This is a genomic window from Burkholderia sp. AW49-1, from assembly GCF_053427845.1.
Genome location: NZ_JBSAXF010000017.1, coordinates 1 through 56,238, shown reverse-complemented (window position 1 = coordinate 56,238; position 56,238 = coordinate 1). Strand labels below are relative to the sequence as shown.

The 56,238-nt window shown below is 66.8% G+C and carries 56 protein-coding genes and 1 pseudogene (1 of these 57 only partly in view); 26 read left to right on the top strand and 31 right to left on the bottom strand.

All coding sequences use genetic code 11. The features are described 5' to 3' along the window. From ACV22W_RS23205 to ACV22W_RS23165, 9 genes are all read left to right on the top strand, one after another. Window positions 1-332 carry the 3' portion of an Mth938-like domain-containing protein gene (locus tag ACV22W_RS23205; RefSeq protein ID WP_448022015.1) on the top strand. It extends 43 nt beyond the left edge of the window, so only the last 332 of its 375 coding nucleotides appear in the window; its start codon lies off the left edge, out of view; the stop codon is at window positions 330-332. 134 nt (window positions 333-466) lie between these two features. After that, entirely contained in the window at window positions 467-2,143 is a 1,677-nt protein-coding gene (locus ACV22W_RS23200) for a phospholipid carrier-dependent glycosyltransferase (protein WP_448022013.1), read from the top strand. 13 nt (window positions 2,144-2,156) lie between these two features. Continuing rightward, window positions 2,157-2,528 (top strand): EamA family transporter, encoded by a 372-nt coding sequence (locus tag ACV22W_RS23195; RefSeq protein WP_014896865.1) that lies wholly within the window; start codon window positions 2,157-2,159, stop codon window positions 2,526-2,528. A gap of 137 nt (window positions 2,529-2,665) precedes the next feature. Further along, the gene (locus ACV22W_RS23190; protein ID WP_059604275.1) at window positions 2,666-3,817 is read left to right on the top strand and encodes a DegT/DnrJ/EryC1/StrS family aminotransferase; all 1,152 of its coding nucleotides are present in this window, start codon (window positions 2,666-2,668) and stop codon (window positions 3,815-3,817) included. A 6-nt stretch (window positions 3,818-3,823) separates the two neighbouring features. Further along, window positions 3,824-4,846 (top strand): glycosyltransferase, encoded by a 1,023-nt coding sequence (locus tag ACV22W_RS23185; RefSeq protein WP_448022011.1) that lies wholly within the window; start codon window positions 3,824-3,826, stop codon window positions 4,844-4,846. Further along, window positions 4,843-5,790, top strand: a complete 948-nt coding sequence (locus ACV22W_RS23180) for a formyltransferase (RefSeq protein WP_448022009.1) — start codon at window positions 4,843-4,845, stop codon at window positions 5,788-5,790. The genes ACV22W_RS23185 and ACV22W_RS23180 overlap by 4 nt, the downstream gene beginning before the upstream one ends. After that, the gene (locus ACV22W_RS23175) at window positions 5,787-6,842 is read left to right on the top strand and encodes a bifunctional UDP-4-keto-pentose/UDP-xylose synthase (protein ID WP_059529811.1); all 1,056 of its coding nucleotides are present in this window, start codon (window positions 5,787-5,789) and stop codon (window positions 6,840-6,842) included. The genes ACV22W_RS23180 and ACV22W_RS23175 overlap by 4 nt, the downstream gene beginning before the upstream one ends. 12 nt (window positions 6,843-6,854) lie before the next feature. After that, window positions 6,855-7,751, top strand: a complete 897-nt coding sequence (locus tag ACV22W_RS23170; protein ID WP_448022007.1) for a 4-deoxy-4-formamido-L-arabinose-phosphoundecaprenol deformylase — start codon at window positions 6,855-6,857, stop codon at window positions 7,749-7,751. Window positions 7,752-7,859: 108 nt separating this feature from the next. After that, window positions 7,860-8,321, top strand: a complete 462-nt coding sequence (locus ACV22W_RS23165; RefSeq protein ID WP_006756046.1) for a peroxiredoxin — start codon at window positions 7,860-7,862, stop codon at window positions 8,319-8,321. A 192-nt stretch (window positions 8,322-8,513) separates the two neighbouring features. On the opposite strand, the pseudogene ACV22W_RS23160 reads toward ACV22W_RS23165, so the two are convergent. Then, window positions 8,514-8,758 (bottom strand): annotated as a pseudogene (locus ACV22W_RS23160) (hypothetical protein); the annotation flags it as partial. On the opposite strand from ACV22W_RS23160, the gene ACV22W_RS23155 reads away from it, so the two are divergent. Together ACV22W_RS23155 and ACV22W_RS23150 are read left to right on the top strand one after the other, a co-directional pair. Continuing rightward, window positions 8,654-10,462: a PhoH family protein gene (locus tag ACV22W_RS23155; protein ID WP_448022006.1), complete on the top strand. Its 1,809-nt coding sequence runs from the start codon at window positions 8,654-8,656 to the stop codon at window positions 10,460-10,462. The pseudogene ACV22W_RS23160 and the gene ACV22W_RS23155 overlap by 105 nt on opposite strands. A gap of 236 nt (window positions 10,463-10,698) precedes the next feature. Beyond that, window positions 10,699-11,745, top strand: a complete 1,047-nt coding sequence (locus ACV22W_RS23150; RefSeq protein WP_448022004.1) for a C40 family peptidase — start codon at window positions 10,699-10,701, stop codon at window positions 11,743-11,745. 124 nt (window positions 11,746-11,869) lie between these two features. Here the strand turns inward: ACV22W_RS23150 and ACV22W_RS23145 are convergent, their stop codons facing one another. The 10 genes from ACV22W_RS23145 to ACV22W_RS23100 form a co-directional block, all read right to left on the bottom strand. Then, window positions 11,870-12,880 (bottom strand): inorganic phosphate transporter, encoded by a 1,011-nt coding sequence (locus ACV22W_RS23145; protein ID WP_059604254.1) that lies wholly within the window; start codon window positions 12,878-12,880, stop codon window positions 11,870-11,872. A 10-nt stretch (window positions 12,881-12,890) separates the two neighbouring features. Continuing rightward, a complete protein-coding gene (locus ACV22W_RS23140; protein ID WP_044847234.1) occupies window positions 12,891-13,517 on the bottom strand; it encodes a DUF47 domain-containing protein in 627 nt (208 codons plus the stop codon). Between the two features lie 146 nt (window positions 13,518-13,663). Beyond that, a complete protein-coding gene (locus ACV22W_RS23135) occupies window positions 13,664-15,046 on the bottom strand; it encodes a replicative DNA helicase (protein ID WP_044847233.1) in 1,383 nt (460 codons plus the stop codon). A 135-nt stretch (window positions 15,047-15,181) separates the two neighbouring features. Further along, window positions 15,182-15,634, bottom strand: a complete 453-nt coding sequence (gene rplI, locus ACV22W_RS23130; RefSeq protein ID WP_047900882.1) for a 50S ribosomal protein L9 — start codon at window positions 15,632-15,634, stop codon at window positions 15,182-15,184. Window positions 15,635-15,661: 27 nt separating this feature from the next. Further along, the gene (gene rpsR / locus ACV22W_RS23125) at window positions 15,662-15,937 is read right to left on the bottom strand and encodes a 30S ribosomal protein S18 (protein WP_004193360.1); all 276 of its coding nucleotides are present in this window, start codon (window positions 15,935-15,937) and stop codon (window positions 15,662-15,664) included. 4 nt (window positions 15,938-15,941) lie between these two features. Beyond that, window positions 15,942-16,241, bottom strand: coding sequence for a primosomal replication protein N (gene priB, locus ACV22W_RS23120; RefSeq protein ID WP_011657069.1), 300 nt, complete (start codon window positions 16,239-16,241; stop codon window positions 15,942-15,944). Between the two features lie 40 nt (window positions 16,242-16,281). Continuing rightward, window positions 16,282-16,656: a 30S ribosomal protein S6 gene (rpsF, locus tag ACV22W_RS23115; protein ID WP_006755436.1), complete on the bottom strand. Its 375-nt coding sequence runs from the start codon at window positions 16,654-16,656 to the stop codon at window positions 16,282-16,284. Between the two features lie 243 nt (window positions 16,657-16,899). Then, window positions 16,900-17,799 (bottom strand): zf-HC2 domain-containing protein, encoded by a 900-nt coding sequence (locus ACV22W_RS23110; RefSeq protein ID WP_448022001.1) that lies wholly within the window; start codon window positions 17,797-17,799, stop codon window positions 16,900-16,902. Next, complete coding sequence (locus ACV22W_RS23105; RefSeq protein WP_448021999.1) at window positions 17,789-18,436, bottom strand: RNA polymerase sigma factor; 648 nt, start codon at window positions 18,434-18,436, stop codon at window positions 17,789-17,791. Before ACV22W_RS23105 ends, ACV22W_RS23110 begins: the two co-directional genes overlap by 11 nt. Window positions 18,437-18,596: 160 nt before the next feature. Further along, window positions 18,597-19,508: a LysR family transcriptional regulator gene (locus ACV22W_RS23100; protein ID WP_448021997.1), complete on the bottom strand. Its 912-nt coding sequence runs from the start codon at window positions 19,506-19,508 to the stop codon at window positions 18,597-18,599. 172 nt (window positions 19,509-19,680) lie between these two features. Between ACV22W_RS23100 and gcl the strand changes: the two genes are divergently transcribed. From gcl to lysM, 4 genes are all read left to right on the top strand, one after another. Continuing rightward, window positions 19,681-21,456: a glyoxylate carboligase gene (gene gcl, locus ACV22W_RS23095; RefSeq protein WP_448021995.1), complete on the top strand. Its 1,776-nt coding sequence runs from the start codon at window positions 19,681-19,683 to the stop codon at window positions 21,454-21,456. 44 nt (window positions 21,457-21,500) lie between these two features. Then, the gene (gene hyi, locus ACV22W_RS23090; RefSeq protein ID WP_448021993.1) at window positions 21,501-22,310 is read left to right on the top strand and encodes a hydroxypyruvate isomerase; all 810 of its coding nucleotides are present in this window, start codon (window positions 21,501-21,503) and stop codon (window positions 22,308-22,310) included. A gap of 54 nt (window positions 22,311-22,364) precedes the next feature. Then, entirely contained in the window at window positions 22,365-23,258 is an 894-nt protein-coding gene (locus ACV22W_RS23085; RefSeq protein WP_448021992.1) for a 2-hydroxy-3-oxopropionate reductase, read from the top strand. Between the two features lie 456 nt (window positions 23,259-23,714). Continuing rightward, on the top strand, window positions 23,715-24,185 hold the full coding sequence (gene lysM, locus ACV22W_RS23080) for a peptidoglycan-binding protein LysM (protein WP_021162125.1): 471 nt from the start codon (window positions 23,715-23,717) through the stop codon (window positions 24,183-24,185). Between the two features lie 83 nt (window positions 24,186-24,268). Here lysM and ACV22W_RS23075 read toward each other — a convergent pair whose 3' ends face one another. Beyond that, window positions 24,269-25,291, bottom strand: a complete 1,023-nt coding sequence (locus tag ACV22W_RS23075; protein ID WP_448021991.1) for an asparaginase — start codon at window positions 25,289-25,291, stop codon at window positions 24,269-24,271. 271 nt (window positions 25,292-25,562) lie between these two features. On the opposite strand from ACV22W_RS23075, the gene ACV22W_RS23070 reads away from it, so the two are divergent. From ACV22W_RS23070 to ACV22W_RS23060, 3 genes are all read left to right on the top strand, one after another. Then, window positions 25,563-25,853 carry a PsiF family protein gene (locus ACV22W_RS23070; RefSeq protein ID WP_044843641.1) on the top strand — a complete coding sequence of 97 codons (291 nt, stop codon included), beginning with the start codon at window positions 25,563-25,565 and terminating at the stop codon, window positions 25,851-25,853. A gap of 316 nt (window positions 25,854-26,169) precedes the next feature. Next, the gene (locus ACV22W_RS23065; RefSeq protein WP_448021989.1) at window positions 26,170-26,631 is read left to right on the top strand and encodes a hypothetical protein; all 462 of its coding nucleotides are present in this window, start codon (window positions 26,170-26,172) and stop codon (window positions 26,629-26,631) included. 226 nt (window positions 26,632-26,857) lie between these two features. Continuing rightward, the gene (locus ACV22W_RS23060; protein ID WP_059449922.1) at window positions 26,858-27,445 is read left to right on the top strand and encodes a BPSL1445 family SYLF domain-containing lipoprotein; all 588 of its coding nucleotides are present in this window, start codon (window positions 26,858-26,860) and stop codon (window positions 27,443-27,445) included. A gap of 99 nt (window positions 27,446-27,544) precedes the next feature. Here ACV22W_RS23060 and ACV22W_RS23055 read toward each other — a convergent pair whose 3' ends face one another. From ACV22W_RS23055 to mltG, 9 genes are all read right to left on the bottom strand, one after another. Continuing rightward, window positions 27,545-28,609, bottom strand: a complete 1,065-nt coding sequence (locus ACV22W_RS23055) for a glycosyltransferase family 4 protein (RefSeq protein WP_448021987.1) — start codon at window positions 28,607-28,609, stop codon at window positions 27,545-27,547. 209 nt (window positions 28,610-28,818) lie between these two features. Continuing rightward, entirely contained in the window at window positions 28,819-29,994 is a 1,176-nt protein-coding gene (locus ACV22W_RS23050; RefSeq protein ID WP_448021985.1) for an AAA family ATPase, read from the bottom strand. 33 nt (window positions 29,995-30,027) lie between these two features. Beyond that, window positions 30,028-31,200 (bottom strand): mechanosensitive ion channel family protein, encoded by a 1,173-nt coding sequence (locus ACV22W_RS23045; RefSeq protein ID WP_448021983.1) that lies wholly within the window; start codon window positions 31,198-31,200, stop codon window positions 30,028-30,030. Between the two features lie 94 nt (window positions 31,201-31,294). Continuing rightward, entirely contained in the window at window positions 31,295-31,651 is a 357-nt protein-coding gene (locus tag ACV22W_RS23040; RefSeq protein WP_006485939.1) for a Rap1a/Tai family immunity protein, read from the bottom strand. 120 nt (window positions 31,652-31,771) lie between these two features. After that, window positions 31,772-32,482, bottom strand: a complete 711-nt coding sequence (locus tag ACV22W_RS23035) for an ankyrin repeat domain-containing protein (protein ID WP_448021981.1) — start codon at window positions 32,480-32,482, stop codon at window positions 31,772-31,774. A 43-nt stretch (window positions 32,483-32,525) separates the two neighbouring features. Next, on the bottom strand, window positions 32,526-33,305 hold the full coding sequence (locus tag ACV22W_RS23030; RefSeq protein ID WP_059538079.1) for a TatD family hydrolase: 780 nt from the start codon (window positions 33,303-33,305) through the stop codon (window positions 32,526-32,528). Window positions 33,306-33,384: 79 nt separating this feature from the next. Beyond that, a complete protein-coding gene (locus tag ACV22W_RS23025; RefSeq protein ID WP_448021979.1) occupies window positions 33,385-34,413 on the bottom strand; it encodes a DNA polymerase III subunit delta' in 1,029 nt (342 codons plus the stop codon). A gap of 18 nt (window positions 34,414-34,431) precedes the next feature. After that, window positions 34,432-35,052, bottom strand: a complete 621-nt coding sequence (gene tmk, locus ACV22W_RS23020; protein WP_448021977.1) for a dTMP kinase — start codon at window positions 35,050-35,052, stop codon at window positions 34,432-34,434. Next, window positions 35,052-36,071, bottom strand: a complete 1,020-nt coding sequence (gene mltG / locus ACV22W_RS23015; RefSeq protein ID WP_448021976.1) for an endolytic transglycosylase MltG — start codon at window positions 36,069-36,071, stop codon at window positions 35,052-35,054. Before mltG ends, tmk begins: the two co-directional genes overlap by 1 nt. 77 nt (window positions 36,072-36,148) lie before the next feature. Between mltG and ygfZ the strand changes: the two genes are divergently transcribed. Both ygfZ and ACV22W_RS23005 read left to right on the top strand, forming a co-directional pair. Then, entirely contained in the window at window positions 36,149-37,183 is a 1,035-nt protein-coding gene (ygfZ, locus tag ACV22W_RS23010; RefSeq protein WP_448021974.1) for a CAF17-like 4Fe-4S cluster assembly/insertion protein YgfZ, read from the top strand. A 76-nt stretch (window positions 37,184-37,259) separates the two neighbouring features. Continuing rightward, a complete protein-coding gene (locus tag ACV22W_RS23005; protein ID WP_448021972.1) occupies window positions 37,260-38,105 on the top strand; it encodes an NRDE family protein in 846 nt (281 codons plus the stop codon). A 17-nt stretch (window positions 38,106-38,122) separates the two neighbouring features. On the opposite strand, the gene ACV22W_RS23000 is transcribed toward ACV22W_RS23005, so the two are convergent. The 5 genes from ACV22W_RS23000 to ACV22W_RS22980 form a co-directional block, all read right to left on the bottom strand. Beyond that, complete coding sequence (locus ACV22W_RS23000; RefSeq protein WP_448021970.1) at window positions 38,123-38,563, bottom strand: GNAT family N-acetyltransferase; 441 nt, start codon at window positions 38,561-38,563, stop codon at window positions 38,123-38,125. 34 nt (window positions 38,564-38,597) lie between these two features. Then, a complete protein-coding gene (locus tag ACV22W_RS22995; RefSeq protein WP_448021968.1) occupies window positions 38,598-39,557 on the bottom strand; it encodes an alpha/beta hydrolase in 960 nt (319 codons plus the stop codon). Between the two features lie 61 nt (window positions 39,558-39,618). Beyond that, window positions 39,619-40,617 (bottom strand): NADP-dependent oxidoreductase, encoded by a 999-nt coding sequence (locus ACV22W_RS22990; protein ID WP_448021966.1) that lies wholly within the window; start codon window positions 40,615-40,617, stop codon window positions 39,619-39,621. A gap of 108 nt (window positions 40,618-40,725) precedes the next feature. After that, window positions 40,726-41,205, bottom strand: coding sequence for a PaaI family thioesterase (locus tag ACV22W_RS22985; protein WP_006753420.1), 480 nt, complete (start codon window positions 41,203-41,205; stop codon window positions 40,726-40,728). Next, complete coding sequence (locus ACV22W_RS22980) at window positions 41,202-41,516, bottom strand: Dabb family protein (RefSeq protein ID WP_059529737.1); 315 nt, start codon at window positions 41,514-41,516, stop codon at window positions 41,202-41,204. Before ACV22W_RS22980 ends, ACV22W_RS22985 begins: the two co-directional genes overlap by 4 nt. An 851-nt stretch (window positions 41,517-42,367) precedes the next feature. Here ACV22W_RS22980 and ACV22W_RS22975 point away from each other — a divergent pair. Beyond that, the gene (locus tag ACV22W_RS22975; protein WP_448022093.1) at window positions 42,368-44,509 is read left to right on the top strand and encodes a hypothetical protein; all 2,142 of its coding nucleotides are present in this window, start codon (window positions 42,368-42,370) and stop codon (window positions 44,507-44,509) included. Between the two features lie 145 nt (window positions 44,510-44,654). On the opposite strand, the gene ACV22W_RS22970 is transcribed toward ACV22W_RS22975, so the two are convergent. The 5 genes from ACV22W_RS22970 to ACV22W_RS22950 form a co-directional block, all read right to left on the bottom strand. Beyond that, window positions 44,655-46,055, bottom strand: coding sequence for a sensor domain-containing diguanylate cyclase (locus ACV22W_RS22970; RefSeq protein ID WP_448021964.1), 1,401 nt, complete (start codon window positions 46,053-46,055; stop codon window positions 44,655-44,657). A 298-nt stretch (window positions 46,056-46,353) separates the two neighbouring features. Continuing rightward, the gene (locus tag ACV22W_RS22965) at window positions 46,354-47,532 is read right to left on the bottom strand and encodes an acetyl-CoA C-acyltransferase (RefSeq protein ID WP_448021962.1); all 1,179 of its coding nucleotides are present in this window, start codon (window positions 47,530-47,532) and stop codon (window positions 46,354-46,356) included. Window positions 47,533-47,577: 45 nt separating this feature from the next. Then, the gene (gene pncA / locus ACV22W_RS22960) at window positions 47,578-48,210 is read right to left on the bottom strand and encodes a bifunctional nicotinamidase/pyrazinamidase (RefSeq protein ID WP_059698553.1); all 633 of its coding nucleotides are present in this window, start codon (window positions 48,208-48,210) and stop codon (window positions 47,578-47,580) included. A gap of 43 nt (window positions 48,211-48,253) precedes the next feature. Then, a complete protein-coding gene (locus ACV22W_RS22955; protein WP_448021960.1) occupies window positions 48,254-50,338 on the bottom strand; it encodes a 3-hydroxyacyl-CoA dehydrogenase NAD-binding domain-containing protein in 2,085 nt (694 codons plus the stop codon). Window positions 50,339-50,520: 182 nt separating this feature from the next. Beyond that, window positions 50,521-52,164, bottom strand: a complete 1,644-nt coding sequence (locus ACV22W_RS22950) for a 3-(methylthio)propionyl-CoA ligase (protein ID WP_448021958.1) — start codon at window positions 52,162-52,164, stop codon at window positions 50,521-50,523. Between the two features lie 163 nt (window positions 52,165-52,327). Between ACV22W_RS22950 and ACV22W_RS22945 the strand changes: the two genes are divergently transcribed. The 5 genes from ACV22W_RS22945 (at window position 52,328) to ACV22W_RS22925 (ending at window position 56,132) form a co-directional block, all read left to right on the top strand. Next, the gene (locus ACV22W_RS22945) at window positions 52,328-53,896 is read left to right on the top strand and encodes a protein adenylyltransferase SelO (RefSeq protein WP_448021956.1); all 1,569 of its coding nucleotides are present in this window, start codon (window positions 52,328-52,330) and stop codon (window positions 53,894-53,896) included. A 38-nt stretch (window positions 53,897-53,934) separates the two neighbouring features. Beyond that, window positions 53,935-54,366 (top strand): peptide-methionine (R)-S-oxide reductase MsrB, encoded by a 432-nt coding sequence (gene msrB, locus ACV22W_RS22940; protein ID WP_448021954.1) that lies wholly within the window; start codon window positions 53,935-53,937, stop codon window positions 54,364-54,366. A gap of 124 nt (window positions 54,367-54,490) precedes the next feature. Further along, window positions 54,491-55,021, top strand: coding sequence for a septation protein A (locus ACV22W_RS22935; RefSeq protein WP_448021953.1), 531 nt, complete (start codon window positions 54,491-54,493; stop codon window positions 55,019-55,021). A gap of 1 nt (window position 55,022) precedes the next feature. Then, a complete protein-coding gene (locus ACV22W_RS22930; RefSeq protein ID WP_448021952.1) occupies window positions 55,023-55,331 on the top strand; it encodes a BolA family protein in 309 nt (102 codons plus the stop codon). An 18-nt stretch (window positions 55,332-55,349) separates the two neighbouring features. Beyond that, window positions 55,350-56,132: a peptidylprolyl isomerase gene (locus ACV22W_RS22925; protein ID WP_059529712.1), complete on the top strand. Its 783-nt coding sequence runs from the start codon at window positions 55,350-55,352 to the stop codon at window positions 56,130-56,132. Window positions 56,133-56,238 lie beyond the last annotated feature (106 nt).

Sequence of the window (56,238 nt, the reverse complement as noted above, 5' to 3'; positions counted from 1 at the left end):
CCGGCTACGGCCCCGATTATGTCGACGTCAACCTCCAACGCCACGAAGGAAGCGTCATCGTGCTGCCCGGCGCACCGGTGCGGGACTGGCCCGTGTCGTCGTTCGACGCGCTCGCGCCCGAGCATTTCGCGATGCTGCTCGACCCGGCCCCCGAGCTCGTGATCTTCGGCAGCGGCGCGCGGCTGCGCTTCCCGCACCCGCGCCTCGTGGCGGCGCTCACGGCCAAGCGGATCGGCGTCGAGACGATGGATTTCCAGGCCGCCTGCCGCACCTACAACATCCTGATGGCCGAGGGCCGCAAGGTCGCCGCCGCGCTCTTAATTGAACGTTAATCATCGTTGCGGTAAAACTCGGGCCGGCACACCGGGTCGATCCCCGGATCGTCGTCCGGGTCGATGACCGGCAAGCCGGCCGCCCCGGCGCAACCCGCCGGCGGCTCTTACAACAACCAACAGGCTGAAAATCCATGAACGATACGCCGTCGAGGCTACCGCTCAATCGCATCACGCTCGTCCTCCTGCTCGTCGCGCTCGCGATCGTCTGGTTCGCACCGCTCGGGCTGCGCCACCTGATCCCGAGCGACGAAGGCCGCTACGCGGAAATGGCACGCGAAATGTTCGTCACCGGCGACTGGATCACGCCGCGCTACAACGGCTACAAGTACTTCGAGAAGCCGCCGCTGCAGACCTGGCTGAACGCGCTGACGTTCGCGTGGTTCGGCATCGGCGAATGGCAGGCGCGCCTCTACACGGGCCTCGCCAGCTTCGCTGGCGTGCTGCTTGTCGGCTTCACGGGCGCGCGCCTGTTCAATCCGCTGTCGGGCTTCCTCGCGGCCGTCGTGCTCGCATGCTCGCCGTACTGGAACCTGATGGGCCACTTCAACGCGCTCGACATGGGGCTCGCGTTCTGGATGACGCTGTCGCTCTGCTCGCTGCTGCTCGCGCAGCGGCCCGGGCTGCAGGCGGGCGCGGCGCGCGGCTGGATGTGGGCGTGCTGGGCCGCGATGGGGTTCGCCGTGCTGTCCAAGGGACTCGTCGGCCTGATCCTGCCCGGCGCCGTGCTGGTGCTCTATACGCTGATCGCCCGCGACTGGGCGCTGTGGAAGCGGCTGTATCTGGTCAGCGGCCTCGTGATCTTCTTCGCGATCGTCACGCCGTGGTTCGTGCTCGTCCAGCAGCGCAACCCCGAGTTCTTCAACTTCTTCTTCATCGTCCAGCAGTTTCGCCGATACCTGACCCCCGAACAGAACCGCCCGGGCCCGCTCTACTATTTCGTGCCGGTGCTGCTGGTCGGCTTCCTGCCGTGGCTGTCGGTCGCGTGGCAAAGCATCCGCCATGCACTGCGCATGCCGCGTCAGCCGAACGGCTTCTCCCCGATGCTCGTGCTGCTGATCTGGAGCGCGTTCATCTTCCTGTTCTTCAGCGCATCGCATTCGAAGCTGATCTCGTACGTGCTGCCGGTCGCGCCGGCGCTCGCACTGATGATCGGCGCGTACCTGCCGCTGATGAGCGCCGACCGGTTCCGCCGTCACCTGCTCGGCTACCTCGTGTTCTTCGTCGTCGCGGCGTTCGGGATCGTCTTCCTCGCGTATCAGGGCGACACCCGCACGCCGAACGCGCTGTATCGCGCGTTCCAGCTGTGGCTGTACGCGGGCCTCGCGGTCGCGGGTGCGCTGACGCTCGCGGCCGCATGGCTGAACCGCCGCGTGGGCGTCGCGGCCGCGATCACCGCGTTCGGCGCCGCGTGGCTCGCGTTCGGCACGATCGGCGGCACCGGTCACGACGAATTCGGGCGCTACAGCTCGGGCGCGCTGCTCGCGCCCGCCGTGCGCGCCGAACTGGCGAAGCTGCCGCCCGACACGCCGTTCTACTCGATCGAGATGCTCGATCACACGTTCCCGTTCTACATGGGCCACACGACGATCATGGTCCAGCGCCAGGACGAACTCGCATTCGGGATCTCGGTCGAGCCGAACAAGTGGATCCCGACCGTCGACCAATGGATCGAACGCTGGAAGCAGGAAACCCATGCGCTCGCGATCATGCCCCCCGGCCAGTACGACACGCTGGTCAAGCAAGGCGTGCCGATGCGCGTGATCGCGCGCGACAACCGCCGCGTGATCGTCGAGAAACCGCAATCGTAAGGACCCCCGCCGCATGAATCCCGTTTCGTTCGTCTGCATCATCACCGGCGTGATGCTCAACGCCTGTGCGCAACTCCTGCTGAAAGCCGGCGTCAACGCCGTTGGACACTTCGAATTCAGCCGTGCGAACATCATCCCCGTCGGCCTGAAGATCGCGACCCAGCTGCCGATCATCGGCGGCCTCGGCTGCTACGTGCTGAGCGTGGTCGTCTGGATTCTCGGCCTGTCGCGGGTCGACGTGTCGATCGCGTACCCGATGTTGTCGCTCGGCTACGTGGTCAACGCGTTTGCCGCCTGGTACCTGTTCGGCGAGGTGCTGTCGGTCCAGCGGCTCGTCGGCATCGGCATCATCCTGATCGGCGTGCTCGTGCTCGCGCGCAGTTGAGCGCGCCGGGCCTGGCGGGCATTAAGCGTCCGCCTACAAAAAATCACGGTACGAATCCGGCAACCGGTGTTTAATGCCGGTTTCGGGCCGGATCGCCCGACCCCTTTATTACCAGCCATTACAGGCCACAAGCGTTCATGAGCCAGACTACCGCTCCGTTCCTGCCGTTCACCCGCCCCGAGATCGACGAGGAAACCATCCAGGGCGTCGTCGAAGTGCTGCGCTCGGGCTGGATCACCACCGGCCCGCAAAGCCAGAAATTCGAGGCAGCGCTGTCCGAGTACTGCGGCGGCCGTCCGGTCCGCGCGTTCAATTCGGGCACCTGCACGCTCGAGATCGGCCTGCGCATCGCGGGCGTCGGCCCCGGCGACGAGGTGATCACGACGCCGGCGTCGTGGGTGTCGACCAGCAACGTGATCCTCGAGACGGGCGCGACGCCCGTATTCGCCGACATCGACCCCGTCACGCGCAACATCGACCTCGACAAGCTCGAGCAGGCGATCACGCCGCGCACGAAGGCGATCATCCCGGTCTACCTGGCCGGCCTGCCGGTCGACATGGACCGCCTGTACGCAATCGCGCGCGCACACAACCTCCGCGTGATCGAGGACGCCGCGCAGGCGCTCGGCTCGACCTGGAAAGGCAAGCGCATCGGCGCGATCGGCGACATCGTGTCGTTCAGCTTCCACGCGAACAAGAACCTGACGACGATCGAAGGCGGCGCGCTCGTGCTGAACAACGAGGACGAGGCGACGCTCGCGCAGAAGTACCGGCTGCAGGGCATCACGCGCACCGGCTTCGACGGGATGGACTGCGACGTGCTCGGCGGCAAGTACAACCTGACCGACGTCGCCGCGCGCGTCGGCCTCGGCCAGCTGCCGCATCTCGAGCGCTTCACCGCGCAGCGCCGCGCCCTCGTGCGCGCGTACTTCGCCGCGCTCGACGGCGGCCCGGCCGTGAAGCTCGGGCTCGGCCTGCCCGTCGCCGATTTCGAGAACAGCAACTGGCACATGTTCCAGGTCACGCTGCCGCTCGACCGTCTGTCGATCTCGCGCGCCGATTTCATGGCGCAGATGAAGGAACGCGGGATCGGCACGGGCGTCCACTACCCGGCCATCCATCTTTTCACGCTGTATCGTGCACGCGGCTTCAAGGAGGGCATGTTCCCCCACGCCGAACGATACGGTGCATCGACCGTCACGCTGCCGCTCTTCACGCAGATGACGGAAGACGACGTGCGTCGCGTGGCCGACGCCGTCAACCAGATTTGCGAACAATACGGAAAATAAGCGTACATGAATCACCTTGAAGCACGCGCCGGGCATCCGGGCGCCGCGAACCCGGAGGTATCGGTCATCATCCCCGTGTACAACGAGGAAGACGGCCTGGCCGCGCTGTTCGCGCGCCTGTACCCGGCACTCGACGCACTCGGCACGTCGTACGAAGTGATCCTGATCAACGACGGCAGCCGCGACCGCTCGGCCGCGATGCTGGCGGACCAGTTCCACGTGCGCCCCGACACGACGCGCGTCGTGCTGCTCAACGGCAACTACGGCCAGCACATGGCGATCCTCGCCGGCTTCGCGCAGTCGCGCGGCGACATCGTCATCACGCTCGACGCCGACCTGCAGAACCCGCCCGAGGAAATCGGCAAGCTGATCGCGAAGATGCGCGAGGGCTACGACTACGTTGGCTCGATCCGCAAGCAGCGTCAGGACAGCCTGTGGCGACGCAAGGCATCGCAGATGATGAACCGGCTGCGCGAGCGCATCACGCGGATCAAGATGACCGACCAGGGCTGCATGCTGCGCGCGTACAGCCGCCGCATCATCGACACGATCAACGTGTGCGGCGAAGTCAACACGTTCATCCCCGCGCTGGCCTATACGTTCGCGCAGAACCCGACCGAAATCGAGGTCGCGCACGAAGAACGCTTCGCGGGCGAGTCCAAATACTCGCTGTACAGCCTGATCCGGCTGAACTTCGACCTCGTGACGGGCTTCTCGGTCGTGCCGCTGCAGTGGCTGTCGTTCATCGGCGTGATCCTGTCGCTCGGCTCCGCCGCGCTGTTCGTGCTGCTGCTCGTGCGCCGTTTCATCGTCGGCGCGGAAGTGCAAGGCGTGTTCACGCTGTTCGCGATCACGTTCTTCCTGCTCGGCGTGATCATCTTCGCGCTCGGCCTGCTCGGCGAATACGTCGGCCGCATCTACCAGCAAGTCCGTGCGCGGCCGCGCTACCTGATCCAGGCCGTGCTCGAACAGCATGACGGCATGCCGGCGGTGCCGGCCGGCACGACTCGCACGGGGGTGTCGCAATGAAGCCGCGCGCCGTCGTCTTCGCGTATCACAACGTCGGCGTGCGGTGCCTGCAGGTGTTGCTGGCACGCGGCGTCGACGTCGCGCTCGTCGTCACGCACGAGGACAATCCGAACGAGAACATCTGGTTCGGCAGCGTCGCATCCGTCGCCGCCGAGCACGGGATCCCGGTCGTCACGCCGGCCGCCCCCACCGATCCGGCACTGCGCCGCGCGGTAGCCGACGCGCAGCCGGACTTCATCTTCTCGTTCTACTACCGCCACATGCTGCCGGTGGACCTGCTCGCGATCGCGCCGCGCGGCGCGTACAACATGCACGGTTCGCTGCTGCCGAAATACCGGGGTCGGGTACCGACCAACTGGGCCGTGCTGAACGGCGAAACGGAAACCGGCGCGACGCTGCACGAGATGGCCGCGAAGCCCGACGCCGGCGCGATCATCGGCCAGACCGCGGTGCCGATCCTGCCGGACGACACCGCCATGCAGGTGTTCGACAAGGTGACCGTGGCCGCCGAGCAGACGCTCTGGCGCGTGCTGCCCGCGCTGCTCGCGGGCGATGCGCCGCATCTGCCGAACGATGTCGCGAACGGCAGCTACTACGGCGGACGCAAGCCGGAGGACGGCCGCGTCGACTGGTCGAAGCCGGCCGCGCAGGTCTACAACCTGGTTCGCGCGGTCGCGCCCCCGTATCCGGGCGCGTTCACCGACGTCGGCGGCACGCGGTTCGTGATCGCCCGCGCGCGCCTCGCGGCGCCCGGCAGCGCGGTCGCCGCGGCCGCGGCGGATTTGCCGCCCGGCCTGCACGTAAGCGATAATGCGCTATTCGGCGTCTGCGGCGACAGCCGCGCCCTATCCATTCTCGAGCTGTGGCAGCAGCGCGACGGCAGCGAAACCGTCGTGACGCCCGCGGAATTCGCGCAGTTCATTCATTCTTCCCGTCATTCATGAAAGCAAAAAAAGTCCTGATCCTGGGTGTGAACGGCTTCATCGGCCATCACCTGTCGAAGCGCATTCTTGAAACCACCGATTGGGAAGTGTTCGGCATGGACATGCAGACCGATCGACTGGGCGACCTCGTCAACCACGAGCGGATGCACTTCTTCGAAGGCGACATCACGATCAACAAGGAGTGGGTCGAGTATCACGTGAAGAAGTGCGACGTGATCCTGCCGCTCGTGGCGATCGCGACGCCCGCCACCTACGTCCAGCAGCCGCTGCGCGTGTTCGAGCTCGACTTCGAGGCGAACCTGCCGATCGTGCGTTCGGCCGTCAAGTATGGCAAGCACCTCGTGTTCCCGTCGACCTCCGAGGTCTACGGCATGTGCTCGGACGAGCAGTTCGACCCGGATGCATCGGCACTCACCTACGGCCCGATCAACAAGCCGCGCTGGATCTACGCGTGCTCGAAGCAGCTGATGGACCGCGTGATCTGGGGCTACGGGATGGAAGGCCTGAACTTCACGCTGTTCCGTCCGTTCAACTGGATCGGCCCGGGCCTCGACTCGATCTACACGCCGAAGGAAGGCAGCTCGCGCGTCGTCACGCAGTTCCTCGGCCACATCGTGCGCGGCGAGAACATCAGCCTCGTGGACGGCGGCTCGCAGAAGCGCGCATTCACCGATATCGATGACGGCATCAGCGCGCTGATGAAGATCATCGAGAACAAGAACGGCGTCGCGTCGGGCAAGATCTACAACATCGGGAATCCGAAGAACAACTTCTCGGTTCGCGAGCTCGCGCACAAGATGCTCGAACTGGCCGCCGAATACCCGGAATACGCCGGCTCCGCGAAGCAGGTGCAGCTCGTCGAAACGACGTCGGGCGCCTACTACGGCAACGGCTACCAGGACGTGCAGAACCGCGTGCCGAAGATCGACAACACGATGCAGGAGCTCGCATGGGCGCCGCAATCGACGTTCGACGACGCGCTGCGCAAGATCTTCGAAGCGTATCGCGGCCATGTCGCCGACGCGCGCGCGCTGGTCGAGCAGCAGAACTGACGGGACGCTCGCTTGGCTCGTATCGTCCTCAAGATCGACGTCGACACGCTGCGCGGCACCCGCGAAGGCGTGCCGAACCTCGCGCGCATCTTCGACCGCTTCAGTGCGCGCGCGACCTTCCTCTTCAGCCTCGGGCCCGATCACACGGGCTGGGCGCTGCGGCGCGTGTTCCGCCCCGGCTTCCTGAAGAAGGTGTCGCGCACGTCGGTGGTCGAGCATTACGGCGTGAAGCAGCTGATGTACGGCGTGCTGCTGCCGGGCCCCGACATCGGCCGCCGCGCGATCGCGGACATGCGCGCGATCCACGAGGCCGGCTTCGAATGCGGGATCCACACCTGGGATCACGTGTACTGGCAGGACAACGTGCGCGTGCGCGATCGCGACTGGACCGTGCGTGAAATGCAGAAGAGCCACGCGCGCTTCGTCGACGTCTTCGGCGCGCCGCCCGTCACGCACGGCGCGGCCGGCTGGCAGATGAACGACGCGGCGTTCGAGCAGATCGACGCATGGGGGATGCGCTACGCATCCGACGGTCGCGGCCATTCGCCGTACCTGCCCGTGGTCGGCGGCCGCACGCTGTCGCACGTGCAGATGCCGACCACGCTGCCTACGCTCGACGAAGTGCTCGGCATCGACGGCATCGACACGCACAACGTCGCCGCGCATATCCTGAAGTTCACGGAGACCAATCCGCACGACCAGGTGTTCACGCTGCATGCGGAACTGGAAGGCCAGAAGCTCGCGCCGGTGTTCGAGCAGTTGCTCGCCGGGTGGCGCGCACAGGGACATACGTTTGCGACGATGGGCGATTACCACGCGACGCTGGACCGCGACTCGCTGCCATCGTACCCTGTCACGTGGGGCGAGATTCCCGGCCGCTCCGGCGAACTGATCGTCCAGCCCGACTGAGTTCGCGCGCGCCGGCGCCGCCGGCCCCGCCCTTGCGGCGTGCCGCCGCGACGTCCCGCCGTACCGCGCCGCCCGAGCGGCGCCTTTCCATAACAACAGGAGAAACACGTGTCCGTCGAAGTTGACCGTCAAGTTCCCGATTTCACCGCACCGGCTACGGGCGGCGACATTTCGCTGTCCGACCTGAAGGGCAAGAAGCTCGTCCTGTATTTCTATCCGAAGGACAACACGCCGGGCTGCACCACCGAAGGCCTGCAGTTCCGCGATCTCTATCCGAAGTTCAAGAAGGCCGGCGCCGAAGTCATCGGCGTGTCGCGTGACAGCCTGCGCTCGCATGACAACTTCAAGGCAAAGCTCGAACTGCCGTTCCCGCTGATCTCCGATGCCGACGAGGCGCTGTGCGCGCTTTTCGATGTCATCAAGATGAAGAAAATGTATGGCAAGGAAGTGCGCGGAATCGAGCGTTCGACGTTCCTGATCGACGCCGACGGCGTGCTTCGCCAGGCATGGCGAGGCATCAAGGTGCCCGGCCACGTGGACGACGTGCTAAGTGCTGTACAAGCGCTTTGAGCCGCGTTATATTGGGCCGCAATGAATGCCAGTTCGCTCCATATTTCTCGTAGCTGCACCGGTGCCCGTTGCGATGCTTCCCGGCACCTGACGCGCATTACGACGGTATCAGCCGAGCCGCATGTCCCTGTCGACGGGGCAGCGGCTTTTTTTATGGACTGCGCGCCGGCCCTCGGTCCGGCCCTTACCCCGTCAAGGAGCTGATCGACACTTAGGCGAACCGGCTAGACGAAATTCCTGTGCGCCACCGCGCGCAAACTGCATGCGTGTACGTCACGCAGGATGCGATCAGCGGCGCACTTCATGCGACACGATTCCTCCCGAGGGACACCATGCCTTTGCCTACCCCCCCCAGCAAGCTCGGCAGCCTGCTGCCGCCCGACGAATACAAGGCGAAAGCGCGGCCCGCGAAAGCCGCGAAGAAATCCGCCGAAGGGGACGCATCCACAGCCGGTGACTATGGCCCGGCCAGCGTGGCCCAACCGATGACCGAAGCCGCGAACACGGCTGCGCCGCTGCGTGCCGTCGCGTCGTCGGCGCAAGAAGCGGCAAGCACACCCGCCCGCGGCCGCAAGACCAAACAGACCGCGGCGCTGCTGCAGCCGATGCAGGCGCCGGCCGAAGCGGCGCCCGCCGCGCCGGTCGAGGCACGCCACGACAAGCCCGTCGGCGGGAAACCGGCCGCGACACCTGCACGCGATGCCGGCGCCGCGACGAAGTCGCGCGGCCGCAAGCCGGCCGAAGCCGAACTCCAGAAGCTGTTCGTGCTCGACACCAACGTGCTGATGCACGACCCGAGCAGCCTCTTCCGCTTCGAGGAACACGACGTCTATCTGCCGATGATGACGCTCGAGGAACTCGACAACCACAAGAAGGGGATGTCCGAAGTCGCGCGTAACGCGCGCCAGGTGAGCCGCACGCTCGATGCACTGGTCGCTGACGGCGGCCCGATCTCGGCCGGCATTCCGCTGTCGCGCCTCGGCAGCCGCGAGGCGCTCGGCCGCCTGTACTTCCAGACGACGCTCACCAACATTCCGCCCGTCGAAGGCCTGCCGGAAGGCAAGGCCGACAACCAGATCCTGGGCGTCGTGCGCGCGCTGCAGCGCGACCGGCCGGACCATCAGGTCGTGCTGGTGTCGAAAGACATCAACATGCGGATCAAGGCGCATGCACTCGGCCTGCCGGCGGAAGACTACTTCAACGACCAGGTACTCGAGGACAAGGACCTCCTCTATACCGGGGTGCGCGAACTGCCGCAGGACTTCTGGACCAGGCACGCGAAGGGCATGGAGAGCTGGCAGGACACCAAGACGGGCACCACGTACTACCGCGTGACGGGCCCGCTCGTCGCGTCGATGCTCGTCAACGAGTTCGTCTATCTCGAGCCGCAGAACGGCGAACCGACGTTCCATGCGATCGTCCGCGAGCTGAACGGGAAGACGGCACTGCTGCAGACGCTGCGCGACTACAGCCACCACAAGAACAACGTGTGGGGCATCACCGCGCGCAACCGCGAGCAGAACTTCGCGCTGAACTTGCTGATGAACCCCGAGATCGACTTCGTCACGCTGCTCGGCCAGGCCGGCACCGGCAAGACGCTCGTCGCGCTCGCGGCCGGCCTCGCGCAAGTGCTCGACGACAAGCGCTACAACGAGATCATCGTGACGCGCGCGACCGTGCCAGTCGGCGAGGACATCGGTTTCCTGCCCGGCACCGAGGAAGAAAAGATGCAGCCGTGGATGGGCGCATTCGACGACAACCTCGAAGTGCTGCAGAAGACCGACGACGCAGCCGGCGAATGGGGCCGCGCGGCGACGCAGGAGCTGATCCGTTCGCGCCTGAAGGTGAAGAGCATGAACTTCATGCGCGGCCGCACGTTCGTCGACAAGTACCTGATCATCGACGAAGCGCAGAACCTCACGCCGAAACAGATGAAGACGCTCGTCACGCGCGCGGGCCCCGGCACGAAGATCGTGTGCCTCGGCAACATCGCGCAGATCGACACGCCTTACCTGACCGAAGGCAGCTCGGGCCTGACCTACGTCGTCGACCGCTTCAAGGGTTGGGGCCACAGCGGCCACGTGACACTCGCGCGCGGCGAACGCTCGCGGCTCGCCGACTACGCGTCGGACATCCTGTAACGCGCGACCGGCTGACCGCCAGCCGTCGACGCCATGCGGCGCTCCGTTTCCGGGGCGCCGCTTTTATTTTTGGGGTCGGAAACGTTGGTCATGCTTCGTTACGCAACAACCTCACTTACGCGCGAAACTTCAAGTAAATTCTCAGGAATGGTTGCCTAAGCCCCGCCGGAACGTCTACCATCGGGTCTGTCTGTTGTCATACGATTCGCGAGCGCTTCGCGCTCGTCAGCCTTGTCATGCTTCGAATCTGGGTTCCCGTCGCCGTCGTTTCACTGCTCGCGGCCTGCTCCAGCGTGCCGCCGCAGTCGGCTTCGCGCACCTCCGGCATGAAGATCACGACGCCGCGCGCGTTCCCTGCGCCTGCCAATTTCCCGAAATTCGTCGATCACAGCGTCGGCCAGGAAGAGATCTCGATCCAGGCGATGAGCCTCGTCGGCGTGCCGTACCGCTGGGGCGGCAACACGCCGACGAGCGGCTTCGACTGCAGCGGGCTCGTGCGCTACGTGATCGGCCGTGCGGCCGACGTGAGCCTGCCGCGCACGACTGCCGACATGAGCAGCCGCGGCGTGTCGATCGACCCCGACCAGGTTGCGCCGGGCGACCTGATCTTCTTCAATACGACCGGCCGCCCGCATTCGCACGTCGGCATCTACGTCGGCAAGCTGCGCTTCGTCAACGCACCGTCGACCGGCGGCACCGTGCGGCTCGACTACCTGACGAACCCGTACTGGGCCAAGCGCTTCGACGGAATTCGCCGTGTGGCGCCGCCGCGCGGCACGCCGGCGCCGTTCGATACGCCGACTTACGAGGCACGGCGCGATGCGCCGACGGCCGCACCGGCCCCGGTCGTCGCAGCCGCCGCGCCGCGCCAGCCGGCCTACGCTTCGTCACAAGCCGGCGTAGCCCCGTCGCCCGCTCCGGTCATCCAGGCGGCACCGGTCGTATCGACCGCGGCGGTCGCCCCGGCGGCCGATCCGCACGAACCTCCCCCGCCGCGCGTGCCGGCCGCCCAACAGCAGGCTGCGTCCGCGAATGGCGACATGACCGCGATGACGGCGAGCACGGCCCCGACGGAGACCGGCACGCAGATTCCGACGACGGCACTGACGGCCGCCCAGGCTGCCGCGTTCGATGCGGAGCCCCCGCCCGCAGCCGCCGCGCCGTCGCCGCGCGGCATCGAGCCCGTGCAGGTGCTGCGCGCGTCGACGCAACCCGCACCGCTCGGCCCGCGCACCGGCACCGCGGACGATCCGATCGCCCGTTTCGCGAACGGCAGTTACTGACCGGGCACATCCCGACGGCAAACCCGCCATTCCCGGCCCATCTGCGCATTCCCCGACCACCAAAGAAAATGCGCCGCAACCTTTCGGTTTGCGGCGCATGTCGTGTCGTCAGGCAGTTTCGGAATCAGAAGATCTGATGCCCGATCCACCATCCGCCCGCGGCGATCAGCGCGGATGCCGGAATCGTCAGCACCCAGGCCCATACGATGTTGCCGGCAACGCCCCAGCGCACGGCCGACAGCTTCTGCGTCGCGCCGACGCCGACGATCGCGCCGGTGATCGTGTGCGTGGTCGACACCGGAATGCCGAGGAACGACGCAATGAACAGCGTGATCGCCCCGCCGCTTTCGGCACAGAAACCGCCGACCGGCTTGAGCTTCGTGATCTTCTGGCCCATCGTGCGGACGATGCGCCAGCCGCCGAACAGCGTGCCGAGACCCATCGACAGGTAGCACGCGCCGATCACCCACGCGGGCGGCGCATCGGAGGTCGCCGATGCATAGCCCGACGCGATCAGCAGCATCCAGATGATACCGATCGTCTTCTGCGCGTCGTTGCCGCCGTGGCCCAGGCTGTACAGGCCGGCCGACAGCAGCTGGAGACGGCGGAAGCGGCGATCGACCTTGCTGGGTGCGGTACGGAAATACAGCCACGACACGCCGAGCATGAACAGCGAGCCGAGGATGAAGCCGAGCAGCGGCGAGATGAAGATGAACGCGACGGTCTTCATCAGGCCGTCGATGTTCAGCGAGCTCCAGCCCGACTTCGCAAGCGCGGAGCCGACGAGGCCGCCGATCAGCGCGTGCGACGAGCTCGACGGAATCCCGTAATACCACGTGATCACGTTCCAGCCGATCGCACCGACCAGCGCACCGAACACGACATAGTGGTCGACTATCTCGGGATCGATCGTGCCTTTACCGACCGTCTGCGCGACCTTCAGGTGGAAGATGAAATACGCGATGACGTTGAACGCGGCCGCGAACACCACGGCCTGCTGGGGTTTCAGCACGCCGGTCGACACGACGGTGGCGATCGAGTTCGCCGCGTCGTGGAAGCCGTTCATGAAATCAAATACGAGCGCGACGAGCACGAGCGTCGCGACCATCCATAGGGCGAGTTGTATCGAATGCATCGTGGTCCGCTCAGGCGTTTTCCAGCACGATGCCTTCGATGATGTTCGCGACGTCCTCGCACTTGTCGGTGATCTCCTCGAGCAGTTCGTAGATCGCCTTCAGCTTGATGAGCGTCTTCACGTCGTCTTCCTCGCGGAACAGCTTCGACATCGCCGCGCGCAACACGCGATCGGCCTCCGACTCCCAGCGGTCGATCTCCTCGCACTGCTTGAGGATTTGCGCCGACTGCTTCATGTCGGACAGCAATCCGACGGCCTGCTGCACGTGCTGCGCCGACTGCGTGACGATGTGCGCGAGCTGGCTCGCCTCGGACGTGACGGATTGCACGTCGTACAGCGACACAGCCGTCGCGACGTCCTCCATCAGGTCGAGGATGTCGTCCATCGTCGTGATCAGCTTGTGGATCTCGTCGCGATCGAGCGGCGTGATGAAGGTCTTGTGCAGCAGATCGATCGCTTCATGCGTCAGCTTGTCAGCGGCCTTCTCGGCGGTCTGCACGTTTTGCTTGTGAATCTCGGCGTCGGCGAGATTGTCGATCAGCAGTTCGAGCTCGCGGCCACCGGAAACGATGTGCTTCGCGTGCGCGTTGAAGAGTTCAAAGAACTTGCCCTCGGTGGGCATGAATCGACCGAACATGGGATTCCTGAGAGATTGTCAAACGACTGTCACGAAAACGGGCGATATTGTACCGTTTTCGGTTGCGACGCGACGCGCGCATATGCGCGCGCCGGGATTGGATACAACGCTTGGTGAAATAACGGTTTACATCTGGCGAAGAAGTGTTACTCGCCGTAGAAGTTCTGCGCCCCCGCAAAATTGTCGAACTTCGTGTATTGGCCCAGGAACGTGAGCCGAACGGGCCCGATCGGGCCGTTACGCTGCTTGCCGATGATGATTTCGGCCGTACCCTTGTCCGGGCTGTCCGGATTGTAGACCTCGTCACGATAGATGAACAGGATCACGTCGGCGTCCTGTTCGATTGCGCCCGATTCACGCAAATCAGACATCACCGGACGCTTGTTCGGACGCTGCTCCAGCCCGCGGTTCAGCTGCGACAGCGCGATCACCGGCACGTCCAGCTCCTTGGCCAGACTCTTCAGCGATCGCGAGATTTCCGAGATTTCGGTCGCGCGGTTCTCGCCCTGCGACGAGCCCGACATCAGCTGCAGGTAGTCGACGATGATCAGGCCGAGCTTGCCGCATTGGCGAGCCAGACGCCGCGCGCGCGAACGCAATTCCATCGGGTTCAGGCCGCCCGTCTCGTCGATGAAGAGCTGCGCCTCGCTCATCTTCTGCACCGCGTGCGTCAGCTTCGGCCAGTCTTCGTCCGTCAGCCGACCGGTACGCATCCGGTGCTGGTCGAGCCGGCCGATCGAGCCGAGCATACGCATCACGAGCTGGGTGCCCGGCATTTCCATCGAGAACACCGCAACCGGCAGCCCGTACTCGACCGCGACGTATTCGCCGATGTTCATCGAAAATGCGGTCTTACCCATCGACGGCCGCCCTGCGACGATGATCAGTTCGCCGCCGTGCATCCCGGACGTCATCCGGTCGAGGTCGACGAAGCCCGTCGGCGTGCCCGTGACGTCGCTCGGGTTCGCGGTGTGATACAGCGTGTCGATGCGCTCGACGACCTGCGTGAGCAGTGGACCGATCTCGAGGAAGCCCTGGTTGCCGCGCGCGCCCTCTTCGGCGATCGAGAACACCTTCGATTCGGCCTCGTCGAGGAGCTGGCGAACTTCCTTGCCCTGCGGATTGAATGCGTCGGCCGAGATTTCGTCGGCGACCGAAACGAGCCGGCGCAGCACCGCGCGGTCGCGCACGATTTCCGCGTAGCGGCGGATGTTCGCGGCGCTCGGCGTATTCTGCGCGAGTGCGTTCAGGTACGCGAGGCCGCCGACGTCGTCGGCCTTGCCGGACGTGGTCAGCGCTTCGTACACGGTCACGACGTCGGCCGGGCGCGTCGACGCGATCAGCCGGCCGATGTGCTCGTAGATGATCCGATGGTCGTAGCGATAGAAGTCGCCCTGCGACAGGAAGTCGGCAATCCGGTCCCATGCCGCGTTGTCGAGCAACAGGCCGCCGAGTACCGACTGCTCGGCTTCGACCGAATGCGGCGGGACTTTCAGCGATTCGATTTGAGGATCTTGCGGCGCGTTCATGGGTTGGGATTATCGCGAATTGATCGCAGCAGCGCTACCGCTCCGGCAATCGGGCAATAAAAAAGGCAGGCCCCGGTTGCCCAGGCGCCTGCCCTTGTCCGGACGGCGGAAGCCGCCCGGAAAGCTTGCATACGCTTACGCGTGGTCGCCGATCACGTTGACCGTGACGTCGACGACGACGTCCGTGTGCAGCGCGACCTGAACGTTGTGCTCGCCGATCATCTTCAGCGGGCCTTCCGGCATGCGAACTTGCAGCTTCTCGACTTCGAAACCTGCCTTCTTCAGCAGTTCCGCGACATCGCCGTTCGTGACCGAGCCGAACAGACGGCCGTCAACGCCCGACTTCTGCGTGATTTCGAACGACTGGCCGTTCAGCTTCTCGCCAACTGCCTGCGATGCCGCCAGCTTTTCAGCAGCGATCTTTTCGAGTTCAGCGCGGCGAACTTCGAATTCGGCAATCGCTTCCTTCGTTGCACGGCGAGCCTTGCGATTCGGGATCAGGAAGTTGCGAGCGTAACCGTCCTTGACCTTGACGATATCGCCCAGGTTGCCCAGATTGGCGACTTTTTCCAACAGAATGATTTGCATTCGAATTCTCCTTATTGCGTCGCCTGATTACGCCTTGTGCTGATCGGTGTACGGCAGCAGCGCGAGGAAACGCGCACGCTTGATTGCCGTGTCCAGCTGACGCTGATAGTGCGCCTTCGTACCCGTCAGACGAGCCGGCGTGATCTTGCCGTTTTCGCCGATGAAGTCCTTCAGCGTTTCCGTGTCCTTGTAGTCGATCTGCTCGACGCCGGCAGCCGTGAAACGGCAGAACTTCTTGCGCTTGAAGAGCGGGTTTTGTTGCTGACGACGCTTGTCGAATTTCTTACCAGTCGGGCGGGCCATGATTTCAGTCCTTTCCTATGTCCTGCAATGCAGTGATGTGAAACACCAAGGTTCTCGCGTTGCGGCTCTTCTTTGCCAGAAATCCCGTGAACAGCGTTTCGACGCCCATTTCACGACTTTCCAGCCTGCCGCTCGCCTCACCGGCCGCCACCGCCTCGATCGTCATTTCGACCTGACGGGGAATGCCTGCTTCGACGACTTCCGTGCGGTGATGCAACGTGGCGCTTGCGATCGGAACACCTGCCGGCGTATATCGCACCGGTGCGCGTTCGACGACGCTCGCCGTCAATTGCAACCTGTTCACGTGAGTGGCGCGCTCCTTGATGGCTTAATGAGTGACGAACTTAAGCCTGCGCTTCGGTCGGCTGAGCTGCAGCCGCCTTCTTGGCTTCTTCGCGCTGAACTTCCTTCATCATCGGCGACGGGCCGGTCTCGGCCTTCTTCATCTTGACGATGAGGTGACGCAGCACGGCGTCGTTGAACTTGAACGCGTGTTCGAGTTCGTCGAGCGTCGTCTGGTCGCACTCGATGTTCATGCAGACGTAGTGAGCCTTCGCGAGTTTCTCGATCATGTAGGCCAGCTGGCGACGGCCCCAGTCTTCGACACGGTGGATCTGGCCGCCGTGCGTCGTGATCGTGGTCTTGTAACGCTCGATCATCGCGGGCACTTGCTCGCTCTGATCGGGGTGCACGATGAATACGATTTCGTAATGACGCATTACACACTCCTTGTGGATTAAAGCCACCCGGGCGTCTGAACCGGTGTGGCAAGTGAGAAGCCGAAGATTTTAACCCGGATACGGGGCGCATGCAACACCGATCGACGATTTCCGACCGGATTCGGCCATGTTTTCAAAGACTTGAACGGCGTCGACAGCCGAAAAGACCGTCGGCGCGCCTGTTCATGAATCGGGGACGGAGCATCGCGCACGGGGTGACGTGCCCGGCGACGCGGCCTGCCGTCACTCGCTGCGCGCCGCGCCAAGCCGCGCGTCGAGCGCCGTCCTGAACGCGTCCAGCGCCGACGGTTCGGCGTCGGTCACGGCCCACCACGTCATCCCGGCCGCATCCCAGCGATCGAGCGCGTAACCCTGCGACACGGCCGCATACGGCGCGGCCTGCCGCCCGACGCCGGCCGGCCATACGTACACGTCGATCACGTGCTGCCGATACCGGTAGACGAGCACTGCGACGCGGCGCCGCCCGACGTAGTCGAGCCGGCCGCCGGCCAGCGGGAAGCCGCTCGCCGACAGGTCCTCGACCGGCGGCGCATAGTCGAGTCGGCCGTTGAACCACGGCTTGACCGTATGCCGGTCGGTCGAGATCACGTCGATGTCGCGCGCCGACAGGCCGGCCCGAACGTGGCTCGCGACCAGTTCGTCGACGGTCTGGCCGGTTTCGGCGTGGCGCGCGGACATCACCATCCCTGCGGCCGCGGCCAGCGCGACCACCAGCGCCACGCCCCAGCCGAGTCCCGGCAGCGCCGGGACACGCGACCCCGGCCCGGCAGGCGCCGGGCGAGCCGGCTCGCCGCGCCCGGTCGGCCATGAAAACCAGCGGCGACCGTTCGGTCGAGGCCGTGGCCGCGGCGCCACGTCGGGCCCCGGTTCCGCGTGGGCCTGGCTGCGCTCCCCCGCGCCGCCCGCCGCCGGCAGCCCCGCGAGGATGCTCGCCCGCAGCGCATTCGGCGCGCGGTGATAGTCGGCCTGCCGCACGATCCGCCCCAGCGCGACGATTCGTTCGCGTTCGCGGCGGCACGCGTCGCACCCTTCGACATGCCGCTGGATGCGCAATGCATCGGGCGCCGACAGTTCGCGGTCGACGTCCGCGTCCAGCAACGCTCGCGCTTCGTTACAGTCCATCGATCGCCTCCGATGCGGTTCCGCTTGCCGACGCTCGTCCCGGCGCGGGTCTGGGCGTCGATGCCGGCGCCGCCGTGTCGCCCAGCAGCGCGGCTAGCCTGCGCCGGCCGCGCGCAAGCCGCGACATCACGGTGCCGACGGGCACGTCGGCAATCGCCGCGATCTCGCGGTAACTCAAATCCTCCATTTCGCGCAGCACCAGCACCTCGCGATATTCGGGCGCCAGCTTCGCGAGCGCCGCATTCACGAGCCTCACGTTCTCGCCGCGCAGCAATTGCGCGAGCGGATCCTCGGTCGCCGGCTGCCAGTCGTCGGGCACCTCCGCGTCGTCGAGCGTGTCGGGCAATGCAACCTCGTGCGCATGGGTGCGGCGGCGCCACTCGGTGTACCAGGTATGGCGCACGATCGTCAGCAGCCACGGCCGCGCGTTGTCGCCGCGGCACGAGTCGACGAAGCGCAGCGCGCGCATGCACGCGTCTTGGACGACGTCGTCCGCGTCGCCCGCATTGCCGCTCAGCCAGCGCGCGAGGTTGTACGCGGCGTCGAGATGCGGCAGCACGAGCGCGCGAAACCGCTCGCCGCGCGCGACCGCGTCGTCCTCCGTCCGTTCGTCGACCGCCTGTCCGGCTTGCCCCACATGGCCTCCCTCGTCCCGGCGGCGGATGCCGCGCCCGTTCCGCGCCCGGCGCCCGGACAGACCGGCAGCGTGCGCGCTCGATGACCTTACCGCCGCTGCGTCGAGTTTATTCCCGCATGAAGCCGACGATGCGTAAAAAAACCGGAACCTGCCGCACCCGTTACGGCGTGGTGCTCCAGTAGCCGGGGCGCGCATACGCTTCGCGCAGGTAGTCGATGAAGTAGCGCACGCGCGCGGGCACGTAGCGCTGCTGCGGATAGACCGCGAGGATGTCGTAGTCCGGCAGCGCATATTCGTCGAGCACCGTCTCGAGTTCGCCCGTCTCGAGCTGCGCGGCGATTTCCCAGGTCGAGCGCCAGCCGAGCCCGAGGCTTTCCGCCACCCAGCGGTGCAGCAGCTCGCCGTCGTTGCAGTCGAGATTGCCGGCCACCCGCATCGTCACGATCTTGCCGTGGCGCTGGAAATACCAGCCGCGGTTCTGCCCCCCCTGCAGGTTGAAGGCGAGACAGTTGTGCCTGAGCAGGTCGTCGAGCGACTTCGGCCGGCCGTGGCGACGAAAATAGTCGGGCGTACCGCACACGACGCGCCGGTTCGACGCGAGCTTTACCGCGACGAAGTTCGGGTCGACCGAGCCGCCGATCCGGATCGACAGGTCGTAGCCTTCGCGCACGAGATCGACGACGCGATCGGTCAGGTTGAACGACAGCTGCATTTCCGGCTTGTCGACCAGGAAAGCGGGCGCGTGCGGCGCCACGTGCTTGCGGCCGAACGCGGCCGGCGCGGACACGATCAGGTGCCCGCTGACCGCACGGTGACCGGCGGCCAGCTCGTTCTCGGCCTGGTCCCATTCGGACAACAGCCCGCGGCAGCGCTCGAGGAACGCCGCGCCCTCCTCGCTGACCACCAGCCGCCGCGTCGAGCGGTACATCAGCTTCACGCCGAGGCGCTTCTCCAGCGCGTCGATGCGCCGCCCGAGCACTACCGGCGACACGCCCTCCTCGAGCGCGGCCGCCGCGAGGCTGCCCGCGTCCGCGACCCGCACGAACGTCTCGATCTGCTTGAAACGATCCATCTCCCGTCTCCGTCCCGGCTCCGACACCGGCGGGGAAACCCCGTCCGGCCGTCATTCCATACTTTTAGTTTCGAAATAAGCGACTTCGGCTGATCTTATCAAACCTTTCCTGCGTCCCTAAAGTGTTCCCAACAGACCGATTCGCAAGATCCGCACATTCAAGGAGACATTCATGGCCAAGATGAGAGCCGTCGACGCAGCCGTACTCGTGCTCGAGAAGGAAGGCATCCAGACCGCATTCGGCGTGCCGGGCGCGGCAATCAACCCGTTCTATTCCGCGATGCGCAAGTCGGGCGGCATCAGCCACGTGCTGGCCCGCCACGTCGAGGGCGCGTCGCACATGGCCGAAGGCTTCACGCGCGCCGCGCCGGGCAACATCGGCGTGTGCATCGGCACGTCGGGCCCCGCCGGCACCGACATGATCACCGGTCTCTACTCCGCGTCGGCCGACTCGATTCCGATCCTCGCGATCACGGGCCAGGCACCGCGTGCGCGCCTGTACAAGGAAGACTTTCAGGCCGTCGACATCGAGTCGATCGCGAAGCCCGTCACCAAGTGGGCCGTCACCGTGCGCGAGCCGGCGCTGGTGCCGCGCGTGTTCCAGCAGGCGTTCCATCTGATGCGCTCGGGCCGCCCGGGCCCGGTGCTGGTCGACCTGCCGATCGACGTGCAGCTCGCCGAGATCGAATTCGACATCGACACGTACGAACCGCTGCCGGTCTACAAGCCCGCGGCGACCCGCGCGCAGATCGAGAAGGCGCTCGCGATGCTCAACGACGCGGACAAGCCGCTGATCGTGTCGGGCGGCGGCGTGCTCAACGCGGCAGCCGAAGACCTGCTCGTCCAGTTCGCCGAAACGATCGGCGTGCCCGTGATCCCGACGCTGATGTCGTGGGGCGCGATTCCGGACGACCACCCGCTGATGGCCGGCATGGTCGGCCTGCAGACGTCGCACCGCTACGGCAACGCGACGATGCTCGCGTCCGACTTCGTGCTCGGCATCGGCAACCGCTGGGCGAACCGCCACACGGGCAGCGTCGAGGTCTACACGAAGGGCCGCAAGTTCGTGCACGTCGACATCGAGCCGACCCAGATCGGCCGTGTGTTCGGCCCGGATCTCGGCATCGTGTCGGACGCGAAGGCCGCGCTGGATCTGTTCGTCGCCGTCGCACAGGAATGGAAGGCCGCCGGCAAGCTGAAGGATCGCAGTGCATGGGTGTCCGAGTGCCAGCAACGCAAGCGCACGCTGCAGCGCAAGACCCACTTCGACAACGTGCCGGTCAAGCCGCAGCGCGTGTACGAAGAGATGAACAAGGTATTCGGCCGCGACACGTGCTACGTCAGCACGATCGGCCTGTCGCAGATCGCCGCCGCGCAGTTCCTGCACGTGTTCAAGGCGCGCAACTGGATCAACTGCGGCCAGGCCGGCCCGCTCGGCTGGACGATCCCCGCCGCGCTCGGCGTGCGTGCGGCCGACCCGCGCCGTCCGATCGTCGCGCTGTCCGGCGACTACGACTTCCAGTTCATGATCGAGGAACTGGCCGCCGGCGCGCAATTCAAGCTGCCGTACGTGCACGTCGTCGTGAACAACTCGTACCTCGGCCTGATTCGCCAGGCGCAGCGCGCGTTCGACATGGACTACTGCGTGCAGCTCGCCTTCGACAACGTCAACGCACCGGAGCTGAACGGCTATGGCGTCGACCACGTGGCGGTCGCCGAAGGCCTCGGCTGCAAGGCACTGCGCGTGTTCAAGCCGGAAGAAATCGAGCCGGCGCTGAAGCAGGCGCAGGCGCTCGCGGAAGAGTTCAGCGTGCCGGTCGTCGTCGAAGTGATCCTCGAGCGCGTGACGAACATCTCGATGGGCACCGAAATCGATGCGATCAACGAGTTCGAGGAACTCGCCGAGAAGGCCGAACACGCACCGACCGCGATCTCGATGCTCGACTGATCCGCACGACATTTTTTGACTGACCGACCGAAGAGGCTTAGCTCATGCCGAAGTTTGCTGCAAACCTGACCATGCTGTTCAACGAAGTGCCGTTCCTCGACCGCTTCAAGGCGGCCGCGGACGCGGGGTTCGACGCCGTCGAGTTCCTGTTCCCGTACCCGTACGCGAAAGAGGAGCTCGCCGAACGGCTCGAGACGCACCGCCTGCGGCTCGTGCTGCACAACCTGCCCGCCGGCAACTGGGACCAGGGCGAACGCGGCATCGCTTGCCTGCCCGATCGCGTCGGCGAGTTCCAGGAAGGGGTCGGCCGTGCGATCGACTACGCGAAGGCGCTGAAGGTGCCGCAGCTGAACTGCCTCGTCGGCATTCCGTCGGCGAGCACGGCGCGCGACAAGACGTTCGTCACGATCGTCGACAACCTGCGCTTCGCCGCCGACGCGCTGAAGCGCGAAGGCATCCGTCTGCTGGTCGAGCCGTGCAACAGCTTCGACATCCCCGGTTTCGCGCTGAACCGCTCGTCCGAAGGGCTCGACGTGATCCGCGCGGTCGGCTCGGACAACCTGTTCCTGCAGTACGACATCTATCACATGCAGCGCATGGAAGGCGAACTGGCCGCGACGATCGAACGCAACCTCGCGTCGATCGGCCACGTCCAGCTCGCGGACAACCCGGGCCGCAACGAACCGGGTACGGGCGAGATCAATTATGCGTTCCTGTTCGCGCTGCTCGACCGGCTTGGCTACGCCGGCTACGTCGGCTGCGAATACAAGCCCCGCACCACCACGGCGGAAGGGCTCGGCTGGCTGCAAAGCGTCGCCGGCTGCGCACCGGGCTCGGCGCGTCGCGCCGCCTGAGATCCGCCCTTCCCGCGGCTTTCCCACCTACGACCCCATAGGAGACTTTCACACATGGCAACCATCGGTTTCATCGGCCTCGGCATCATGGGCGCGCACATGGCGCGCAACCTGCTCAAGGGCGATCATCAGCTCGTCGTGAACGGTGCGTTCCCGATCCCCGACGACCTGCGCGCCAGCGCGAAGGTCGTCGCGAACTCGACCGAAGTCGCGCAGAACGCCGACATCATCATCTCGATGGTGCCGGACACGCCCGACGTGCGTAACGTGCTGTTCGCCGAGGACGGCGTCGCGAAGGGTCTGACGGCCGGCAAGCTCGTGATCGACATGAGCTCGATCTCGCCGCTCGACACGCAGGAATTCGCGAAGCAGATCAACGCGCTCGGCTGCGACTACCTCGACGCGCCGGTGTCCGGCGGCGAAGTCGGCGCCCGCGAAGCGACGCTGACGATCATGGTCGGCGGCCCAGAGAAAGCCTTCGAGCGCGCGAAGCCGCTGTTCGAGAAGATGGGCAAGAACATCACGCTCGTCGGCGACAACGGCGCGGGCCAGACCTGCAAGGTCGCGAACCAGATCATCGTCGCGCTGAACATCGAAGCGGTCGGCGAGGCGCTGCTGTTCGCCGCCCGCTCGGGCGCCGATCCGGAGCGCGTGCGCCAGGCGCTGATGGGCGGCTTCGCCGCCTCGCGCATCCTCGAAGTGCACGGCGCGCGCATGACGAAGCGCACGTTCGATCCGGGCTTCCGCATCGAGCTGCATCAGAAGGACCTGAATCTCGCCCTCGACGGCGCACGCAAGCTCGGCCTCGCACTGCCGCACACGGCGAGCGCGCAGCAGCTGTTCAGCGTGTGCGCATCGCACGGCGGCAGGGCGTGGGATCACTCGGCACTCGTGCGTGCGCTCGAGATCATGTCGAACTTCGAGATCGGCCAGGCGCCGGCCGCGTAACGCCGACGCAACGACGCGCGTATCGCTGCAACGGCGACCGCGTGACGCACACACGCGATCCGGCTGCGGCCGGTCGCATCGATGCGCGCCTGCGCGTGCATCACGATGGGGCGCCCCGCCGCGCATTGCTGAAATGCGTGTGCGGCGGGGCGAAAAACGCCGCTCTGGGCTGAGAGCGGCGTGGTGGGGTCCGCAGCGGCACCCGGCGGCGCCGGGGAAGCCTTGGTCGGTCAGACGTCGTCGTCGGGTGTCCGCCTGTCGGATTTCGCGTATTACATTTCTTTACGTTCGGGCGTGCGATTTTTCATGCAATCGTCGCGATGAACGCCTACACTTTCGCCACGCCTTTCGAGAAATCCGCCGCGCTTGCGCTCACTCCGGTGATCGCGCCCAGCGCGGTGTTTTTTTCGCCACTTCACGGCGCGTTTTCTTTTCAACCACCTAGGGAGTGCAACGATGGGTCTTCTTTCGTTTATCAAAGAGGCGGGTGAAAAACTGCTGGGTCACGCCGATGCGCAAGCAGCGGAAGATCCGAATGCCGCGAACCAGACCGCGGCCGATGCAATCAAGAACTACATCAACACGCAAGGTCTCGACACGTCGAACCTGACCGTCGCGTTCGATGGTGCATCGCGCACCGTCACGCTGTCGGGCAGCGTCGCCGACCTCGACACGAAGGCGAAGGTCAAGGTCGCGGCCGGCAACGTGCAGGGCGTCGCGGGCGTCAACGACGACGATCTGCAGCCGGACGATCCGGAAGTTCAGTACCACGACGTGAAGCCGGGCGACACGCTGTCGGCGATCGCCAAGGAAGTGTACGGCGACGCGAACAAGTACCCGGCGATCTTCGAGGCGAACAAGCCGATGCTGTCGAGCCCGGACCGGATCTATCCGGGCCAGAAGCTCGTGATTCCGCCGCAGTCCTGAGCATTTGCGCAGCACTGACGCAAAAAAGGCAGGCCGATGGCCTGCCTTTTTTTCATGCGCGCCACCCGATCGGCGGCCAGCGGTCACAGCGTGTCGAATGCGCGTTGCAGCGCGTCGCGCCCGTGCATGCCGTTCGCGAGCGCGAGCATCAGCAGCACGCGTGCCTTGAACGGGCTCAGCGACCCGGCGCTCACGAAACCGAGCGCGTCGTCGTTCGCGGCGCCGTTGCGCATCACGTGCCCCGAGCCGACGCGCGACGCACGCACCACGGCGACACCCGCTTTCGCCGCATCGGCGAGCGCCGCCTGCAGCGTCGCGTGGATCGACCCGTTGCCGGTGCCCGCGACGACGAGGCCGCGCACGCCGGCCGAGACGAGCGCGTCGACGGCCGTACGCGTCACGCCCGCATAGCTCGCGACGACTTCGACCGGCGGCCATGTGGCCGCGATCGCCAGATGCGCATCGCGCGAACGCGTCACGCGGCGCGCGAATTCGACGCGGCCGTCCTGCACCCAGCCGAGCGCGCCCAGTTCCGGCGACTGGAATGCGTCGACCGCATAAGTGCTCGTCTTCACGACGTCGCGCGCACCGTGGATCCGGTTGTTGAACGCGACGAGCACGCCCTGCCCGCGCGCGGCCGGATGAGCGGCGACCGTCACCGCGTTCAGCAGGTTCAGCGGCCCGTCGGACGACAGCGCGGTGGCCGGCCGCATCGCGGCCGTCACCACGACCGGCTTGTCGCCGGTCACGACCAGATGCAGCGCGTATGCGGTTTCCTCGAGCGTGTCGGTACCGTGGGTGATCACGATGCCGTCGATCGCCGGATCGGCCATCAGCGCGGCGATGCGCGCGGCGAGTGTATTCCACAGCGGCAGCGCGAGATCCTTGCTGTCGATGCTGGCGACCTGCTCGGCATCGATGCGCGCGACCGACGCGAGCGCCGGCACCGCGTCGAGCAGGAAATTGACGCCGAGCGCGCCGGCCTGATAGCCGGCCGTGCTGGCGGCGTCCGGCGCGGCGCCGGCGATCGTGCCGCCGGTGGCGAGTACGGCGATGCGCGGCAGCGCCGGCGCGGACGAAGAAGTTGCGGAGTTCGGAGTATTCATGGCCGCGATTGTAATGGCTCGCGGCGGGCATCCGGTAGGTCACGTTCGCGAGACCGGAGCCGAACGCGTCGCGTCATGGTTTGTCCCGATCGCCGGCGAGCGCACGCCGTCAACGGCCACGCCGCCCGCCGCGTTAAAGGAATGCCGTTTTGGTGTTTTCACATTGATTTGCCATAATCGGAGCGCGCGGCGCGATGTGACCCTGTTCCATTGCGCCGGGCTTCGTGACGGCGTCGATATAAAACGCAATTCACCCCATGGGAGTGTCGAAATGAAAATCCAATCGCTCGTAGCCGCAGTGCTTCTCGGCGGCATGCTGGCTTCCCCCGCTTTCGCGGCGAACAGCCAGCAGGACAAGATGAAGGCCTGTAACACCCAGGCCGCCGGCAAGACGGGCGACGAACGCAAGGCGTTCATGAAGGACTGCCTGTCGGCCAAGCCCGCGAAGAAGATGTCGCAGCAGGAAAAGATGAAGGCCTGCAACACCCAGGCCGCCGACAAGAAGGGCGACGACCGCAAGGCGTTCATGAAGAGTTGCCTGAGCAGCCAGCCGGCCGCCTGAGTTCCGGCGCTCCCGCGCGAATGCCGCGCACCGCTTCGGCGGGCGCGGCATTTTTGTTTTCGTTGCACGCGCATCGACGCGCGCGATGACGCCGGATGCGTCACCGTGCCGTCCGGCCGACGGCATCGTTGCCGTTGCGTCATGCTCCGCCCTCCCGCTCCGCTTCTCCCCGCGCGCCGTACGAATGCCGCCACATGGTGCGGCAATTCGCCGCGATTTCTTCTATGATGGCTGCAACGCGGCCCATCCAAGTACAAGAAGCGCCATCGGGCCGCCCTCGAGCCGGACGCGCACGCCGCGTCAAACGGAGGCATGGATGGCATGGAGACAACACCGCTGGTTCCGCCGCTGGCTGATCGTGATCGTGTTCTGGGCCGTGCCCGTCGCGATCGTGGCCGTGCGCGAGATCCGCGAGGAAATGGCGTACAACAAGGCCGACCTGCAACTCGCGCTGACCACCTGGCAGTTTACCGATGCGCAGCAGGCGGCAGGCGCCGCCGCAAAGTGCCACGGCGATCCTGACGCGGCGCGCGCCGCCGGCTGCCCGGCCGACGTGCTGGCCGCCAACGCGGCACGCCAGCAGGCGGCCCGGGACGAATACGTGGTGCGCCGCAATACGCTCGCCGGTTATCTGTGGCATGCATTCGTCGGCTATTGGGTCGTGCCGGCCGCGTTCCTGTTCGCGTGCGGGGTCGTGATCGCGCTGATCCGCCGCGCGCTGCGGCGCCCGCCGATCAAGCCGCCCGCCCCGCCGGCGCCGCCCGTCACGCCGCACTGACGCGCAGCAACGCCCCCTTCCTTTTTCCTGCCGTCCCCGGCCGGCCGCGCGACGTATCGCCGTACGCGCGCCGGTCCGTCCGTTGGCGTGCCGCGACACCCCAAAACGATTTGACGCCTTTTCATGCGCGAATGAAAAGGGGTTGTAATCCACTGTGATATAACTGCCGACGTGATCCGCTCCTTGAGCGAGACTCACTCCGAACGTCATCCGATGGAGAAGAACGATGCAAAAACGGAACCTTGTGCTGAAAGCCGCCGCTGCGCTCATCGTCGGTAGCCTTGCGCTCACCGGTTGCACCACCACCCCCGACAAGCCCGACAATGCCGCGACCAACGCGTCGAAGCGTCAGGCGATCGATTCGAGCGTCGACGCAACGCTGTCGCGCATGTATTCCACGGTCAAGGGCTCGCGCGAACTCGTCGCGAAGTCGCGCGGCGTGCTCGTGTTCCCGGACGTGATCCAGGCAGGCTTCATCGTCGGCGGCCAGACGGGCAACGGCGCGCTGCGCGTCGGCGGCAGCACGGTCGGCTACTACAACACGTCGTCGCTGTCGGTCGGCCTGCAGGCCGGCGCGCAGTCGAAGGCGATCGTGTTCCTGTTCATGACGCAGGAAGCGCTCGACGAATTCCGCGGCTCGGACGGCTGGGCAGCCGGCGCCGGTGCATCTGTCGCGCTCGTGAAGATGGGCGCGAACGGCGCGGTCGACACGACCACGGCCACCGCGCCGGTCCAGGTCATCGTGCTGACCAATGCCGGCCTGATGGGCGACGTGTCGATCAACGGCACGAAGGTCACGAAGCTGAAGATCTGACGCCGAGGCGTCCTCGCCCGTGCGCACCGCGCGCGGGCGACGTGCAAACGGCGATGTCCTTGCGGGCATCGCCGTTTTGTTATCCGCGCGCGTCGTGTGTCAGGTCGTCGAATCGATCACCGTGAAGCGCGAGCGCTTCTGCGCGCGAATCAGCGACTGGTACACGTCGACATACTGCTGCGCCATCCGCCGCGACGTGAAGCGCTCCTCGAAGCGCTGCCGCACGCGGGCGCGCGGCAGCAGGTGCAGCCGGTTCACGGCGGCCACCGCGCTGATCTCGTCCTCGACGATGAAGCCCGACACGCCTTCGTCCAGCACCTCCGGCACCGCGCCGCGATTGAACGCGATCACCGGCGTGCCGCACGACATCGCCTCGATCATCACCAGCCCGAACGGCTCCGGCCAGTCGATCGGAAACAGCAGCGCATGCGCGCCCGACAGGAATTCGGCCTTCTGGTGGTCGGCGATCTCGCCGATGTATTCGACGTGCGGGAGGGCGAACAGCGGCTTGATCTCGCGTTCGAAGTATTCCTGGTCCGCCGCGTCGATCTTCGCTGCGATCCGGATCGGCAGCCCGCACTGGCGTGCGATGCGGATCGCCGTGTCGACCCGCTTCTCCGGCGAGATACGACCGAGGAACGCGAGATAGCGCGGCTCGACGGGCTGCGGCAGATACAGTGCGTCGGGCAGCCCGTGGTAGACGGTCGTCAGCCATTTCGCCTGCGGCAGCGGCTGGCGCTGCGAGTTCGAGATCGAGATCACCGGCGCGGTGTTGAACGTGTCGAACACCGGTTGCTGCTCGGGCAAGTCGAGCCGGCCGTGCAGCGTCGTCACGTACGGCGTGTCCTGCCGGTTGAAAACCGAAAAGGAGTAGTAGTCCATGTGGAAATGGAGCACGTCGAAATCCTTCGCGCGGCGCGCGACCGTCTCCATCAGCAGCATGTGCGGAGCGACGCGATCGCGGATCGACGAGTCGAGCCGCAACGCGCGCGGCCACACCGGTTCGAGCCTGGCCCGGGTCGTCGAATCGCCGCTGGCGAACAGCGTCACGTCATGGCCGAGGTCGACGAGCGCCTCGGTGATGTAGGACACGACGCGCTCCGTCCCGCCGTACAGCTTCGGCGGCACGGATTCGGTCAGCGGGGCGATCTGGGCAATTCTCATGGTCCACGTCTCCTGTGTCCTCGGCCTGCCCGCACGGGGGCTGGCGCACACCGCGCTACGTGCGTCATGCGGCCGGCATCGCGGCGGCCAAATATCTCATCATTATTCGCGATCCCGATGCACGGAAGCACCGGGCTTTCATTTTATGGGCGTTGTTACAGACAGGATACATTCGCCCGCGGCCGGCCCGCACCGCCCAGCCCGGCCCTTCAGCGCGACGGCCACTTCCACGGCGGCAGGTCGCGCGTATCCGCATCGACGAGCACGGTCGCGCCGAGCTGCTTGTCGAGCACCAGCGACGTGCAGCCGGCCTCCCGTTCGAGCGTCGCGATGAGCCGCGCCGCGTGCGACACGACCAGCACCTGCGAACGTTGCGCGGCCTGCGCGATCAGGCGGCCGAGCGCCGGCAGCAGATCGGGGTGCAGGCTCGTCTCCGGTTCGTTCAGCACCATCAGCGCGGGCGGCCGCGGCGTCAGCAGCGCGGCCGCGAGCAGCAGATAGCGCAGTGTGCCGTCCGACAGCTCGGCGACCGACAACGGCCGTAGCAGCCCCGGCTGGCGCATCAGCACGTCGAAGCGGCCACGGCCGCCCGGATTGTCGATGTCGATCGATGCGCCGGGGAACGCGTCGTCGATCGCCGCATCGAGCGCGGCGGCATCCCCGATTTCGCGAATCGTCTGCAGCGCGGCGGCCAGGTCGGCGCCGTCGTCCGCGAGCACCGGCGTGTGGGTGCCGATGTGCGACTGCCGGGCCGGCGCCTGCGCATCCGTGCGGAAATGGTCGTAGAAGCGCCACGACCGGATCCGCTCGCGCACCGCGATCATCTCCGGCGCGCCGACCGGATCGGCGAACTCGGTCATCATGCTGTCGAAGCTCGCGACCGGCTGCGGCACCGTGTGCCAGTCGCCCGCCCCGGTGCGCGCGCGAATCTGCGCGCCCTGCCGGTCGACCAGCAGCGTCGACGGGCGCAACAGCGCGCCGCCCCAGACGCATTCGCGCTTCACGACCGGATCGAGCGCGAACTGCGAACCGCTCGGGACCGGCAGGCCGAGATCGATCGCATAACCGAAATCGTCGCCCGCGAAACCGAGTTTGAGGCTCACCGGTCCGTTGCGCACCGTACCGGTCACCGGCATCTCGCCGCTCAGCATCGCACGCGAAAAGCGCTCGGGGCCGGCCCACAGCGTCGATGGCAGCCCGCCTTCGCGCGCGAGCGACGGAATCACGCGCCCCTGCGCCGTATCGGCGAGCAACCGCAGCGCGCGGTACACGCTCGACTTGCCGCTGCCGTTCGGCCCCGTGACGACGGTGAGCGCCGCGAGCGGCACGATCAGCTCGCGCAGCGAGCGGTAGTTGGCGATGGCGAGCGTGTTCAGCGCGGTCATGGAAAGGAAATGGCGGCGGGTATCGGTACGCGTTCAGCGGCCTTCGGTGGCCTTCGGATCGGCTGCGGTGTTGGCCGCCGTGCTGGCGGCGGGCGCCCGCGCATGCGGCCGTTCGGGGCTCGGCTCGTCCAGCGCCGAATCGTGCGGATACAGCTCCATCCGGCTGCGCGGCAGGCATTGCGGAAAACGCGCCTGCAGGTAGGCGATCAGGCCCTCACGCACGCGGCAGCGCAAGTCCCAGCACGCCGACGAGTCGGCCGCGCTGACGAGGGCGCGCAACTGCATCGTGCGCTCGGTCGCGTCGGTCACCTGCAGCACCTGCACGCGGCCGTCCCACTCGGGCGCCGCATGGACGAGCCGCGCGAGCTCCTCGCGCAGCGGCGCGAGCGGCGTGCGGTAGTCGACCGACAGGTACACCGTGCCGATGATCTCCGAGCTGCTGCGCGTCCAGTTCGTGAACGGGTTTTCGATGATCCACTGCAGCGGAACGACGAGCCGGCGCTGGTCCCACAGCCGCACCGACACGAACGAGCCCGTGATTTCCTCGATGCGGCCCCATTCGCCCTGGATCACGACGACGTCGTCGAGCCGGATCGGCTGCGTGAGCGCGATCTGCAGCCCGGCGATGAGGTTGCCGAGCACCGGCCGCGCGGCGATGCCGGCAACCAGCCCCGCGACGCCGGCCGACGCCAGCAGGCTCGCGCCGACCTGGCGCACGTTCGGGAACGTCATCAGCGCTGCGCCGGTGCCGATGATCACGATCAGCACCATGACGGTCCGCACGAGCACCTTGGCCTGCGTGTGGACGCGCCGTGCGTGGAGATTGTCGGCCGCATCCATCGGATGGGCCTGGATGATCGCGTCGCCGACGCCGGCCGCGAGCCGCACCAGCAGCCAGGTCAGCGACACGATGGAGCCGACCGCGGCCGCGGTGCGCATTCCGCCCACGAACGACATGCCTTCGTCCGCCTGAATCCACAGGAACTCGAGCGCGAGCAGCGCGAGCGTGACGAGCGACGGTTTGTCGATGTAGCGCAGGATCACGCTCATCAACGGATACGGTTGTGCGATGCGCTTGACGATGCGTGCGCCGACACGGTGCACGATCACGACGACGAGCACGACGATGGCCGACACGCCCAGCGTGCCGAGCCACGCATGCAATGGCGCATCGGCGATGCGCTGCAATTCCTCGATTGAAATCATCGGCGCCCGGGATGCTTCGGTTATGAGGCGCGGCGGCCTCGTCCTGGATGCGTCGGCGACGTCCGGGCAATGCGCACCCGGCCCCGGCGTCAGATCAGTTGCCGCTCCTGCAGGGGAACGCCTTGCCGAGACCGAGCGACACCGCGGTGCTCGCGTTGTAGTCGGCCAGCTTCGGGTTCTCCGCGATGTACTTGCGCACCGCGTCGGTCATCTGCTGCGCCCGGATGTCGGGCGGCAGGCAGAAATACTGCCCGACGCGCGGCCCCGTGGTGCCGCCGATCGCGTCGATCGTGTTGTAGACGCCATCGGCGGCGCCTTCGATGTAGGCCGCGCACGACGCCCGCGACTTGACGTCGGTCTTCGCGCACAGCCGGTCGAGATCCGCGCCCGTGAAAGCCGCCGCCGACAACGGCACGGCGAACGCCGCGGCACAAAACATAGCCCGCAACATGGTGTTCCTTATGTCAATGCGGCCCAGGGGCCGCTTGCTGCGCTGACCGGCGCGGCGGCCGGACGCCCGCGGCCGGCCGGATTCCGGCCGGCCGGGCGCTGCGCCACCGCGCCGAAACCGTCATTTTGCACTCTTTTGGGCATCTGCCGGCGCCGACGCACCGACGCGCACCGTCCGCTTGCTCAGGATGTCGATCGCGTCCGGCGCCTTGTAGTGCTTCGCGAACTCGAGCGCGGTGATGCCGAGCTGGTTCTTCACCTGCGGATCGGCGCCCTGGTCGAGCAGCAGGTTGACCGTCGTCGCGTGGTTCCCGCGTGCGGCCATCATCAGCGGCGTCGTGCCGTTCGGCGATGCGGTGTCGATATACGCGTCGTGGTCGAGCAGGATCTTGACGACCTCGTCCTGGCCGTTGGTCGCCGCGTAATGCAGCGGCGCCCAGCCCTTCTTGCTGACTTCCGCGCCCTTGTCGATCAGCAGCCTGACGAGCCCGACGTCGCCGTTCAGCGACGCGAGCATCAGCGCGTTCTCGCCGGCCTTGTCTTCCTTCTCGAGGTCGACGTTCGGCGTCGTGGCGATCGCGGCGGCAACCTTGTCGGACTTCTCGCGCGCGGCGATCACGAGGATGGGGTCGCCGTTCGGCGCGAGCGTGTTCGGATCGAGCTTGCCGCTCTTGAGCTGCTTGCCGATATCGGCGATGTCGTCGAACTTGACCGCCTTGACGATGGCGTCGAGCGACTCGGCATGCGCGCCGGCGGCGGCAAAGAGGCCGCTCGCGACGAGCGCGGCGGCGGCGAGTGCGCGCTTGGGCAGATATGTGGTCGGCTTCGTCATTGTTGTGGGCTCCTTCCCTGGGTTGTCGGCTGGCCGCGCGTCGTTAGCGGGCAATCTTGAACAGCCGGAAAAAGTTCTGTGTCGTCGCATCGGCGAGCGCCTCGACGGCAATCCCGCGCTCGGATGCGATAAAGCGTCCGACATGGCTGACGTACGCAGGTTCATTCGGCTTGCCGCGATACGGCACCGGCGCGAGGTACGGCGAGTCGGTTTCGATCAGCAGCCGGTCGAGCGGCACGCGCCGCGCGACGTCCTGCACGTCGGTCGCGTTCTTGAACGTGACGATCCCCGACAGCGAGATATGGAAGTTCTGCGCGAGCGCCTGCTCGGCGACGGGCCACGGCTCGGTGAAGCAGTGCATCACGCCGCCGGGCACGTCCGCGCGCTCCTCGGCCATGATCCGCAGTGTGTCTTCCGACGACGAGCGCGTATGGATGATCAGCGGCTTCATCGTCGCGGTCGCCGCGCGGATGTGCGTGCGAAAGCGTTCGCGCTGCCACTCCATGTCGGCGATCGAGCGGCCCTCGAGGCGATAGTAGTCGAGGCCCGTCTCGCCGATCGCGACGACCTTCGGGTGCGCGGCCAGCTCGATCAGTTCCGCGAGCGTCGGCTCCCGCGCGTCCTCGTGATCCGGGTGCACGCCGACCGAAGCGTACACGTTGTCGTGCGCCTGCGCGATGGCGAGCACGTCGGGCAGCGTCTCGAAGTCGACCGACACGCACAGCGCGTGCGTGACGTCGTGCTCGCGCATGTTCTCCAGCACGGCAGGCAGGCGGTCGGCGAGACCCTTGAAATTGATGTGGCAGTGAGAGTCGACGAACATCGTGTTTCCTGAATACGGTTGGCGGGCGCTCATGCGCTCGCCGGCAATCGTTTCCTCACCCGAAGGAAACAATACGCGCTCACGCGAACATTTCCCGATAACCGAGAAACAGTTCCTCGAATACGAGCCGGGCATTGAGCGGATGGTTCTCGACCGTCCGCTGGCGCGTCACGGCCTTCATGAAGCGCGCGAACGCATTCGCGTCGACGCCTTCCGCGCACCGCGCGAGCGCGGCCGACTGCATCGGGAAGTAGCGCGGCGCGCCCGCCATCCGCTGCGCGAGCAGATCGTAGAGCCAGCGCTGCAGCCAGCCGAGCACCAGCGGCACCGGCAGCTTCTGCAGCGTCTCGCCGCACGCGAACGGATCGCATGCGGCGCCGGCCGCGAGTTGGCCGAGCGTGAAATCGCGAAGCGGGCGGTTCTCGTCGCTCGCGAGCGCCAGCGCGGCGAGCGGCGCGCCGCCGGCCTCGGCGAGCAGCGCGCGCGCATCGTCGATGCCCTGCGCCGCGAGCCACGCCGCGGCCGCGTCGGGCGCCGGCACGGTCATCGGCCACTGCCGGCAGCGGCTGATGATGGTCGGCAGCAGCCGGTCGATGCGCGCCGACACCAGCAGGAACACGACGCCCGACGGCGGCTCCTCCAGCGTCTTCAGCAACGCGTTCGACGCGGCGACGTTCAGCGCCTCGGCCGGATACAGCACGACGACGCGCGCGCCGCCGCGGTGCGAACCGACCCCGCAGAAGTCGAGCAACGCACGCACCTGCTCGATCTTGATTTCCTTGCTCGGCGTGCGCGTCTTCTTGGCGCCTTCGTCCGCGTCGGCCGGCTTCGCGTCGTCGGTGGCGCCCGGTGCCTCGCCCGCGAGCGCCTCGGGCAGCACGATCCGGTAGTCCGGATGATTGCCCTGCGCGAACCACGTGCAGGCCGCGCAGGTGCCGCACGGCTCGCCGTTCGGCTGCGGCGCCTCGCACAGGAAGCCCTGCGCGAGATGCTGCGCGAACTGCAGCTTGCCGATCCCGGCCTGGCCGTGCAGCAGCAGCGCATGCGGCCACTGCGCACGCAGTTGCTGGAGGCGATTCCAGTCGTCGGTCTGCCACGGATAGATCATGTGGTGCGTTCCTTCCTGTTACAGCGCGGCGAGCACGCGTTCGAGCTGCTGACGGATTTCGGGAATCGTCTGCGTCGCGTCGACGATCGCGAAGCGGTGCGGCGCCTCTTCCGCGCGCCGCAGGTATTCGCCGCGGGTGCGCGAGAAGAATGCCTCCGACTCGCTTTCGAACTTGTCGGGCATGCGCGCGGCGCCGCGGCGCTCGCTCGCCACCTGCGGCGCGACGTCGAACAGCACCGTCAGGTCGGGCTGGAAACCGCCCTGCACCCAGCGCTCGAGCGTCTCGAGCTTGTCGCGCGGCAGCCCGCGGCCGCCGCCCTGGTACGCGAACGTGGCATCGGTGAAGCGATCGGACACGACCCAGTCGCCGCGCGCGAGTGCGGGCTCGATCACGAGCGCGAGGTGCTCGCGCCGCGCGGCGAACATCAGCAGCGCTTCGGTCTCGAGATCCATCGGCTGGTTCAGCAGGATCTCGCGCAGCTTCTCGCCCAGTTGCGTGCCGCCCGGCTCGCGGGTAACGACGACCTGCCGGCCGCTCGCGGCCAGCCTGGCCTGGAGGCGTTCGCAGAACCATTGCAGGTGGGTGGTCTTCCCCGCCCCGTCGATGCCTTCGAACGTGATGAATTTACCGCTCGCCATTATTGACCTCGTATGTACTTGTCCACGGCCTTGTTGTGGTCGCCGAGCGTGTCCGAGAACACGCTCGTGCCGTCGCCCTTCGCGACGAAATAGAGCGCGCTCGTCTGGGCCGGGTTGATCGCCGCCTGCAGCGCGGCGACGCCCGGCAGGGCGATCGGCGTCGGGGGCAGCCCGCGGCGCGTGTAGGTATTGTAGGGAGTGTCGGCCTGCAGGTCGCGCTTGCGCAGGCGGCCGTCGTACGCGTCTCCCAGGCCATAGATCACCGACGGATCGGTCTGCAGCGGCATCCCGATGCGCAGCCGATTCGCGAATACCGCCGCGACGAACGCGCGATCGGCCGCGTGGCCCGTTTCCTTTTCGACGATCGACGCGATCGTCAGCGCTTCGTAAGGCGTCTTGTACGGCAGTCCGGGCACGCGCGCGGCCCACGCTTCGTCGAGACGCGCCTGCATCAGGTGGTACGCACGCCGGTAGATGTTCAGATCGCTCGTGCCCTTGTCGAACAGGTAGGTGTCGGGGAAGAACAACCCCTCGCCGCTGCCGCGCTGAATCGCGTTGTCCGGCGCGCCGATTGCGCGCAACAGCTCGGCGTCGCTCATGCCGGCCGACGCGTGCGCGAGATCGGGATTGCCGTCGAGTTCCGCGCGCATCCGCTTGAAGGTCCAGCCTTCGATCACCGTCGCGACGTATTCGTTCACGTCGCCCCGCGCGATCTTCTGCAGCACGTCATATGGCGTGATGCCCGTCTTGAATTCGTAGTTGCCGGACTTGAGCCGGCTCGACAGCCCGAGCAGGCGCGTCATCGCGACGAAGCCGAGCGGCTCGACCGGCACGCCGCCGCGCTCGAGCTGCAGCGCGACGCTCTTCACGCTGCTGCGCGGCTTGATCGTGACGTCGAGCGACGCGGCGCCCAGCAGCAGCGGCCGGGTCGCCCAGTAATATCCGCCGCCCGCGCCGGCAGCGGCCACAACGACGGCCAGCGCCGCGACAGTCGCGGCGCATTTCTTCAGTAGGGACATGGAAACGTGACTCAGGTAAGACCCATATAATACTTGCTCGCCTTCGTCAAAGTCAGGGTTGACTGTTCCCTCATTCCATGAGCACACCGTTCGCTTCACCGGCTGCCCAGCCCGCATCCGTCTCGCTCCCCGTTTTCCCCCGCCCGTCCGCCGCCGATTTCGACGCGCCGGGCGCCTGCATGCCGCTTGCGCAGTTCGGCGTGATCGACGTGGCCGGCGACGACGCCGCGACGTTCCTGCACAGCCAGCTCACCAACGACATCGAGCATCTCGATGCCGCGAGCGCTCGCCTGTCCGGCTATTGCTCGCCAAAGGGCCGCCTGCTCGCGTCGTTCCTCGCGTGGCGCGCCGGTCACGGCGTGCGTCTGCTTGTCTCGAAGGATGTCCAGGCCGCCGTGCAGAAACGGCTGTCGATGTTCGTGCTGCGTGCGAAAGCGAAACTGACGGACGCGAGCGACGCGCTCGCGGTGGTGGGCTTCGTGGGCGACGTGCGCGATGCGCTGTCGGGCATCTTCGACGCGCTGCCGGACGGCGTGCACGTGAAGGTCGACGGCCCGGCCGGGGCGCTGATCCGCGTGCCGGACGCGGCCGGCCGCAAGCGCTACTTGTGGATCGGGCCGCGCGAGGAAGTCGGCGCGCGTCTCGCCGCGCTTGCCGGCACGCTGCCGGTCGTGTCGCCGGCCGTATGGGACTGGCTCGACGTGCGCGCGGGCGAGCCGCGCATCACGCAGCCGGCCGTCGAACACTTCGTGCCGCAGATGGTCAACTTCGACGTGATCGGCGCCGTTAACTTCCGCAAGGGGTGCTACCCGGGCCAGGAAATCGTCGCGCGCAGCCAGTACCGCGGCACGATCAAGCGCCGCACCGCGCTCGCCCACGTCGCCGGTGAGACCGACACCGTGCATGCCGGCATCGAGCTGTTCCACAGCGACGACCCGGGCCAGCCGTGCGGGATGATCGTCAACGCGGCGGCCGCGCCCGCGGGCGGTGTCGACGCGCTCGTCGAGATCAAGCTGGCCGCGCTCGACAGCGGCACGGTGCACCTCGGTTCGGCCGACGGTCCGGCGCTCGCGTTCGACGCGCTGCCGTACGCATGGCCGACGGAAGCGTGACGCACTGACAACCCGTTCGCACGCCGGCTCGCACATGGCGGCCGGCGCCCGAAATTTCCTGCGAGAGATTCGCCCGATGTGTCTGATTGCCTTCGACTGGCAGCCTGATGCCGCCGCCGGTCCCGTCTTTACCCTGACCGCCAACCGCGACGAATTCTTTCGCCGTACGAGTGCGCCGCTTTCGTGGTGGGAGGATGTGCCGGGCGTGCTCGCCGGCCGCGATCTCGAAGCGGGCGGCACGTGGCTCGGCGTGTCGCGCGACGGCCGCTTCGCGGCGCTGACCAATTACCGCGCGCCGTTCGACATTCGCGCGGGCGCGCCGACCCGCGGCAAGCTCGTGTCCGACTTCCTCCGCGGCCCGTCCGTCGCGCCGCTCGACTACCTCGGCGAGCTGGCCGAGCACGCGGCTGTCTACAACGGCTTCAACCTGCTGGTCGGCGACTGGAAGCGGCGCGAACTCGCGTGGCTCTGCAATCGCGCGGCCGAAGGTGAAACCGGGATCGCCGCGCCGGTCTCAATCGGCGCCGGCGTGCATGCGCTGTCGAACGCGCGGCTCGATACGCCCTGGCCGAAAGTCGTGCGCAAGCGCGCCGAGCTCGGCACGCTGCTGACCGACAACCCGACCCCGTCGCTCGACGAGCTGATCGAGCTGATGCGCGATCCGCATGTCGCGGACGACGACGCGCTGCCGCATACCGGCATTCCGGTCGAGCGCGAGCGGGCGCTGTCGGCCGCGTTCATCGAGACGCCCGAATACGGCACGCGCGGCACGACCGCGCTGCGCGTGACGATGAAGGAAGGCGTGCGGCTGACGGTCGACATCAAGGAACGCTGCGACGACGATGGCTCGCATCGCACCGTTCGCCCGGGCAGTTTCGAGCGCGTGTTCACGTTCGACATCGACGCAACGCAACCGCGCTGAGCCTGCCGCACGCGGCACTAGGGCGCACGCGCCATCTCGACGTGCGGCACGCCGATTTCGACGAACGGTTCGCCGATCGCCGCGAAGCCGTGCCGCACGTAGAACGACACAGCGGCATCCTGCGCATAGAGTCGCACGACCGACTCGCCGCGATGCCGCGCGGCGTCCAGCAGCGCATGCAGCACGGCCGATCCCGCGCCCTGCCCGCGCGCGTCGGCCAGCACCGCGACGCGGCCGATCGTGCCGGTGCGCAACAGCCGTCCCGTCGCGACCGCGCGGCGCGCGCCGGTCGCCGCATCGACACGGTAGGCCACCGCGTGCAGCGACAGCGGATCCTCGTCGTCGAGTTCCCATTCCGGCGGAATCCGCTGCTCGCGCACGAACACCGCATCGCGAATACGTGCGGCATCGCCGCCCAGCACGGCCCAGTCACCCGTTTCCACCCAGCCGTCGGTCATCGCTTCCTCCGCGCGGCGCCGGGCGCCGCCGACGTCAAACGTCGTCGAATGCGGCCTTGAGCGCCGCCACCGCATCGGCATGCGCGGCCCGCACCTCCGGCACGTAGCCGCCCATCTTGAAGAACTCGTGGATCATCCCCGGATAGCAGACCAGCGTAACCGCATTGCCGGCCGCGCGCAGCTTGTCCGCGTACGCGGCGCCCTCGTCGCTCAGCGGATCGTATTCGGCCGTCGCGATCCAGGCCGGGGCCACACCGGCGAACGACGGCGCGCCGCGCGTGCCGTCGAGCGGCGCGAAGCGCCAGTCGTCGCGGTCGGATCGATCCCGCACGTATTGCGTGAAGAACCACTGGATCGTGTCCTGCGTCAGCAGGTAGCCGTTCGCGAGCCGTCCGTGCGATTCGGTGTCCTGGTGGCCCGTCACGCCCGGATAGATCAGCAGCTGCAGCGCAAGGTCGATGCCCGCGTCGCGCGCGAGCACCGCGCAGACGGTCGCGAGCGTGCCGCCCGCGCTGTCGCCGCCGACCGCGAGCCGCGCCGCATCGATGCCGAACGCGGCGGCCTCGCGATGCAGCCAGCGCAATGCGTCGTCGGCGTCGTTCACCGCGGTCGGGAAGCGGTGCTCGGGCGCGAGCCGGTAGTCGACCGACAGCACCGCGCACTGCGCGTCGCGCGCGAACATGCGGCACAGCGCGTCGTGCGTATCGACGCTGCCGACCGTGAAACCGCCGCCGTGGTAATAGACGAACGCCGGCAGCGGTTCGGCGAGGCTCGGCTCGACCGGCAGGTACAACCGCGCGCCGATCGTGCGGCCATCGCGCGTCGGCACGACGCAGGCCTCGACCGAATGCATCGGCGCGGGCGCGACATCGAGGATCGGCGCACTTTTCTCGTACGCGGCGCGCGCCTGCTGCGGCGTCTGGTGGTGATAGGACGGGCGTTTTGCGCGCTCGACCATGTCGAGTATCTGGGCGATCTTCGGATTCAGCGGCATCGTTGAGGACGGCGCGCGCGGCGCCGCGAACGGACAAGCGTCACATGATGCCACGGGCAGATCAGACGAGCTGCACGAGCTGCTTGCCGAAATTGCGGCCTTTCAGGAGCCCGAGGAACGCGTCCGGCGCCCGCTCGAGTCCGTATGCGATCGTCTCCCGGTAATGCAGCTGCTTCGTCGCGACGAGTTCGCTGAGCTCGGCCAGCGCGGGCGGCCATGCGTCGTGGTGTTCGAACACGATGAAACCCTGCATCGTCAGCCGCGAGCGCAGGATCAGCCCCGGGTTCGCGAGCGGCACGGGCTCGCCGTCGTAGCCGGCGATCATCCCGCACACGGCGATCCGGCCGAATGCGTTCATCCGCGTCATCGTCGTGTCGAGCACGGCGCCGCCGACGTTCTCGAAACAGCCGTCGACGCCGTCCGGCGTCGCGGCGGCCAGATCGTCGGCCAGCCGGCCGGCCTTATAGTCGACGCACGCGTCGAAGCCGAGCGTGTCGACCACGTAGCGGCACTTGTCGGGGCCGCCCGCGATACCGACCGCGCGGCATCCAGCGCGTTTCGCAAGCTGGCCGACGACGCTGCCGACCGCGCCGCTCGCCGCGCTGACGACGATCGTTTCGCCGGCTTTCGGCGCGATGATCCGGTTCAGCCCGACCCACGCCGTCACGCCCGGCATGCCGGTCACGCCGAGCCAGGCGGACAGCGGCACCCGCGACGTGTCGACCTTGCGCAGCCCGTCGCCGTTCGACGTGCCGTATTCCTGCCAGCCGAACTGGCCGACCACGTGCTCGCCGACAGCGAAATCCGGGTGACGCGATTCGATCACCTCGCCCGCCGTGCCGCCGATCATCACTTCGTTCAGCGGCTGCGGCACCGCGTACGACTTCGCGTCGTTCATGCGTCCGCGCATGTACGGATCGAGTGACAGGAAATGGTTGCGGACCCGCAGCTCGCCGTCGGCGAGCGGCACGAGCGGCGTTTCGACGAGCCGGAAGTTGTCGGCGCTCGCGGCGCCTTGCGGGCGTGACACGAGCAGGATCTGGCGATTGATCGCGTTCATGGCTGTCTCCTTGGCTTCGTTCGCACCGTGACGCCGCCCCATTGCGAATCCGTGCCGCAAAACGAAACGGCCCTGCCCGTGACCAGGCAGGGCCGCGCGTTCCGGCGCTTACGCGTCGCTCGGGCCGGGCTGGGCATCCGGCGCGGTACGCGTGCGTTGCCGCTTGATGTCGCGGCCGACCGCGAGCCGCCGCATGTACTTGAACGTGCCGAGCGCCTTCGCGACGAAGTTGCCGTCGCTGTCGCGCACTTCACCTTCGCAGTACGCCATCGTCGTCGAACGATGCATCACGCGCCCGTATGCGCGCAATTCGCCGCGCCCGGGCTGCATGAAATTCACCTTCATCTCGACCGTGACGACGCCGACGCCGTCGTCGGTCAGGCTCCGGGCGGCCATCGCGAGCGCGATGTCCGACAGGGTCATCGTCACGCCGCCGTGCGCGATGCTCCACGTGTTCATGTGCCGCTCGTCGAGCGGCAGCACGATCTCGCTCGCGCCATCCTTCGCGGACACGAGCCGCACGCCTAGCAGATCGACGAACGGGCTTTCGATCGACGGGCCATCCGTCGGGGATGCCGCGTCGCTCATCGTGCGCTGTCGGACAGGTAGTCGACGCACTGGCGCGATTCGGCCACGGCAACGACGAATTTCTTCACTTCCTGGTGAACCGGGTGCACCTGGTACGCATCGAGCGCGGCCTGATCCGTGAAATCGGACACGAGCACGACGTCCGACGTGGCTTCCAGGCCCGGCGTCGCGATGCCGACGTCGAGTTGCAGGATGCCCGGCACGAGGTCGCGGCAGCCTTCGAGCTTTTCCTTCAGCTTCAACGCGTTTTGCGCACGCGTGCCGCCTTCCGCCGATTCTTTCAGCTTCCACATCACGATATGTCTGATCACTTCCGTTGCTCCTGTTCGTTGGCGTGCGTGCTGCCGGCGCGCCGCTGGGGCGGCGGGCAACGCACCCCGTCTGTTGTCGGTCTGCGCCGTTTGCCCGCGGGCGCGGGCGGGCCGGGACGAAACGAGTCGAATATCGACCGTCGTCCGGTCGTTCCGACGACGATACGCGATTTTTCACCGCATCGACATTCGACGACGCGATCCGGGAAACGGCGGCAGGCACCAAGCCTACCAAACTTGACGACGACGATGGTGTGATCATGCGGCGGCCAGCCCGCATCGGTTGTCCGGCGGCGGCAATTGCGTCCGTCTCCGGCCGAACGGCAGGAACTCGCATTGCTCAGCCTAATCGCCTGGCTCCATGCTCCCAATCGCCGGATTGAAGCGCCATTGCCGACCACTTGATCGATCGTTATCCGGATTGGTTATTCACATTTTCACAGTCGCACCTTTTACCGATTTAACGAGTAATAGTTACGATCGAACCGACGATTAAAGATTCGAAAATCCATAAAACGTCATTGACTTCGACTTTCATCGAAATTTAGAATCCCATACAACGTGTTTCGTCTGATCAATTCGATACCGCACGAACATCGCCCTTCGCCTGCGCGAAAGCGTTCTCCAGTGACTACACCCGCATCAAAACGGGAGGCGCGTTCTTTTGCCTTCATTTTTCGGCATTGATCGTCCACTCGATTAATGCCGTTCAATTCGCCTCCCGAGCATCACGCAGCGATTAATCCCGGGCATTTTCAGAATGCCCGCGACGCAGAACAACGCAGATCAAGCCGTCCGCTCATTCAAGCATTCCGATAAAAATCACATGCATCAGGAGGGTCGTCATGAAGATGCACCGCTTCGCGAAATCGCTGTGTCTCGGATTCGTCTGCGCTGGCCTGCTCGCCGCCTGCAACGACGATGACGTCCAGTCGAGCGGTACGCCGTCGAACAGCGCCGCACTGTCGTTCCGCATGGACGCCGGCGGGCAGATCAATGCGTTCTACCGGCAGGACAAGGTCGCCGCGCACCTGCTGGTGCGCTCGTCGACGAAACCGCGTCTGCTCGTGGTGTTTCCGGCCGGCAACAGCGGCACCGGTCTGTGGTTCGACGACGTCGCTCAGCCGGTGAACTGGAGCCTCGACACGTCGCCGTCCGCGCTGTCGGCGCCCGACACGCACGGTCGCGCGCTGTACGGCATCGGCGCCGACGTGTCGGTCGACACCGACACGCTGACGATCCGCCAGGGCCTGCTCGGCAGCGTGCGCTTCCTGCGCGACTTCAACGGTGGCGCGACGATTCCGCCGGAGATCGTCACCGCCCCGACGGCCCAGGGCAGCGCCGCGCAATGGCAGCGCGACCGGATCGACGGCGCGCCCGGCCAGATGCTGCGCATCACGCTGCGCGACGGCGGCAGCATCGCGACGGCTGCGGGCGGCAAGCTCGTGCTGCGCGCGGCGGCCGGCGCCCGTACGCTGAAACTGCACGTCGACGCGCTGTCGGGCGAGACGCCGCTGTCGCCGATCCTGCGCGCGGACCTGCTCGCGCCGTCCGTGAATCCCGACCCGGTCAGCCAGAACGTGCTCGAATTCCTGAGTTTCCACGACAAGCTGCTGGCCGGCTCGTGGCAATACGACACCTACTTCGGCCGCGACACGCTGATCTCGGTGCGCATGCTGATGCCGGTGCTCGAGCCCGCGGCGGTCGAGGCCGGGCTCACGTCGGTGCTGAGTCGCCTGTCGAACGACGGCAAGGTCGCGCACGAGGAAGGCATCGGCGAATTCGCGCTGGTCGACAACGCGAAGCACGGCCGGCCGAACGACGCTACGCCGACCTACGATTACAAGATGATCGACAGCGACTACCTGCTCGCGCCGATCGCGGCGGCCTGGCTGATCGACGACACGCGCGGCCAGGCGCGCGCGGCCGCCTATCTCGCGCAACGCGGCAGCGACGGCCAGACGAACGGCAGCCGGCTCGTCGTCAACCTGCTGCACGTCGCGGCGACCGCGCAGCCGTTCGCCCAGCAGCCGTCGGTCGCGCACCTGATCCACCTGCGGCCCGGCGAGATCGTCGGCAACTGGCGCGACAGCACCGACGGGCTCGGCGGCGGCGTCTATCCGTACGACGTGAATGCGGTGCTCGTGCCCGCCGCGCTGCGCGCGGCGAATGCGTTCCTCGCGCGCGGCCTGCTCGATCCTTACCTGGACGCCGGACAACGTGCGACGCTCGCGAACACGGCAACCGAAGCGGCCATCTGGGAGCAGCAGGCGCCGCCGCTGTTCCAGGTGAGCGTGCCGGCCGCGCAGGCGGCGACCGACGTATCGGCCTATGCGCCGTCTGCCGGTGTGCCGGCCGGCACCGCGCCGAGCGCGCCGCTGACGTTCTACGCGCTGTCGCTCGACCAGCAAGGCGCGCCGATCCCGGTGATGAATTCCGACGGCGGCTTCGCGCTGCTGTTCGGCACGCCGCCGGACGACCAGCTTCAGCGGATCGTCGCCGACGTCACGCGGCCATTCCCGACCGGGCTCGTCACCGACGTCGGGATGTTGATCGCGAACCCCGCGTATGCGAACCAGGCGCTGTGGCCCAAATTCACGAGTTCCGCGTATCACGGCACGGTGATCTGGTCGTGGCAGCAGGCGATGTGGGTCGCCGGGCTCGACCGCCAGCTCGCGCGCCAGGATCTGTCGGACACGACGCGCACGCTGCTGACGCAGGCCCGGCAGACGATCTGGCAGGTGATCTCGAACGGACGCGACATGCGCACGTCGGAAATGTGGACCTGGTCGTACGTGAACGGCCGCTACCAGACCGATGCATTCGGCACCCGCAGCGCGGATGCAACCGAGGCCAACGCGGCACAGCTGTGGAGCACGACGTATCTCGCGATCCGCGATCCGCAACTGCGCGCGGGCAAGTACTGGTGGCAGGCGTCGCAGCGGATGCAGGACGCGCAGCCGGAGCGTGCGGCGGCCATCGCGTCGCGCTAGCCGATGCGCCAGTGAAACGAAAGCCCCGCACACTCATGCTCGTGCGGGGCTTCATTTCGGGTGCGTGCGAGACGGACCTGCCTCGCGTCGCGCCATCATGTTGCGGCCGCGCGCACTACGTAGTCGAATGCGCGACGGCCGCTCGTCAGTGCGCGACCACGCGATTGCGCCCGTCGCGCTTCGCCTGGTACAGCCGTTCATCGACCGCCCGCAGCAATGCATCGACCGTGCTCCCGTCGACACCGTACTGCGCGACGCCGACGCTGACCGTCACCTGCACGCGCTTGAAATCCAGCCCGAACGGCGAACTCGCGATCGACGAACGCACGCGCTCGGCCGTCATGCGCGCGCCTTCGAGCGGCATCTCGGGCAACAGCGCCATGAATTCCTCGCCGCCGACCCGCGCGAGCGCACCGGCCGGACGAATCGCCTCGAGACACTGGCGCACGACGCCGCGCAGCACCTCGTCGCCGATCTGGTGCCCGTACGCGTCGTTGATGTTCTTGAAGTTGTCGAGATCGAGCGCGAGCAGGCAAAACGGCGTGCCGTCGCGCTCCGCGCGCACGATCTCGCGCTCGACCTGCGCGATGAACTGGCGGCGGTTCGACGCGCCCGTCATCGGATCGGTCGCGGCCATGTATTCGAGCTTCTGGTTCGTGCGCCGCAATTCCTGCAGCGCACTCTCGGTGCGCGCCATCGATTCCGACAGCCGGCTCATCAGGTCTTCCTGGCTGTAGATCGCCGAGAACGAGCGCGTCGTCTGCAGCGCCTGCACGACGCCGTAGCTGAGCAGGAAGAACCCACCCGCGAAGATCGCATGCGCGAGCCACCACATGTGGTTCCAGGGCTTGCCGAGGATGAACGCGAGCGACGACAGCGCGAACGCCATGATCGACACGCCGTAGATCACCATCAGCGGCGAACGGATGCGCCGCGCGAGCAGCACGCCGACGTTGAGCAGCGAAAACACCAGCGCGCCGCCTTCCATCGACAGCCGCGTGCCCAGCGCACCGGCGACCGGCGAATACGCGATGTACGCCACCGTTACGTTGATGACCAGGAACAACCCGATCCACGGCAGCCACGTTCGCGCGCGCGTACGCTTCTCGAACCGATCGGGCGGCTGCGAATACGACAGCAGGCCCGTCAGCAGCAGGATCGACATCACGAGGCGCGATGCGGGCCCGTACAGCAGGAACAGCCAGATGTTGTGATGCGCCATCCCGGTGAACGCGCCGTGCATCGCATAGATTATCGCGAAGCCCAGAAAGCCGAGTGTCAGCCAGCGCAGCAGCGGCTCGCCGGACGACCGATAGCACACCCATGTCACGTAGGTGACGAACGCACCCTCGAGGGTCGCGGCCGCGATCGCGATTTCATGGAAGGCGTGGCTCTCGAACACGACGTGCGGGTCGCTGAAGAACCACAGATAGGCAATCAGATAGGCTGGCAGCAATGCGAAGCCGACCAGCAGGCATTTCGCATAGAGCCTCGCGGCCGCGCTGACGACGCGCGGCGGTTCCCCGGCTGCATAGGTCGTGCTCAATTCGGTCCCCGTTCGGTCTGCTGCGTGGTTCGAACGTTCACGGTGCCGGACACGCGCGATGCATCGACTGCGCCGGCTACCGGAAACGCATCGCGTGCGTCGGTGCGATGCACGCGTTGCCCCATCCCGCCGAAAGGCAAATGTCAGAGCAAGTATAGGTGCGGCAATTCGTTTGACAAGTAAGGGGAAACGGCAGCATCGAACCGGCACCGTTTGCTTCCCGATCCTTTCGAATCGCATTCGACGGCCGCGGCTTGCGTCGGCGCAAGCGGCGGCCGTCGGCCGGCATGCAAAAAAATCAGACGATTTCGAACAGGCCGGCGGCGCCCTGCCCGCCGCCGATGCACATCGTGACGACCACGTATTTCACGCCGCGCCGCTTGCCTTCGATCAGCGCATGCCCCGTCAGGCGCGCACCCGACACGCCGTACGGATGGCCGACCGCGATCGCGCCGCCGTTCACGTTCAGGCGGTCGTCAGGAATCCCGAGCGTATCGCGGCAGTACAGCACCTGTACCGCGAACGCTTCGTTCAGTTCCCACAGGCCGATGTCGTCGACCTTCAGCCCCGCCTGCTTCAGCAGCTTGGGCACCGCGAACACCGGGCCGATGCCCATTTCGTCCGGCTCGCAACCGGCGACCGCGAAACCCCGGAACACGCCGAGCGGCTGCAGCCCTTCGCGCTGTGCGACATCCGCGTTCATCACCACGCACGCCGACGCGCCGTCCGAGAACTGGCTCGCGTTGCCCGCGGTGATCACGCCGCCCGGCACGGCCGAACGGATCTTCGACACGCCTTCGAGCGTCGTGTCGGGCCGGATGCCTTCGTCGACCGACACCGTCACGTCCTGCGTGAACAACCGGCCCGTCGCCTTGTCGGCGATGCCCGCGCGTACGGTGATCGGCACGATCTCGTCGTTGAAGCGCCCGGCTTCCTGCGCGGCCGCGGCCCGCAATTGCGACCGCACGCCGTACTCGTCCTGCCGCTCCTTCGAGATTCCGTAGCGCTTCGCGACGTTCTCGGCAGTCTGAAGCATGTTCCAGTAGATCTCGGGCTTGTGCTCGACGAGCCAGCCCTCCTGGATCATGTGCCGATTCATCTCGTTCTGCACGCACGAGATCGATTCGACGCCGCCCGCGACATACACGTCGCCCTCGCCCGCGATGATCCGCTGCGCGGCGAGCGCGATGGTCTGCAGCCCGGACGAGCAGAAACGGTTCACCGTCATCCCCGGCACGCTCACCGGCAGCCCGGCGCGCAGCGCGATCTGCCGCGCGATGTTCGCGCCGGTCGCGCCTTCGGGATTCGCGCAGCCCATGATCACGTCCTCGATGCGCGCGGGGTCCAGCTTCGCGCGTTCGAGCGCGGCCGCGACCACGTGGCCGCCGAGCGTCGCGCCGTGCGTCATGTTGAATGCGCCACGCCACGATTTCGCGAGCGGCGTGCGTGCGGTCGATACGATTACGGCTTCGGTCATGCGAGTCTCCTTCGGTCCTGCTGTCCTGAATCGGATGGGAATGCGCTACGCCGTCGGGCGCGCGCCCGCGGACGTCACGTGCGCGACGCCCGCCGCCTGCATCTGTTGCCATGCGTGCGCGAGCGACCCGTTCAGGTCGATCGCACGGCACGCATCGTTGATCACGGCGGCCTCGAAGCCGGCCGCGCGCGCATCGAGCGCGGACCACGCGACGCAATAGTCGGTCGCGAGCCCGCAGCACCACACGCGTTTCGCGCCGAGCTCGCGCAGATAGCCGGCCAGCCCCGTGCGCGTCGTGCGGTCGGCTTCGACGAACGCGGAATAGCTGTCGACCTGCGCGTCGCCGCCCTTGCGGATCACGAGCCTCGCATGCGGGATGTCGAGGTCGCGATGCAGCGCCGCCCCTTCGGTGTCCTGCACGCAATGCACGGGCCACAGCACCTGCTCGCCGTACGGCAGTGCGAGTGTCGAGAACGGCTCGCGCCCCGGGTGATTCGCCGCGAACGACACGTGGTCGCGCGGGTGCCAGTCCTGCGTCAGCACGACCTGGTCGAAGCGTCGCGCGAGCGCGTTGATCACCGGCACGACCGCGTCGCCGTCCGGCACCGCGAGTGCGCCGCCCGGCATGAAGTCGTACTGCACGTCGATCACGAGCAACACGTCGTCAGTGCGTTTCATTGCGTTTCTCCTTGCAAGCCCGGTCGCGCCGTCAAGTCCGGCGTCAGCCGTTGAACCCGCGTCCGGTCTTCGCCAGTTCGACGATCGACGGCGCGAGCTGCCACGCGTCGCCGTTCGGCGCGGCCGCATAGCGGCGGATCGCGCGCTCGACGTTGTAGAGGCCGACCATGTCCGCATACAGCATCGGGCCGCCACGCCACAGCGGGAAGCCGTAGCCGGTCAGATAGACCATGTCGATGTCGGACGCCTTCGACGCGATCTTCTCCTCGAGAATCTTCGCGCCTTCGTTGACGAGCGCGAACACGAGCCGCTCGACGATCTCGTCATCGCCGATCTTGCGCCGCTCCACGCCGCGCTCCTTCGAATACGCGACGACCATCTCGTCGACGAGCGCCGACGGCTTCGCCTTGCGCTCGCCCGGCACGTAGTCGTACCAGCCGCCGCCCGTCTTCTGGCCGAAGCGGCCCTGTTCGCACAGGCGGTCGGCGATCTTCGAGTAATGCAGGTCGGGCTGCTCGACATAGCGGCGCTTGCGGATCGCCCAGCCGATGTCGTTGCCGGCGAGATCGCTCATCCGGAACGGGCCCATCGCGAAACCGAACTTCTCGATCGCGCGATCGACCTGCGCGGGCAGCGCGCCTTCCTCGAGCATGAAGAGTGCCTGGCGGATGTACTGCTCGATCATCCGGTTGCCGATGAAGCCGTCGCACACACCCGACACGACCGCCGTCTTGCGGATCTTCTTCGCCACCGCCATCACGGTGGCAAGCACGTCCTTCGCGGTCTGCGCGCCGCGCACGACTTCGAGCAGCTTCATCACGTTCGCCGGGCTGAAGAAGTGCATGCCGACCACGTCGTGCGGCCGCTTCGTGAACGCGGCGATCTTGTCGACGTCGAGCGTCGACGTGTTCGACGCGAGGATCGCACCGGGCTTCGCCACCGCATCGAGCTGGCCGAACACCTGCGCCTTCACGCCGAGCTCCTCGAACACGGCCTCGACGATCAGGTCCGCATCCTTCAGGTCGTCGTAGGACAGCGTCGGCGTGATCAGCGCCATGCGCGCGTCGAGCTTCTGCTGCGTGAGCTTGCCCTTCTTCACCTGCGCGTCGTAGTTCTTGCGGATCGTGGCGAGCCCACGGTCGAGCGCGTCCTGCTTCGTCTCGAGCAGCGTGACGGGCAGGCCCGCGTTGATGAAGTTCATCGCGATCCCGCCGCCCATCGTGCCCGCGCCGATCACGCCGACGCGGCGAATCTCGCGCACGGGCGTATCGGCCGGCACGTCGGGAATCTTGCTCGCCGCCCGCTCGCCGAAGAATGCATGGCGCAGCGCGCGGCTTTCCGGCGTCATCATCAGCGCGACGAAACCGTCGCGCTCGGCGACGCTGCCCTTGTCGAAGCCGTTCAGCACGCCGGCCTCGATCGCATCGATGCACTTGTGCGGCGCGGGGAAGTTCGGCGCGGCGGCCCGCGCGGAATTGCGCGCGAACTGGATGAAGCCCGCCGCATTCTCGTGGACGATCCTGCGATCGCACACGCGCGGATGCGGCCCCTGCCGCGCGCCGACCTTGCGCGCGAACGCGACGGCCGCGTCGAGCAGGTCGCCATCGGCCATCTCGTCGAACAACCCGCTCGTCGCGAGCTGCTCCGACGGCACCGGCGCGCCCGACACGATCATGTTCAGCGCGGTTTCGAGGCCCACTGCACGCGGCAGGCGTTGCGTGCCGCCCGCACCCGGCAGCAGGCCGAGCTTCACTTCGGGCAGCGCGACCTGCGCACCGGGCGCCGCGACGCGATAGTGCGCGCCGAGCGCGAGCTCCAGGCCGCCGCCCATCACGACGCTGTGCAGGGCCGCGACGACCGGTTTCGCGCTCGCCTCCACCGCGCGGATCACGGTGTGCAGCGTCGGTTCCTGCAGGGCCTTCGGGGTATTGAATTCGGTGATGTCGGCGCCGCCGGAGAACGCACGGCCCGCGCCGGTCAGCACGATCGCCGTGACCGACGGATCCTGCGCGGCGCGATCGAGCGCGTCCATGACGCCCTGGCGTGTCGACAGGCCGAGCCCGTTGACGGGCGGATTGTTGAGGGAGATGACGGCCACGCCGTCGCGAGTCGAGTAATCCACTGCCATCTGCCTGCCTCCATGCATCGCGCGCCGGGGTGGCTGCGCTTCATTGTGCGCGGTCGAACGGCCGCATGTCCGGATCGAACGGAGGCAGCATACAACAAAAAAGCACGGTCGTTCAATTTGATTTTTTCCCGATCCGGGGGCCGGATCGGGAGACCGCGCGGGGGGCCGTCGCCGGCCGCGGCTTACGGCTCGCCGACCGCCGTCGGCAGCACGTAGTTGCGGAACGTCTCGCGCAGCTTCAGCTTCTGCAGCTTGCCGGTCGCGGTGTGCGGCAGCGATTCGACGAACACGACGTCGTCGGGCACCCACCACTTCGCGACCTTGCCCTCGTAAAACGCGAGCAGCGCGTCGCGCGTGAGGTTCGCCCCTTCGCGCGGCACCACGACGAGCAGCGGACGCTCGGTCCATTTCGGGTGCGCGCACGCGATGCAGGCGGCTTCGGCGACACCCGGGTGCGCGATCGCGACGTTCTCGATGTCGATCGAGCTGATCCACTCGCCGCCGGACTTGATCACGTCCTTGCTGCGGTCGGTGATCTGCAGGAAGCCGTCGGGGTCGATCGTCGCGACGTCGCCGGTCGGGAACCAGCCGTCCGACAGCGGCGACGTATCGCTCCTGAAGTAGCGATCGATCACCCACGGCCCGCGCACCTGCAATTCACCGAACGCGACGCCGTCCCAGGGCAATTCGTTGCCGTCGTCGCCGACGATCCGCATGTCGACACCGCAGATCACGCGCCCCTGCTTCTCGAGCAACCTGCGCTGCGCGTCGAGCGGACGTTGCGACTGCGCCCAGTTCAGCGTCGCGAGCGTGCCGAGCGGCGACAGCTCCGTCATCCCCCACGCGTGGATCACGCGCACGCCGTATTCGTCCTCGAACGTGCGGAGCATCGCGGGCGGGCAGGCGGAGCCACCGATCACCGTGCGGTTCAGCGTGGAGAAACGCACGCCGGCCTCGCGCATGTAGTTCAGCAGCCCGAGCCACACGGTCGGCACGCCGGCGGAGAACGTCACGCGTTCGGCCTCCATCAGTTCGTACAGCGACTTGCCGTCGAGATCCTTGCCGGGCAGCACGAGCTTGCCGCCCGTGAGCGGCACCGCATACGGCAGCCCCCACGCGTTCACGTGGAACATCGGCACGACGGGCAGCACGGCGTCGAGCGCCGACAGGTTCATCGCGTCGGGCAGCGCGGCGCCGTATGCGTGCAGGACCGTCGATCGATGCGAATACAGCACGCCCTTCGGGTTGCCGGTCGTGCCCGACGTGTAGCACAGGCCGGACGCCTGCAATTCGTCGAGACGCGGCCAGTCGTAGCGGCCATCCTCGGCGTCGACGAGCGTTTCGTAGCACAGGAACGGCGTCGCGCCGGACGGCAGGTGCGCGGCGTCGGTCATCGCGATCCAGCCTTTCACGTGCGGACATTGCGGCGCGATCGCGTCGACGAGCGGCGCGAAATTGATGTCGAAGCAGACGTAGCGGTCTTCCGCGTGATTGACGATGTAGGCGATCTGCTCGGGAAAGAGACGCGGGTTGATCGTATGGCACACCGCGCCCATCCCGCCGATCCCGTAGTACGCCTCCAGATGACGGTAGCCGTTCCAGGCCAGCGTGCCGACACGATCGCCCGATTCGACGCCGAGCCGCGCGAGCGCCTGCGCGAGCCGTTTCGCGCGCTGCTCGCAGTCGCGGTACGTGTAGCGATGCAGGTCGCCTTCCACGCGCCTCGACACGATCTCCGTGTCGCCCGCATGGCGCGCGGCGTGCGCGATCAGCGACGACACGAGCAACGGCATGTCCATCATCTGGCCCAGCAACGGCTTACCCATCGTCTTGTTCTCCCGGAAGGACGCGAATCGGTGACCAGCCTCGAAACGGTGCGCCCGCTTGACCCCGTCCGCGGCCCGGACAGGCCTGGCGCAAGGCGCGCGGGCCGCCATGCGGGCGGCGCGGCGCCGCCTTACAATATCGGCTTACCCAGAGGCGCTCAACATGTCGTTTTCCCGAAGCGAAGCCGATCCGGCTGACACTCTCCCCGACCTCGCCGCGACGCTCGGCGCGCCGGCCACAGGCGCGTTCGTCACGCTCGGCGACGCGTTTCATACGCGGCTGCCGGCCGCGCCGTTGCCCGCGCCGTACGTCGTCGGCTTTTCCGACGAAGTCGCCCACCTGCTCGGCCTGCCGGTGTCGCTCGACCGGCAGCCCGGGTTCGCCGAGCTGTTCACCGGCAACCCGACGCGCGACTGGCCCGCGAGTGCGATGCCGTATGCGTCGGTGTATTCCGGTCACCAGTTCGGCGTGTGGGCCGGCCAGCTCGGCGACGGCCGCGCGCTGACGATCGGCGAACTCCCCGGCACGGACGGCCAGCGCTACGAACTGCAGATCAAGGGTGGCGGCCGCACGCCGTATTCGCGGATGGGCGACGGCCGCGCGGTGCTGCGTTCGTCGATCCGCGAATTCCTGTGTTCGGAAGCCATGCATCATCTCGGCATCCCGACCACCCGCGCGCTCACGGTCATCGGCTCCGACCAGCCGGTGGTGCGCGAGGAGATCGAGACGTCGGCTGTCGTCACGCGTGTTTCGGAGAGCTTCGTGCGCTTCGGCCACTTCGAACATTTCTTCTCGAACGATCGCCCCGACCTGCTGCGCCAGCTCGCCGATCATGTGATCGACCGCTTCTATCCGGCATGTCGCGACGCCGACGATCCGTACCTCGCGCTGCTCGAGGCCGCAATGCTGCGCACGGCCGACCTCGTCGCGCAGTGGCAAGCGGTCGGCTTCTGCCACGGCGTGATGAATACCGACAACATGTCGATCCTCGGCGTGACGATCGACTACGGCCCGTTCGGCTTCGTCGACGCGTTCGACGCGAACCACATCTGCAACCACTCCGACACGAGCGGCCGCTACGCGTACCGGATGCAGCCGCGCATCGCGCACTGGAACTGCTACTGCCTCGCGCAGGCGCTGCTGCCGTTGATCGGGCTGCAGCACGGGATCGCCGACGACGATGCGCGCGCCGAGCGTGCGGTCGACGACGCGCAGGCCGTGCTCGCGAAGTTTCCCGAACGCTTCGGCCCCGCGCTCGAACGCGCGATGCGCGCGAAGCTCGGCCTCGAGCTCGAGCGCGAGAACGACGCCGAGCTCGCGAACAAGCTGCTCGAAACGATGCACGCGAGCCATGCGGACTTCACGTTGACGTTCCGCCGGCTCGCGCAGTTGTCGAAGCACGACGCGAGCCGCGACGCGCCGGTGCGCGACCTGTTCATCGATCGCGACGCATTCGACGCGTGGGCGAACCTCTATCGCGCACGGCTGTCCGAGGAAACGCGCGACGACGCGGCCCGCGCGGCCGCGATGAATCGCGTGAACCCGAAATACGTGCTGCGCAATCATTTGGCCGAAGTCGCGATCCGGCGCGCGAAGGAAAAGGATTTTTCCGAAGTCGAGCGACTCGCGCAAGTGCTGCGCCGCCCATTCGACGAACAACCGGAACACGAAACGTATGCGGCATTGCCGCCCGACTGGGCCGGGTCGCTCGAAGTGAGCTGCTCGTCGTGACCCGCACGACCCGACCGACCGATCAGGAGAACACCCACATGTCACACGAATCCGACGACAAGACCTTCCCGTACCAGAAGGACGACGCCGAACTGCGCCGCCGACTCACGCCGATGCAGTACGAGGTCACGCAGCATGCGGCGACCGAGCGCGCCTTCACCGGCGAATACACCGACACCGAGGACGCCGGCATCTACAAATGCGTCGTCTGCAGCACGCCGCTGTTCGAATCCGGCGCCAAGTTCCATTCGGGCTGCGGTTGGCCCAGCTACTTCAAGCCGCTCAACGGCGAGGTGATCGACGAGAAGATCGACCGCTCGCACGGCATGGTGCGCGTCGAGGTTCGCTGCAACCATTGCGGCGCGCATCTCGGCCACGTGTTCGAGGACGGACCGCGCGACAAGACCGGTTTGCGGTACTGCATCAATTCGGCTGCGTTAAACTTCGAGTCCCGACCCGAAAACGAATGAGCGGCACCGGACGAATCGGTCGGACAGCCTTTCCGGCTGCCCCGATCCCGGACGGTGACGCCTGGCGGGTCCCCACAACGGTGAACGGCCGCGCGATGCGGCCTTTCACGCAGCTGCGAGCGCCATGAAATTCCTGTTCGATCTGTTTCCGATCATCCTGTTTTTCGCCGCCTTCAAGGTCTGGGGCATCTTCACCGCCACCGCCGTCGCGATCGTCGCGACACTGGCCCAGGTCGCGTGGGTGGCCTTCCGGCACCGGAAGGTCGACACGATGCTGTGGGTCAGTCTCGGCGTGATCGTCGTCTTCGGTGGCGCCACCCTCGTCCTGCATGACGAGAAATTCATTCAATGGAAACCGACTGTGCTGTACTGGCTGTTTGCGATCGGGCTGCTCGCCGCACGCTATGCGTTCGGCAACAACCTGATCGAGAAGATGATGGGCAAGCAGCTCACGCTGCCGCACCCCGTGTGGGACAAGCTGAACGTCGCGTGGGCGCTGTTCTTCGCGGTGCTCGGCGTCGCGAACCTGTACGTGGTGCACAACTTCACCGAATCGCAGTGGGTGAACTTCAAGCTGTTCGGCACGACGGGCGCGATGGTCGTGTTCATTATCCTGCAGAGCCTGTGGCTCACGAAGTACATGAAGGACGAATGACATGACCGACGCTTTCCTGAACGCCTCGCCCGACGAGCGCATCGCACTGATCGAGGCGCGCCTCACCGCTTCGCTCGCACCGCTGTCGCTCGACGTGCGTGACGACAGCGCGCAGCACGCCGGCCACGCCGGCGCGGCCGCGGGCGGCCACTACACGGTGACGATCGTGTCGCCCGCCTTCGCGGGCAAGCCGCGCGTCGCGCGGCACCGGCTGGTGTATGATGCGCTCGCTGATGCGATGCAGCGCGGCATTCACGCGCTCGCGATCGTGGCTTATACGCCCGAAGAATTCAACGAATCTTCAATCTAGTCTCAACAGGAATTCCCGATGATCCTGAAATCCCCCCGCCTGTGGGTCGCGGCGGCTGCATTCGCAGCGGCACCGGCATTCGCCCAGAACATCGCCGTCGTCAACGGCACGCCGATTCCGAAGTCGCGAGCCGATGCGATGGTCGCGCAGCTCGTCCAGCAAGGCCAGACCGACAGCCCGCAGCTGCAACAAGCCGTGCGCCAGGAACTCGTGAACCGCGAAATCCTGATGCAGGAAGCGATCCGCGAAGGCATCCCGAACCGTCCGGACGTGAAGGCGCAGGTCGCCGTCGCGCAACAGACGGTCGTGCTGCGCTCGATGATCGAGAGCTTCCTGAAGAAGAACCAGCCGACCGACGCGGAAGTGAAGGCGCGCTATGACGATCTGGTGAAGGGTGCCGGCGGCAACCGCGAGTATCACCTGCACCACATCCTCGTCGACAGCGAGCAGCAGGCGAAGGATCTGATCGCGAAGATCAAGGCCGGCGCGAAGTTCGAGGATCTGGCAAAGCAATACTCGAAGGATCCGGGCTCGGGCAAGAACGGCGGCGACCTCGACTGGTCCGATCCGAAGGCGTACGTGCCGGAATTCGCGGCCGCCGCGCAGAAGCTCCAGAAAGGCCAGATGACCGACGCGCCGGTGAAGACGCAGTTCGGCTGGCACATCATTCGTGTCGACGACGTCCGCGACATCGCCCCGCCGCCGTTCGACCAGGTGAAGGCGCAGATCGCGCAGCAGCTCGTGCAGCAGAAGCTGCAGGCGTTCGAGGAAGGCCTGCGCCAGCAGGCGAAGATCCAGTAACGTCGGCGACGATCGCCCACGCAAAGGTCGCTCCCCGGAGCGGCCTTTTTCTTTTTCATGCTCGCTTGCGGTCGACCGGCCCACGCGGTGGCCGCGCAAAGAAAAA

Bases quoted from the DNA above. Each gene is read 5' to 3' on its own strand.
- ACV22W_RS23070 (WP_044843641.1), top strand. From the start codon at position 25,563: ATGAAAATCCAATCGCTCGTAGCCGCAGTGCTTCTCGGCGGCATGCTG.
- ACV22W_RS23060 (WP_059449922.1), top strand. From the start codon at position 26,858: ATGCAAAAACGGAACCTTGTGCTGAAAGCCGCCGCTGCGCTCATCGTC.
- ACV22W_RS23175 (WP_059529811.1), top strand. From the start codon at position 5,787: ATGAAAGCAAAAAAAGTCCTGATCCTGGGTGTGAACGGCTTCATCGGC.
- ACV22W_RS23045 (WP_448021983.1), bottom strand. From the start codon at position 31,200: ATGATTTCAATCGAGGAATTGCAGCGCATCGCCGATGCGCCATTGCAT.
- ACV22W_RS23180 (WP_448022009.1), top strand. From the start codon at position 4,843: ATGAAGCCGCGCGCCGTCGTCTTCGCGTATCACAACGTCGGCGTGCGG.
- ygfZ (WP_448021974.1), top strand. From the start codon at position 36,149: ATGAGCACACCGTTCGCTTCACCGGCTGCCCAGCCCGCATCCGTCTCG.
- mltG (WP_448021976.1), bottom strand. From the start codon at position 36,071: ATGTCCCTACTGAAGAAATGCGCCGCGACTGTCGCGGCGCTGGCCGTC.
- msrB (WP_448021954.1), top strand. From the start codon at position 53,935: ATGTCACACGAATCCGACGACAAGACCTTCCCGTACCAGAAGGACGAC.
- ACV22W_RS22935 (WP_448021953.1), top strand. From the start codon at position 54,491: ATGAAATTCCTGTTCGATCTGTTTCCGATCATCCTGTTTTTCGCCGCC.
- ACV22W_RS23025 (WP_448021979.1), bottom strand. From the start codon at position 34,413: ATGATCTATCCGTGGCAGACCGACGACTGGAATCGCCTCCAGCAACTG.
- ACV22W_RS22990 (WP_448021966.1), bottom strand. From the start codon at position 40,617: ATGAACGCGATCAATCGCCAGATCCTGCTCGTGTCACGCCCGCAAGGC.
- ACV22W_RS22945 (WP_448021956.1), top strand. From the start codon at position 52,328: ATGTCGTTTTCCCGAAGCGAAGCCGATCCGGCTGACACTCTCCCCGAC.
- ACV22W_RS22985 (WP_006753420.1), bottom strand. From the start codon at position 41,205: ATGAGCGACGCGGCATCCCCGACGGATGGCCCGTCGATCGAAAGCCCG.
- ACV22W_RS23000 (WP_448021970.1), bottom strand. From the start codon at position 38,563: ATGACCGACGGCTGGGTGGAAACGGGTGACTGGGCCGTGCTGGGCGGC.
- ACV22W_RS23030 (WP_059538079.1), bottom strand. From the start codon at position 33,305: ATGTTCGTCGACTCTCACTGCCACATCAATTTCAAGGGTCTCGCCGAC.
- ACV22W_RS22965 (WP_448021962.1), bottom strand. From the start codon at position 47,532: ATGACCGAAGCCGTAATCGTATCGACCGCACGCACGCCGCTCGCGAAA.
- ACV22W_RS23050 (WP_448021985.1), bottom strand. From the start codon at position 29,994: ATGACCGCGCTGAACACGCTCGCCATCGCCAACTACCGCTCGCTGCGC.
- ACV22W_RS23185 (WP_448022011.1), top strand. From the start codon at position 3,824: ATGAATCACCTTGAAGCACGCGCCGGGCATCCGGGCGCCGCGAACCCG.
- ACV22W_RS23075 (WP_448021991.1), bottom strand. From the start codon at position 25,291: ATGAATACTCCGAACTCCGCAACTTCTTCGTCCGCGCCGGCGCTGCCG.
- rpsR (WP_004193360.1), bottom strand. From the start codon at position 15,937: ATGGCCCGCCCGACTGGTAAGAAATTCGACAAGCGTCGTCAGCAACAA.
- pncA (WP_059698553.1), bottom strand. From the start codon at position 48,210: ATGAAACGCACTGACGACGTGTTGCTCGTGATCGACGTGCAGTACGAC.
- ACV22W_RS23035 (WP_448021981.1), bottom strand. From the start codon at position 32,482: ATGACGAAGCCGACCACATATCTGCCCAAGCGCGCACTCGCCGCCGCC.
- ACV22W_RS23155 (WP_448022006.1), top strand. From the start codon at position 8,654: ATGCCTTTGCCTACCCCCCCCAGCAAGCTCGGCAGCCTGCTGCCGCCC.
- ACV22W_RS23100 (WP_448021997.1), bottom strand. From the start codon at position 19,508: ATGGATCGTTTCAAGCAGATCGAGACGTTCGTGCGGGTCGCGGACGCG.
- ACV22W_RS22950 (WP_448021958.1), bottom strand. From the start codon at position 52,164: ATGGGTAAGCCGTTGCTGGGCCAGATGATGGACATGCCGTTGCTCGTG.
- hyi (WP_448021993.1), top strand. From the start codon at position 21,501: ATGCCGAAGTTTGCTGCAAACCTGACCATGCTGTTCAACGAAGTGCCG.
- ACV22W_RS23110 (WP_448022001.1), bottom strand. From the start codon at position 17,799: ATGGACTGTAACGAAGCGCGAGCGTTGCTGGACGCGGACGTCGACCGC.
- ACV22W_RS23055 (WP_448021987.1), bottom strand. From the start codon at position 28,609: ATGAGAATTGCCCAGATCGCCCCGCTGACCGAATCCGTGCCGCCGAAG.
- lysM (WP_021162125.1), top strand. From the start codon at position 23,715: ATGGGTCTTCTTTCGTTTATCAAAGAGGCGGGTGAAAAACTGCTGGGT.
- ACV22W_RS23145 (WP_059604254.1), bottom strand. From the start codon at position 12,880: ATGCATTCGATACAACTCGCCCTATGGATGGTCGCGACGCTCGTGCTC.
- ACV22W_RS23150 (WP_448022004.1), top strand. From the start codon at position 10,699: ATGCTTCGAATCTGGGTTCCCGTCGCCGTCGTTTCACTGCTCGCGGCC.
- ACV22W_RS22995 (WP_448021968.1), bottom strand. From the start codon at position 39,557: ATGCCGCTGAATCCGAAGATCGCCCAGATACTCGACATGGTCGAGCGC.
- ACV22W_RS22930 (WP_448021952.1), top strand. From the start codon at position 55,023: ATGACCGACGCTTTCCTGAACGCCTCGCCCGACGAGCGCATCGCACTG.
- ACV22W_RS22925 (WP_059529712.1), top strand. From the start codon at position 55,350: ATGATCCTGAAATCCCCCCGCCTGTGGGTCGCGGCGGCTGCATTCGCA.
- ACV22W_RS23065 (WP_448021989.1), top strand. From the start codon at position 26,170: ATGGCATGGAGACAACACCGCTGGTTCCGCCGCTGGCTGATCGTGATC.
- ACV22W_RS23140 (WP_044847234.1), bottom strand. From the start codon at position 13,517: ATGTTCGGTCGATTCATGCCCACCGAGGGCAAGTTCTTTGAACTCTTC.
- ACV22W_RS23200 (WP_448022013.1), top strand. From the start codon at position 467: ATGAACGATACGCCGTCGAGGCTACCGCTCAATCGCATCACGCTCGTC.
- gcl (WP_448021995.1), top strand. From the start codon at position 19,681: ATGGCCAAGATGAGAGCCGTCGACGCAGCCGTACTCGTGCTCGAGAAG.
- rpsF (WP_006755436.1), bottom strand. From the start codon at position 16,656: ATGCGTCATTACGAAATCGTATTCATCGTGCACCCCGATCAGAGCGAG.
- ACV22W_RS23040 (WP_006485939.1), bottom strand. From the start codon at position 31,651: ATGTTGCGGGCTATGTTTTGTGCCGCGGCGTTCGCCGTGCCGTTGTCG.
- rplI (WP_047900882.1), bottom strand. From the start codon at position 15,634: ATGCAAATCATTCTGTTGGAAAAAGTCGCCAATCTGGGCAACCTGGGC.
- ACV22W_RS22975 (WP_448022093.1), top strand. From the start codon at position 42,368: ATGCACCGCTTCGCGAAATCGCTGTGTCTCGGATTCGTCTGCGCTGGC.
- ACV22W_RS23085 (WP_448021992.1), top strand. From the start codon at position 22,365: ATGGCAACCATCGGTTTCATCGGCCTCGGCATCATGGGCGCGCACATG.
- ACV22W_RS23135 (WP_044847233.1), bottom strand. From the start codon at position 15,046: ATGAACGCGCCGCAAGATCCTCAAATCGAATCGCTGAAAGTCCCGCCG.
- ACV22W_RS23005 (WP_448021972.1), top strand. From the start codon at position 37,260: ATGTGTCTGATTGCCTTCGACTGGCAGCCTGATGCCGCCGCCGGTCCC.
- ACV22W_RS22955 (WP_448021960.1), bottom strand. From the start codon at position 50,338: ATGGCAGTGGATTACTCGACTCGCGACGGCGTGGCCGTCATCTCCCTC.
- tmk (WP_448021977.1), bottom strand. From the start codon at position 35,052: ATGGCGAGCGGTAAATTCATCACGTTCGAAGGCATCGACGGGGCGGGG.
- ACV22W_RS23190 (WP_059604275.1), top strand. From the start codon at position 2,666: ATGAGCCAGACTACCGCTCCGTTCCTGCCGTTCACCCGCCCCGAGATC.
- ACV22W_RS23195 (WP_014896865.1), top strand. From the start codon at position 2,157: ATGAATCCCGTTTCGTTCGTCTGCATCATCACCGGCGTGATGCTCAAC.